Source organism: Pseudosporangium ferrugineum (assembly GCF_003002065.1).
Taxonomy (GTDB): Bacteria; Actinomycetota; Actinomycetes; order Mycobacteriales; family Micromonosporaceae; genus Actinoplanes; species Actinoplanes ferrugineus_A.
Genome location: NZ_PVZG01000006.1, coordinates 287489 through 345159 on the forward strand (window position 1 = coordinate 287489; position 57671 = coordinate 345159).

Consider the following 57671-nt stretch of genomic DNA (forward strand, 5'->3'; position numbering starts at 1 on the left):
GCGGCCGTACAGGGTGGTGCTGACCGGGACCCGGTCGCCGGGGGAGAGCGCGGGGTCGCGGCCGTCGCAGTAGCGGTTGCAGACCGTGGCGGCCAGGGCCGGGCCGGCAGTGGGGAGTTGCAGGGCGGCGGTGGCGGCGATGGCCGCCACCGCGATCCACTTCTTGTGCTGCATGGGGATGTCACCTCTCGTGCGGCGGGGACCCGCGGGTTAACAATTAATAAAGTGCAGAGATTGTTAACCGTCAATGGGTACGCGAAGACTCAAGACGGGCTCAAGACGGCCGAAAGGTAGGGTCCCCGCCCCCGCGCGCCCCCGGAGCAGCATGCGAACCGACCGAGTCGACGCGACGATCTTCAGCACCGCGTCCCTGCTGACCCTCGCCTTCGGCGGCGCGGAGGACTTCTCGGCGGGCCTGCCGCCGCGGCCCGACGGCCCGCCCGAGGGCTTCGCCGGCTTCTGGCGTACGGCGGACGGCGGCGTGCGCCTCTACCTGGCCGAGGACTGGTCGTACGAGGGCACCGTGGCGGGGCGCCGGCGTGGTGCGCGGGGCACGTACCACCGGGACGCCGACGGGATCGTGCTGCGGGACGAGTCGGGCCTGCGTACCCGGATCATGCCGGCCGGCGACGGCCTGGAGATGGCCGGTCACCAGCTCTTCCGGGCCTGAGCGCTAACGCCGCGGCGCGACCGGCCGAACCGACAGGCATGCGGTACCTCAAGCTCCAGCTCCCGCTGCTGGCCCTGGCGCTGGCGGCCGGCGGCTGCGGGGCGGGCGGCAGGCCCGGCGGCTCGGCGAGCGCGACGCCCGCGCCCGGCAGCAACTGGATCGTGGTCGAGGGTGGCAGCGCCACGCCCAGCCCGTCCGTCACGTACGGCGGCTCCCGCTCGCCCGCGCTGCCGCCGGTGTCGTTCCTCCCCGTCGACCCGACCTGCGCCAGGGAGTGGACCGTCGAGCCGGTCCTCATCCCACTGGAGGTCACCCCGGGCGCCGGCAAGCTGACCGTCACGTGGCCCCGGCAGTACGGCTCCACCTACCGCATCACCGCGGTCAAGCAGACGCTGAAGGCCGGGACCCAGGACCCGTACACCTGGCAGAACGTCTCGGCGGGGACCGGCTGCACGGTCACCGCCACCATCGGCGGGCTGGCCTCCGGCGTGCCGTACGTCGTCTGGCTGGACGCCCCCGGCACCGGCTACGAGCGGGACGGGCAGCGGCACCCGTACAGCGGGCGCTCAGGCGTCGTCTATCCGCGCTAGGTCACACCGCGGTGGTGTTCCGGCCGCTCCACTTGGCCGCGTAGAGCCGCTCGTCGGCCGCCCGGAACAGCTGGTCGCCGGTCATGCCGGGCTTCCAGGACGCCACCCCGACGCTGACCGTCATCCGGACCCCGGCGATGATCTCCGCGGCGGCGACCGCCGTACGGATCCGCTCGCCGACCTCCCCGCCGGCCGTCGCGTCGCCGCGCAGGAACACGACGAACTCGTCGCCGGCGTAGCGGATCGCCTCGTCCTCGGCTCGGCAGTGCGCCCGCAGGATCGTCGCGACCTCGCGCAGGGCCTCGTCGCCGGCGCTGTGCGAATACGCGTCGTTGACGGCCTTGAAGTGGTCCACGTCGATCAGCAGCATCGTCAGCGGCCCGCCGGCCGCCGGCGAGACGCCCTCGATCAGGATGTCGAACCGGCGCCGGTTGCCCAGGCCGGTCAGCGGGTCGCGGAGGATCTCCCGCTCGGCGCGGGCCCGGGCGGCCTCGGTCTCCTCGCGCTGCCGGGCCTGCCGGAGCATCGCCAGCCGCTGGAGCCGCAGCTGCCACAGCTCGCGTACCTGCCCCTCCACCGCCTCGAACAGGTCGCGGCTGGGGATGCCGCCGTCGAGCTCCAGCGCGGTCAGCGCCAGCTCGAAGCGGATGATCGGCAGCTCGTCCGGCCGGGCGCCGGGCTCGGTGAGCTCCCGGGCGGCGATCAGCTCGCGGCGTGACTCGGTGAGGAGGCCGTGGTCCCGCAGGCTGATGCCGAGCGCGAGGTGCGCCATGCGGGCGTACTGATGCGTCCCCGAGTTCCGCAGCTCCAGCAGCACCGACCGGGCGAGCTTCTCGGCGACCGTGGTCTCGCCGAGCTTCGCCAGGGCCAGGGCGTGCACGGCGGTCACCGTGGGGTCGGGCTGGTCCTCGAGCCGCTCGCGGGTGATCTCGGTGCTGCGGCGCAGCCGGCTGCGGGCCTCCTCGGTGCGGCTGACGTGGGCGAGGCGCAGTCCCCAGTACAGCAGCGTCACGGCGTGCACCAGGTCGAACGAGGTCGAGCGGTGCCGCAGGTGCTCGTACGCCTCGGCGGCCGTCTCGTACAGCTCGGCGGCGGTGGCGGCCTCGGCGAACGAGCAGAGCGCCGAGCGGTGCCGCTCGTTCTCCGCCGGGCCGGCGTCGAGAAGGACCCGCGCGCGGGCCAGGTTGCGCATCGAGTCGACGTAGTGCCCGCGGAGGGTGTGGATCTGGGCGAGATCGCAGAGCGTCTTCGCCTCGCCCAGCACGGAACCGGCCCGCCGCTGGGCGATCAGCAGGTCCGACCCGATGGTGTGCGCCTCGGCGACGCGGCCGAGGGCGAGCAGGGCGTACATCTTGGACTGGACCAGCAGGCGGGCCGTCCGGCCGTCGTCGACCGCCTGCGCGACGGCCAGGTACGCGTCCGCCGCGGCGAGCGCCTCGTGGGCCCGCCCGGTGTTGGCGAGAAGGTGGACGCGACGGGCGAAAAGGTGCAGCGGACCGTACGCGGTCACCGGCACCGGCAGCCGACGGTCGCGTGAGATCCAGTCCGCCATGACCCCAGTATCTGCCGTTCGGTGCATGTGTAAATCCCCGTCCGGTTTGCAACACCGTGCGCTACCGGACCCGTGCGTATCGTGAGTCCATGAGGGAGGTCCACCCGGGCCCCGGCGACGCCGGCGGCTGTCCGATCTCGACGTTCGCCGCCGCCTTCGCCGGGTCAGTTGCCGGGGCTCTCCGGGGCGGGCTGGATGGCGTCCGGCAGCGGCCTGGTCCTGCCGCCCTCCGGGTTCACCGCGAACCAGGTGCCGTTCACGCCCTGCCCCAGGAAGTCGCCGGGCTTCTCGTCCTTCGCGAAGTAGTACACCGGCCAGCCGTTGATCGTGACCTGGCAGTGGCCGTCGGCGCGCTCGACGTACCCGAGGATCTTCGGGTCGAGGCCCTTGGGGAAGATCTTGCCGGGCGACTTGATCAGCAGCGGCGGCCACGCCTTGGCACAGTCACCGTTGCAGGTGGCCTTCGGCGGCTTGTTGCTGTCGTTGTCGAAGCGGTAGAGCGTCCGGCCGGCGCCGTCGGTCACGTAGGTGCCGATCTGCTGGTTCTCGGTGGCGTTGAGCTCGACCGTGCGGCTGCCCGTACGGATGCCCTTCGGCGGGGTGACGTCCTTCCTGGACGGGCCGCTGTAGATCTTCACCCACTTCTGGGTCTTGGCGACCGTCGGCTCCGGCACGGGAGTGGCCGGCGGGTCGGGTGTCTCCGCGCCGGCCAGTTCCGCGTCCGGGCCGTCGGCGGGCTCCGGGGGCACGTCGGCGGTCGGCGGGGCGGTCGGCTCGACGGTGGCCCCCGCGAACTCGAGGCCGATGGGTTCGGCGGGCCGGGCGCAGGCGCTCAGCCCGAGCACGCCGGCGATGACCACGGACACGATGCTGGTGCGCTTCATGATTCCCCCTGAAGTTCCGTTGTTGCGCACACGAACCGGCCCGCGGTCCGGTTCAGCGAAATTCCTTTGAACCGAGTCCGGGAGGGGTGCGTGTGAGGAAAGTCAGACCGACGCAACGGGGGTCGAGGGTGGCCGGGCAAGCGCTCCGTCCGGCCAGCCTCGGCATATGGACCGCCGTGACCGGGGGGAAGAGATGCCGGGGTTGAGGCTCCAACGTCGCCGGGAGGTGGCCGATGAAGCACTGGTCAGGTCGCTGTTCCAGGAACATGGACGGGCGATGCTCGCGTACGCGACCCAGCTGACCCGCGACCGGGTGGCCGCCGAGGACGTGGTCCAGGAGGCCCTGGTGCGCGCCTGGCGGCATCCGGACAGCCTGGTCAACGGCAAGGGATCCGTACGCGGCTGGCTGCTGACCGTGATCCGCAACATCGTCACGGATCAGATCCGGGCCCGCAACGCCCGCGCCCCCGAGGTGCGGGAGAGCCCGATGGACGTGGCGTCCGACGACGACCACGCCGAACGGGTGGTCAACTCGATGGTGGTGGTGGACGCGCTGAGCCGGCTCTCCGCCGAGCACCGTGCCGTCCTCGAGCAGCTCTACCTCCAGGGAAGCACGGTGACGGAGGCGGCCAAGACGCTGGGCATCCCACCCGGGACCGTGAAGTCCCGATCCTTCTACGCACTCCGGGCCCTGCGCGAACTCAGGTCGCTGCGGCCCGCCGGAACGGAACGGTCTGCATCATGATGACTGATCACGTGGACCTCGCCGGCTACCTCACGAAGTCTTTGGACGCGGAGCAGATCCGCGAGATCGAGGAGCACCTCGCCGGCTGCGACGACTGCCGCGCCGAGGTGGAATCCCTGCGGGAGTGGACGATGGCGCTCGAAGCGGTGCCCGAGGAGATGCTGCTGGACGGGCCTCCGGACGACGCCGACCTGCTGCTGCAGCGCACGCTGCGGCAGATCCGCAACGAGTCGGCCGGGAGGCGTCATCGGCGTACGGCGCTGGTGGGAGCCGCCGCGGCGGTGATCCTGGGAGTGGCCGTCGCGTCCGGCGTCGTGGTCGGCCAGTCGACGGCCGGGCCGGGCACGGTGGCCCAGCCGCCGATCACCCGGAGCGCGCCGACCACGGTGCCGGGGACGCGTACGGCGACCGGGGTCGACCCGGACACCGGCGCGCGGATCACGGTCGCCGTCGCGCCCGCGCCCGGCTGGGTGCGGATCAAGGCGACGGTGTCCGGGATCCCGCGCGGCGAGCGGTGCCGGCTCGAGGTCGTGGACCGTGGCGGCACGTCGGTGCTCGCCGGGAGCTGGGTCGTGTCGGAGGCCGGCGCGGCGGACGGCACCACCCTCGACGGCAGCGCGCTCGTGCCGCCGGATCAGGTGGCCTCCGTACGCGTGGTCACCGAGAGCGGCAAGCAGTACACCAGCGTGAGGGTCTGAGCGCCGGGTGGTCAGGCGGTGGGGAGACCCGCCGCCTGCCACGCCCTGAACCCGCCGTCGAGGTCGGTGGCCCGGAGCAGGCCGAGGTCCTGCAGGGCCGCCGCGGCCAGGCTGCTCGTGTAGCCCTCCTGGCAGGTGACGATCACGTCGAGGTCGTAGCGGGTGAAGGGGAGCCGGGCGTCGCTGCGGGGGTCGAGCCGCCATTCGAGGACGTTGCGCTCGATGACGATCGCGCCCGGGATCTCGCCGTGCTCGGCGCGCTGGGCGGCCGGGCGGATGTCGATCAGCACGGCCCCCCGCTCCACCGCCCGGTGGGTCTCGTGCGGGCCGAGGCGGGTCAGCCGGGCCCGGGCCCGGGCGAGCAGCTCGTCGATGCCGCGGGAACCGGCCGGAGCCGTCACCGCGGTCACCACTGGGCCCCGGCCCGCTCGACGGTGACCACCTCGAGGCCGCCCGCGCCGAGGCGGTAGCGGGTCATCGTGGTCAGCGCCGGGCCGTACGCGTGGATGCTGATCGCCGGCCGGTTCGAGCGGTTGGTGATCCGATGGATGTGCCGGGTGCCGAAGCGACGGCCGGCGCCCTCGCCGAGCTCCCGGGCGGTGATCCGCGGGGAGCGGCCGGGCGGGACCGCGACGGTGTCCTCGACCAGGGTGCCCGAGAAGACGTGGAAGGCGCCGGCCGAGCCGCCGTGGTCGTGCAGGTCGGTGCCCTGTCCCGGCAGCCAGGTCAGCAGCCACACCTCGTGATCCGGCTCCTCGGCCAGCCGGTGGTACCAGCGCTCCGCCGCGTGGAAGCGCGGGGCGACCGGCCAGGTCTCGGGGCTGCCGGCGTACCGCTGGGCGATGGCGAGGTGGTCGAGGCGGATGTCGACGGCGGTCACGGCGGCTCCCGGGTTGTCTATAAAACCTATTGGTCTCATAGGTTTACCGCGCGCGGTCGCCCGGCCGCGCGCGACGCGCGGGATCTACCAGGATGTGGGAACCGTGATCATGTGGTGGCCGGACGTAAAGGAGCCATTTTCTGAGACGATTGTCGATGCACTTGATCGAACTTTAGGAACGTTAAGGAGGATTCACGTTCCGGTCTTTCCGGTCAACGATCTCCAATCGACGCTGATGGGCTAACCCAGTGGTCAGGGGCTTACCCGAAAGAACCTCACTGCCGTTTGGTTCTTTCTGAAAAATAGCCGTACAGCGATCGCGCAAACACGCAGCGTCGATATCTGGGATCGATGATTAGCCGGATCGGACCGCGTACTCAGCCGTTCAGGCGGAATGGCTTTCCGAGCGCAGTCAACGGTATCCGGACCGTTATATGGTCGGCGGCGCCTGCGAGAGCCGGCGCCCGGAGGTCGCCCCTCGCCCCCCGCCTCCGAACTCCCCGATCAACGAGGACGGACACGTGTCGAACTCCCGCCGCGGTTTGCTCGCCGCCGGCCTGGCCACCGCCGTGGTCGGCGCCATGGGGATCGTGTGGACCCTGAACGCCGAAGCGGACGAGACGCCGGTTCCCCCGGCGCCCGCCGCCGCCCGGCCCGCCGACCCGGCTGCCGCCACGGCACCCGAGACATTGAAGACCGACGCCGCCGGTGATCCGGCGCCCACACCGCCGAAGCTGCTGCCGTGGGGCGAACGGCCGACGAAGCTGAAGCGGGCCCGCGCCGGTGCCAGCAGCGCCGCGATCGCGGCCGCCGGCGCCGACGTCGCGGCCGCCGACACCAGCGGCTCCCTCGAGCCCGTGCCGGAGTACGCGCCGAAGGGCCGCAACTCCCGGGCCGGCATCCTGCGCAAGGCGCGCACGTCGATCGTGCCGCCGGCGCCGCCGACCAGGGGTAAGGCCGCCGTGCCCGGCGAGGTGTTCTTCCACTACGCGGTCGGCACCCAGACCGGCGAGACCGACGGCACCTGGGCGAACCTCACGATCGCCAAGCCACACCTGGCCCAGGGCGACTTCCACACGCTGACCGAGATCGCGGTGCAGTCCGCCGACGGCCGGCAGATCGTCGAGGTCGGCTGGACGGTGGACCGGACGGTGAACGGCGACGACGACCCGCACCTGTTCGTCTTCTACTGGAAAGACCGCCAGCCGAGTTGCTACAACGCCTGCGGCTTCCAGGTCTACAGCGCTACGGTCAAGCCCGGCGACACCCTGCCGACCGGCGGGCAGAAGCGGTTCGGCATCCAACACTCCGGCAACGTGTGGTGGATCGCGTACGACTCGGAGTGGATCGGCTACTTCCCCGACACGCTCTGGAACGGCACCTACACCCGGGGCGGCCTGACCCAGTGGTTCGGCGAGGTGGCCGCGTCGAGCGCCGCACCCTGCACCGACATGGGCAACGGCATCGCGGCGACCGAGGGCAACGCCGGCCGGATCGGCTCGATCTCCATGACGAACGGCCCCGAGCCGGTCGCCTCGGTGCGCTCGACCAGCGATCATTACAGCGCCGTCGCGCTCAGCGACCGGACCTTCCGGTACGGCGGCGCCGGCGCCTGCTGATCCCGCGGTCCTCCTCGAAGGGGCCCGATCCCGTACGCGGGGCCGGGCCTTTTTCGTGGCCCGTGATCGAACCGTGCGCGGCCCGGCGGGGTACAACCAGGAGGAGCACCGACGGGAGGCGCGATGAGACGACGGGTCAGTCCCGACGAGGAGCTGATGACCGCCCTCTACACCGAGCACTACGCGGTGCTGCTCAGCTTCATCTCGCGGTACGTGCACGACCGGCACAAGGCCGAGGACCTGGTCCAGGAGACGCTGCTGCGGGCCTGGCGGCACATCGGCCATCTCGAGCCGGACCCCGGGCGTACGCGGTCGTACCTGCTCACCATCGCGCGCAACGTGGTCACCAACGCCTGGCGGGCCGAGCAGCGGCGGCCGCACCTGGTCGCCGACGACGCGGCGGTCGAGGCGATGCCGTCCGCCGACACCGTCGACCAGATGGTGGAGGGGTGGCTGGTGGCCGAGGCGCTGGAACGGCTGTCGGCCGACCATCGCGCGGTGGTGCAGGCGATGTACTACGAGGGGCGGACCGTCGCCGACGCCGCCCGCAGCCTGTCGGTGCCCGAGGGCACGGTCAAGTCCCGGGCGTTCTACGCCGTACGCGCGCTGCGGCAGGTGTTCGAGGAGATGGGGGTGCTGCGATGAACCCCGGCCACGACGACCTGCGCAAACTGTTGGGCGGCTACCTGCTCGGCGGCCTCGACGACGCCGACACCGACCGGCTCGACGCCCACCTGCTGCACTGCGACGACTGCCGTGCGGAGTTGGAGCGGCTCGGGCCCGTACCCGAGATGCTCCGGTCCTTGAAGAACGCCCCCGTCGCCGCCGTCGCACCCGGCACCCGGCCCAGCGCCGCGCGGGTCGAGAGCCTGCTCGGGCGGATGCGTGCCGAGCGGGCGAGGGATCGCCGCCGCACGTCAAGGTGGCTGGCCGCGGCGGCCGTGGTGATCGTGGCGGCGGCCTCGGCCGGACTGGTGCCGGCCCGCGACGACGACCCCGTCGCGCCGCCCCCGCAGGCGGTGCCGAGCCGGCCGCCGCTGGTCACGGCCGTCTTCGAGCCCGCGGACGGCAGCGGCCTCACCGGTCAGGCCGTGCTCACCGGCAAGACCTGGGGCGTGTCGATCGACCTGAACGTGTCCCGGCTCACCGGCAGCGGGCCGTTCGTCTGCCAGGTGCGGGAGACGAACGGCGCGATGGAGCAGGCGGCGATCTGGGGCCCGACCCCCAGCGGCAATGCCAAGGTGACCGGCGCCAGCTCGATCCAGCTGCGCGACGTCAGCACGGTGGCGGTGGCCGACAAGCAGGGCCACGTGCTGGGCACGGCGCGCCTGGACTGAGCGGCGGCCGGAGCCCGGCCTCTGCGGCGCCTCCGACCCGGCCGCTCAGACCGGGTCGGGACCGTAGAGGCGCTCGCGCTGGGCCTGCGGGAGGGAGCACGCGGCCGTGCCGCCGGGGAGCAGGTGGCGATGGCCGGAGACCCACCGGTAGGCCGGCCAGGCCAGCAGGCCGACGGGCTTGAGCTGCAGGGCGCGGCCCGGGACCTCCCAGAGGCGGCCGGCGTCGCGCAGCAGCAGGGCGATGGCGTCCGGCCCGGAGGCGACCGTGCCGTCCGGGCCGACCCACTGCACCGCCTCCTCGACCTGCTCGAGGGTGAGCCCGAGCGCGTCGAGGTCGGCGAACTGCCAGGGGACCACCGTCGCGCGGGACGGGATGCGGCGCTCGATGAACTGCGCACACGTGGTGCAGAAGGAGCAGTCCCCGTCGTACACGAAAGTAGCCTCGGTCATGGCTCCATCTTCTCAGGTGACGCGGCGCAACCTGACCAGGTAGGTCTGCGCGACGACCACCACGGCGAGGAAGGCGCCGCTGATGACCTGCTGATAGCTGCTCGGCACGTTGCCGACCTGGTTGATCATGTTCTGGATCACGCCGAGCAGCAGCACGCCCGCGATCGTGCCGGCGATGGTGCCCGCGCCGCCGGTCAGCAGCGTGCCGCCGATCACCACCGCGGCGATCGCGTCGAGCTCCATGCCCGTGCCGAGCACCGTGACGCCGGAGCCGAGCTTGGCCGCGTTGATCGCCCCGGCCAGGCCCGCGAGCAGGCCGGACATCACATAGACCCAGACTTTGGTACGGCGTACCGCGATGCCCATCAGACTCGCGGCGTCCTCGCTGCCGCCGACCGCGTAGACCGCGTGACCGAAGCGGGTGCGCGACAGCAGCACCATGCCCAGCACGAAGACCGCCGCCACCAGCCACACCGGATAGCCGATGCCCAGGAACGAGCCGGTGCCGAAGCTGCGGAAGGTGTCGCTGCGGACCAGGTACGTGGTGGAGCCCTCGTCGCTCAGCGCCCGCATGAGCCCGCGCGCGCCGAGCAGCGCGGCGAGCGTGACGATGAACGGCGCCATCCGGGTGTACGCGATGAGCAACCCGTTGAGCACGCCGATGACCCCGCAGACCGCCAGCGGCACGAGGAACGCCGGGATCAGCCCCCACTGCGACGCGTACGCCGAGACCACGCCGCCGAGCACGTAGAGCGAGCCCACGGAGAGGTCGATGCCGCCGGTGATGATGACGAAGGTCATGCCCAGCGCGATCAGCGCGGGCGGCGCCGCCGCGATCAGGATGGTGCCGGCGTTGTCGAAGCTGCGGAAGTTCGGGAACGACGCCGTGGCGACCAGCACCACGACGATCAGCACGGCCAGCGCGCCCTGGCGTTGCACCAGGCCGACCATGCGGTCGGTGCGTTCCGCCCGGCGCTCGTCCGCGGCGACGACGGCCGCGGGGACCTCGGGGTCCGACACGATTCCAGTGCTCACCGGGACTTCCTCTCTCGGGCGACGTAGACGGCGATGAGGATGATGACGGCCTGCACCATCTCGGTCGTGGAGGGCTGGAGGTTGTGCTTGATCATGGTGGCGACGACCAGCTGCATGAGCAGGGCGCCGGCGACCGTGCCGAGCACCCGCACCTTGCCGCCGGTCAGCGGGGTGCCGCCGACCACCACGGCGGTGATGGCGGAGAGCTCGATGAGCAGGCCGACCGCGGAGGCGTCGCTGGACTGGATGCGGGCGACGGCCAGCAGGCCGGCGATGGAGGCCAGCACCGAGCAGAGCACGTAGACCGTGATCAGGACCCGCTTCACCGGCACGCCGGCCAGCTCGGTCGCCGGCCGGTTGCCGCCGATCGCGAGGAGCCGCCGCCCGAAGACGGTGCGCCGCACCACGAAGGCGACGACCAGCACCAGCAGCGCCGCGATCCAGACCAGCATCGGGATGCCGAGGAAGTCGCCGGAACCCAGGTAGATGAGGTCGTCGTTGCGGACGTCCTTGAGCTGGCCGTCGGAGATGACCAGGGCGAGGCCGCGGCCACCGACGAAGAGCGCGAGCGTGGCCACGATGGGTTGCAACCCGACCCGGGCCACCAGCGTGCCGTTGACCAGGCCCACCACCACGCCGGCGACCAGCGAGACGAGGATGGCCGCGACGACGCCGTACCCGAGGTAGAGGGGGATCAGGGCCGCCGCGAGGGCCATCACCGAGCCGACCGAGAGGTCGATGCCCTCGGTGCCGATCACCAGCGCCATGCCGAGCGCGACGATCACGATCGGCGCCACCTGGATGAGCTGGATGCGCAGGTTGCTCCAGGTCAGGAAGTTCGGCGTGAACAGCACGTTGTAGAGGACCAGCACGCCGATCGCGACGTAGACGCCGTACTTCGGCAGCCAGGCGCGGACCCGGGCCAGGTCGATGGCGGGCCGCGTGGCGGTCGCAGCCTCAGTCGTCATTGCCAACCTCTTTCGCTTCGACCGCCGCGGCGGCGATCGTTTCCAGGAGCGCCTCGGTGGTCACGGCGTCGCCACGCAGTTCGCCGACGACCGCGCCGTCGCGCAGCACCACGACCCGGTCGGAGCCCTCGACCAGTTCCTCGGCGTCCGAGGAGACCAGCACGACGCCGAGCCCCTCGGCGGCCAGCTCGTCGATGAGCCCCTGCACCTCCGCCTTGGCGCCGACGTCGATGCCGCGGGTCGGCTCGTCGAGCAGCAGGACCTTGGGCTGGGTGGCCAGCAGGCGGGCGAGCAGGACCTTCTGCTGGTTGCCGCCGGACAGGTCGCCGACGCGCTGGTCCGGGCTGGACGCCTTGATCCGCAGCCGGGTCATGTACGTCCGGACCACCTCGTCGATCTTGCGGTCCGAGACCAGGCCGAGCTTGGACATGCGGGGGAGGATGGCGAGGGCGATGTTCTCGCGTACGGACAGGCCGGCGACGATGCCCTCGGCCTTGCGGTCCTCGGGCTGGACCGCGATCCCGGCCTTGACCGCCTGCACGGTGGTGGGCCGGTTGAGCGCCTTGCCGTCGACCGCGATCTCGCCGCCGTCCACCGGGTACGCGCCGCCGATCGCCTTGATCGTCTCGCTGCGCCCGGCACCGAGCAGCCCGCCCAGCCCGACCACCTCGCCCGGCCGTACGGCGAAGCTGATGTCGTGCAGCTTGCGGCGGCTGTTCAGGTCGGTGACCTTGAGGACCGGGGCCGCGTCCTCGGCACCGCCGTGGTCGCCGCCGAAGCCGGTGAAGCCCTCGTGGCGGACGGCGGACATGTCGCGGCCGAGCATCAGCGAGACGAGCCGCAGGCGCTCCAGGTCGGCGAGCTTGCCGGTGTGCACCACCTTGCCGTCGCGCAGGATCGTGACCGCGTCGCAGATCTGGTAGAGCTCGTCGAGGCGGTGGCTGACGTAGATGATCCCGATGCCCTGCGAGTGCAGGTCACGGATCACGCCGAAGAGCGTCTCCACCTCGCGCGGCTCGAGCGAGGAGGTGGGCTCGTCCATGATGACGACCTTCGCGTCGATCATGACGGCCCGGGCCAGCGCGACCATCTGCTGCGCCCCGAGGGCGAGGGTGCCGAGCTGACGGCGGACGTCGGTGGTGACGCCGTAGCGCAGCAGGATCTCGTGCGCCTCCCGGAACATCCGCTTCTCGTCCAGCAGGCCGTACGCGGTGCGCGGCTCGCGGCCGAGGAAGAGGTTGTGCGCCACGCTCATCAGCGGGATGAGGTTGACCTCCTGGTAGATCGTGGAGATCCCGGCGCGCTGGGCGTCCATCGGGGAGTCGAAGCGGGCCGGCTCGTCGCGGTACCGCAGCTGGCCGCCGTCCGGCTGGTACACGCCGGTCAGCACCTTGATCAAAGTGGACTTCCCGGCGCCGTTCTCGCCGACCAGGGCGTGCACCTCGCCCGGCTGAAGGGTGAAGGACACGTCGTCCAGGGCGCGTACGCCCGGGAACACTTTCGAAACGTCGACGACTTCTAGCAGCGCCATGAACGCATTCACTCACTTCTCAACATAATCCGTCAAGAGTTCGCACATCGTCTTTGTGGTTTTGTGGTTGCGGTGGGGGCTTGGGGGGCCGGGGATGGCCCACTCCGGGCGGTCAGGCTTGGTCCCTGCGTGGGCCATCCCCGGCCCCCCAAGCCGTTGTGGTCCGGCTCGGGGGGACGGTTCGGCAGCCTGTTGGGGTCATGGCAGCGGGGCCGGGCGGTCTTGCGACCGGCCGGCCCCTTTGGGGGTGGGTGGTTAGCTGAGGGGGGTGGTGTTGGTCCAGGTGGTGTCGGGGGCGTAGCTGGATGGGTTGTCCCAGGGGTTGCCGCCGCCGTTGGTGGCTATGTAGACGGCTTCGGCGTAGTGGCGCCAGTGGTAGCCGGGGTAGTTGAAGGACTCGAGGGATACGTTGTTCGTTCCGCCGTTGAGCGGGGGTTGGGCGCAGAAGGTGGCGTCCTGCTGGAAGGTGGTCGTGTTGTCGTTGGTGGCCTTCTGGAGGCGGTAGCCCGAGTGGCGCAGGTACTGGCCCGGGAAGTTGACAGACTCGAACGTGTAGCAGCTGGTGTCGGCGAGGCCGGTGCGCACGGTGAAGGTGGCGTCGGCGCGGTCGGTGGCCGGGCTGCTCGCGCTGAGCACGTCCGTACGCGCGAGTCCGTCGTAGTGCCGCAGGTAGCGGTTGTCGAACCCGGCGGTGGTGACCCGGAACGACCGCTTCTGGCCGACGGCCAGGTCGGCGCCGCTGCGCCACAGCGGTGGCGAGACGGCCCAGGTGGCGTCGTCGTTGAACGAGCCGCCGGTGTTCTGGTCCATCCACACCTCGTCGTTGCGGTGCCGCAGGTAGTAGCCCGCCATGTTGGACGCCTCCAGCGAGGTGCCGCCGCCGGAGAGGCCGGGACGCGCGCAGAACGTCGCGTCCGCGTTGAAGGTGCCGCCGGTGCTCGCCTCGCTGTAGACCCGGTAGGACCGGTGGCGCAGGTAGCGGCCGGGGAAGTTGCGCGACTCGAACGAGTAGCACGCGGCGTTGGCGAGGCCGGGGCGGACGTAGAAGGTGGCGTCCTGCCGGTCGCCCGTCGCGCTCGTCGTGCTGATCACGTCGGTGCGCGCCGCCCCGTCGCGGTGCCGCAGGTAGCGGTTGGTGAAGCCGGGGGTGGTGACCCGCAGGGACGCGAGCTTGTTCGTGGACAGCGTGGTGCCCGTGGCGGCCCCGAGGACGCTCTGGTTCACCGCGCGTACCCGGGCGAAGTCCATCTTCTGGATCTGCCGGTCGTACGTGTAGAAGCCGTTGAGCTCCTCCTCCACGTCCGTCGGCTCCGTGTAGACCGAACCGGAGAGGCCGTTGCCGTTGATCAGATCCACCAGCTTGCTCGTGATCTGCACGTAGCGGCTGGTCAGCGAGTTGTTGTCGGGCAGCCACTCGTACGCGAACTTGCCGCTGGTCGGCCACTCGTGCCCGGCGACGCGCAGGCCCAGGCCGCCGTACTCGCCGTTGACCGCGATGCGGGTGGCGCCGGGGGAGCGGGTGATGCCGGGGCCGACGTACATGTGGTCGTCGATCACGTCGCCGTTGCCCGGGTCCGGGTCGGAGTCGCAGCAGTTCGAGCCCGAGTTGTGGTTCACCAGCCGGGTCGAGTCCCAGCTCTTGACCAGGTCGGCGATGCGGCCGGCGTCGTACTCGCCCCAGCCCTCGTTGAACGGCACCCACTGGACGATCGACGTGATGCCCTTGTGCTCGTCGATCATCTCCTTGAGTTCCTTCTCGAAGCGCTGGCGGCCCGCCGTGGACGGGTCCCTGCCGCTGGCCAGGGCCGGCATGTCCTGCCAGACCATCAGGCCGAGGCGGTCCGCCCAGTAGAACCAGCGGTCGTTCTCCACCTTGATGTGCTTGCGGACCATGTTGAAGCCCAGCGCCTTCTGCTGCTCCAGATCGAAGCGCAGCGCGGCGTCGGTCGGCGCCGTGTAGATGCCGTCCGGCCAGTAGCCCTGGTCGAGGGTGCCCAGCTGGAACACGAACTTGCCGTTCAGCGTCGGGCGCAGGACGCCGCCGAGCATCGCCTTGCCGAGCGAGCGCATGCCGAAGTAGCCGCCGACGGCGTCGCCGCCGGCCATGGTCACCCTGAGGTTGTAGAGGAACGGGTCGTCGGGGGACCAGAGCCGGGCGTTCGGTACGGGGACCCGCAGGCTGCTGCCCACGGTGCCGGTCGCCGTGCCCACCACGGTGGTGCCGTTGAGCACCTGCGCGGTCACGCTCGCGCCGGCCTGCGTACCCTGCACGACCAGGTCCAGCGCGCCGGCGGCGACGTTGGGGGTGGTGTCGAGCCGGGTGATGCGCTGCGCCGTGGTGGGCTCCAGCCAGACGGTCTGCCAGATGCCCGACGACGGGGTGTACCAGATGCCGCCGCGGCTGGTGCGCTGCTTGCCGACCGGGATGTCCTGGTTGTTGGTGGGGTCCCAGACGCCGACGATCACCTCGTTCGAGCCGCTGCGCAGGGCGCCGGTGATGTCGTACGAGAACTTGTCGTAGCCGCCCTCGTGGGTGCCGAGCAGGGTGCCGTTCACCCACACCTTCGACTGCCAGTCCACCGCGCCGAAGTTGAGCTGCACGTTGCGGCCGGACCACCCCGCGGGCACGGTGAAGGTACGCCGGTAGTACATGAAGTCCTCGTGCCGCATGATCCCCGAGAGGGCGCTCTCGATGGGGTACGGCACCAGCACCTCCTCGCCGAGGTTGGTGTTCACCGGCGGCGTGTTGAGGTTCGTGGCCCGGGCGAACTGCCAGATGCCGTTGAGGCTCTGCCAGTCGGGCCGGGTCAGCTGGGGACGCGGGTACTCGGGGAGCGGGTTGGTCGTGGACACCTGGTTGGTCCACGGCGTGCTGAGCGGGGGCGTCTTCGGGGCGAACGCCGCCGCCGGTGCCTGGGTGGCGATGAGGGCGCCGGCCGAGGCGGTCAGCGCGGCGGTGGCCACGGCGAGGAGGCGTCGCCAGGACCGGGATGGATGTTCAGTCACGTTGGTTCTCCTTGCCAGGAGCGTGCTGGAGGGGACGGGTGACCGATGACCGCGAGCGGGGAGGGGGTCATCGGCGTGAAACACATATTGACTGTTGTGAACAACCCTTATCAATAGACGAACGCCGATGCGCACAGACGGCACACGGCGGTGCCGGGTGGGTCCGACACCGCCGTGGGGGAACTGCCGCGCGCTAGTAGGCGCTGTTGATGTCCGTCTTCGCGTTGCTCTGGTCGTACTCGCGGTCGCTGATGATGATGTCCTCGGCGATCGGCTCACCGTTGAAGAACTTGGTCGCCGTCTCGAAGGCCAGCGGGCCGAAGCGCGGGTTGGACTCGATCACCGAGTAGATCCAGCCGTCCACGATGCCCTGGACTGCGCCCTTGGTGCCGTCGATCGAGACGATCTTGACGTCACCCTTCTTCTTGCCGGCGGTCTTGAGGGCCACCGTCGCACCGAGCGCCATCTCGTCGTTCTCGGCGTAGATGCCGTTGATGTCCGAGTTGGACTGGAGCAGCTGCTCGGAGACCTTCTGGCCCTCCTCGCGGGAGAACTGCCCGGTCTGCTCGAAGGTGATCTTGATCTCGGGCGCGACCTTGGCGATCTGGTCCTTGAAGCCCTTGGTCCGCAGCGTGGTGACGTTGTTGCCGGGCGCGCCCAGCAGGATCGCCACCGAGCCCTTGTTGCCCAGCGCGGCGGCCATCTTGTCGGCCGCGCGCTTGCCCTGCTCCTCGAAGTCCGACCCGATGAAGGTCAGGTAGTCCTTGCAGGAGGTCGCGTTGATCTTGCGGTCGATGGTGATGATCGGGATCTTCTTGGCCGACGCCTTCGCGAAGACCGAGTCCCAGCCGTCCGAGTTCAGCGGCGCGATGACCAGCAGCTGCACGCCCGAGTCGATCATCTGCTCGACGTCGCTGATCTGCTTGTTGAACTGCGAGTTCGCGTTCGTGGTCTGTAGGTTGGCGCTCGGGATGCCCAGCTTCGCCGCCTCGTCCTTGATGGACTTGGTCTCGGCGATGCGGAACGGGTTGGCCTCCTTCTCCGACTGGGAGAAGCCGACCTTCGCGGTCTTGAGGTCGATCTTCGTGCCGCCGAACTGCTCCAGCGTGCACGACTTGGCACCCGGGGCGGCCGACTGCACGACCTGCGCGCCGGCGGACGGGTTGGACCCACCCGCGGCGGGGGTGTCGCTGTCCTCCGACTTGGCGCAGGCGCTGACGAGCAGCAGGGCTGCGCCCAGGGTTATGACTGCCGGCCTCCAGCGGCCGGACATGGCGCTCATGGCATGTGCTCCTTAGTGGTGACTGCGAAACCGGCGGACGGGGCATCGACGAGGGTGGCTTCGACCGTTTACCATCCGGAAACACATTCACGCACTATCGAACTTTTCCTGTCAAGGTCACGGTCATTACCAATCAGAAACGAACGCGACGGTCCGTTGTCGGACGACCTCGTGGGCGCAAAACCGCAGCTCAGGACGGTGCCCGGTGGCGAGATGCCGAACGTCCACCTTCGATCAGGCCGCAAATCGATGTTTGTTACCGATCACAAGTGGACGGAAACGCGTCGGCATGCTTGTGCGTTCGAGCCGTCCGGTCCGGACTGCCGGCAGCGGAGGGCCGGCCGGCGGACCCTCACTGCCGGGACTGCGCCGCGTCGCGGACCGGATCGACGCCTACTTCCGCCAGGCGCTGGCGGGTCCGGCGCAGATCCCAGCGCGAGCCGAGAACGGTGTAGAGTTCGATCGCCTCGGCGCCGACCGCGGCGGCCTCGTGCGGGCGGCGCTTACCGGCCAGCAGGACGGCGGCGTCCTCCAGTGCGGTGGCGAGCTCGGTCACCCGGCCCACCTCGCGATAGTGCTTCGCCGCTTCCAGCGCCGGCTCCGGATCCCCGGAGAACAGGGCCCGGCAGCGTGCGGACGCGGCCCAGGCTCGGGCCGGGCGGACCTCCTTGGCCGCCTCCTCCATGCAGATCTCCATGGCGCGTTTCGCGAAGTCGTCGCGGCCCGTCTGCAACGCCAGCCGCAGGGCGTCCGGAAGCCATTGATGCCGCAGCATCATCGGCGCGTAGTCGGGGGTGAGCAGCGGCGTGAGCAGGCTCAGGGCGTCGTCCGGCCGGTCCTGCTGCTCGGCGCCGAGGGCCTGCGCCACGAGCAGGAAGTCGCAGCTCTCCCGCTCCGCGTCGGAGGCCGGCAGGGTGTCCGCGGCGTCCAGATGGGCCGCGGCCAGATCGGCCTCGTCGCGGTGCCCGGCGATCAGCGCCGCCACGCCGTGCAGCAGCATGGCGACCGCGCCCGGCTCCCGCATGCCCAGGAACGTGATGCCGGGCGCATCGTCGGTGACCGCGCTGACCTCGGCCATGGCGTCGTCCCAGCGGCCGAGCCAGTAGTACTGCACCGCCGACGCCACCTGGAGGCTGGCCGGCAGCCGATGCCGGATCGCGAAGAGGGCGGCCTCCCGCAGGGTCCGCTCGGCCTCCTCCAGCCGGTCCAGGTTCTGCAAAGTGAACATACGATTGTCGAGCAGGTCGAAGTACATGCCCGCGAACGTCGGGTGGTCGTGCATGGTCTCGAGCGCGCGGTCCACGTACTCCAGGGCGCGCTCGTGGTCGCGTCGGATCGAGTGGGTCAGCCAGGTCGTCTGCAGGGCGAAGGCCGCCTCGTAAGGGCGGCGCGCCGCCAACGCGTCCGCGTGCATCTCCCTCGCCGCCGCATCAGCCCGGTCGAGGTCGGCCAGATTGCCGCGGCGGAAGTTGGCCAGCAGCACCCGGTGCCGGGTCTGCCACAGCTCCGGAACCGCCGGGTCCTCCAGCGCGTCGCCGAGCATCGCGATGGCCTCGTCCGTTCCGCCCCGCCGGAACGTCATCGCGGCCAGGAGCTGCCGCATCTCCGCCCGGTCGCCGGGATCGGTGGCGAGGGCCAGCGCCTCCCGTGCCTCCTCCACCGGATAGCGCTCGCGGCGGAAGTCGAGCTTGACCAGGGCGACCAGGAGAACCTCCCGCTGCGAGCGGTCCGGCAGCTCCGTCGCCAGCACCTGACGCAGCAGGTCGCCGGCGATCGCCGGGGTCCGCTTCACCACCTCGGCGTGGTGTTCCGTCAGCCACGCCACCACCCAGGCGTCCACCACCGGGGTCTCGGCGGCGAGCTGCTCGGCGACCCGGGTCACCGGGCTGCCGCCACGGGCCAGCACCTCCGCGGTGTGCCGGTGCAGGGCCGCGCGGGCCTTCGCCGGAATGCTCTCGTGCAGCGCCTGCCGCAGGAACGGGTGCCGGAAGGCGAGGTCGCTGCCCGCGTCCACCACCACGTTGGCGGCCAGCGCCTCCTCGAGGTTGGCTATCAGGTCGAAGGGTGAGCGGCCGGTCACCGCGACCACGTCGTCGACCGCGAACTGGGTGCCCAGCAGGGCCGCCATCCGCAGCACCTCCTGGGTGTCCTCGGTGAGGAAGTCCAGCGTGGCCCGGACCACCGAGAGCAGCGAGCGGGGCGCCTCCACCGGCACGGACGGGTCGATGTCCGCGCGGCCGTCGGTCACCTGGACCACGCCGCGGCGGATCAGGGCCGTGGTCATCTCGCGGGCGCAGAGCGGGTTGCCGCCCGACCGGGGCACCACCGCGGCCAGGTGCGGCCCGATCGGCGCACCGACCAGCTCCGCGATCAGTTTCTCGACCGCCTGCGGCGCCAGCGCCTGGAGCAGGAGCACGTGCCCGTGCCGCGCCTGCACGCCGCGGCGCAGCTGGGAGAGCTCGCGGCCGTGCGGCTCGGACCGGGCCGCGGCGACCAGCAGCAGCGGCAGCCGGCGGGTCGCCGAGACGAGCCGGTCCCAGAACAGCACGCTGGACTGGTCCGCCCACTGCAGATCGTCGACGACCAGCACGAGCGGGGCCACGGCGCAGGCCGCCCGGACGTACGCGAGCACGCGGTCGGCCAGCGCGGCCGGCCCGTCCTCCTCGCCCTCGGTGCCGTGCAGCTCGGCGGCGAGCGCGGCCAGCCGCGGGTCCCCGGAAGTGGTCTCGAGGCCGAGCGCCCGCGTCACCACCTGCAGCGGCACGTACTGGTCGAGTTCGTCGGCGACGCCCCAGGCGAGCTGGCAGCCGGCCCGGTCCGCCTCGGCGAAGGCGGCGGTGAGCAGCTCCGACTTGCCGATCCCCGGCTCGCCCTCGATCCAGACCGCGGCGCCCCGCCCCGCCGCGACCGCCTGAATCAGGGCGCGCAGCTGACCCAGCTCGTCGTCCCGGCCGACCAGCCGGGTCCCGGCGAAGCCGTCGCGCAGCGCCCGGGCGACCTGCGCCGGCACGACCGGTGGCACCGGGCGGACCGCGGCGGCGGGCTCGTCCGAGCCGGCCAGGATCTTGCGGTGCAGCTCGCGCAGCGCCGGACCCGGCTCGACGCCGAGCTCGGTCATCAGGGTGCGGCGGGCGTTGCGGAACACCTCGAGGGCGTCGGTGGAGCGCCCGGTGCGGTGCAAGGCGAGCATCAGCAGCTCGTGCAGGGGCTCGTGCAGCGGGTGATCGCGGACCAGCCCGGCCAGCTCCGCGACGAGCCCGTCGTCGCCCAGCTCCATCACCAGGCGGGCGCGCTGCTCGACCGCGGCCAGGCGGCGCTCGGTCAGGTGGGTGCGCTCCAGCTCGAGGCGGTGGCCGGAGAGGCCGGCGTACGCGTCCCCGTGCCACAACTTCAGCGCCTCGTCGAGCCTCTCCGCGGTCGCCGGCAGGTCGCCCGCGGCCTGCAGTTCGGCGGCCTCGGCGCAGAGGGCGGCGAACCGTTCGCTGTCGAGGTCGCCGGGGAGCAGGCGCAGGGCGTACCCGGACGGGCCGGAGGTGAGCAGTTCGTGGCCCGAGCGCGGGTCGTCCTTCGGCGCCAGGCTCCGCCGCAACCCGGAGATGTACGTGTAGACGCTGCCCGTCGCGGTGGCCGGCGGCGAGTCGCCCCAGATGCCCTCGATCAGCTCGTCGCGGCTCACCAGGCGGCCGTTGCTGGCGGCGAGGACGGCGAACAGGGCGCGCTGGCGGGCCGGGCCGAGGTCGATCTCGCGGTCGCCGAGCCAGGCCCGCACGGGGCCCAGGACCGAGACGCGGAGCCGGTCACCGGATGATGTCACCACGTGTCCTCCGTTCCGCGGATGCGGAGACTCCTCGTCGCTTCTGGGGACCAGCGGGCCGTCAACGGATAACAGAAACCTGGTCGCCGATCAACGCTGAGCGCGAAAGATGCGGCACGGTGGGATTGCCGGACAGGTGCGGGCGGAGCCGGGTCAGCAGGATGCGGAAGCGATCGAGCCAGCGGACCGGGATGCGGCGCTCGCTGAGCACCGCGCGGGCGACCTCGGCCGCCGCGTCGTACTCGCCGCGGCGCTCGTGGGTCAGCGCGGCCACCCAGCGCATCTCGCCCTCGAGGTCCGCGTCGGCGGTCCGGGCGGCGACCCAGTTGGCCTCCGCCACGGCGCTGCGGCCCTGGCGGAGCAGGAGCCGGGCCAGCCATGCGGTGAGTACGAGGCGTTCGCCGGACTCGACGGCGTGCTGGGCGCGAGCCCGCTGCAGGACCGTGACCGCGAGCTGAGGCGCCCGGCCCGCCAGCTCCTCGACGTGGGCGGTCAGCCACCGGGCGACCGGGCCGTCGAGCGGCACCGGCCCGGCCAGGAGCTGGGCGACCACCCGCTCCGGCGCCCCGCCCGCGTCGGCGATCCGCTCGGCGTAGGACCGGTGCAGGATGACCCGCAGCGCGGCGGGGGTGCCCTCGTGCAGCACCCGGCCGACGACGGGATGCCGGAAGGCGACGTCCCGGCCGGAGGCGTCCAGCACCCCGGTGGAGACGGCCGGACGGAGGGCCTCGGCCAGCTCGGCCGCGGGCCGCCCGGTCACGACCGCCAGCTCGTCGAGCGGGCAGCGCAGGTCCTGGTCCTCACCTCCGGCGGGGTCGACGGGGCGCAGGAAGGCCACCGCCCGCAGAAGCTGCCGGGTCTCCTCGGCGAAGGGTGCGAGCTGGGCGCCGACCGCGCTCACCAGCTCAGCCGGGAGGGCGGCGGGCTCGTCGGTCGCCGCGGCGGCCAGGTGGCGCAGGTAGAACGGATTCCCCCCGGCGTCGGCGAGGAGGCGGCCGAGCGTACGCGGATCCGGCGGCTCGGGGGCGCAGGACCGGACCAGGGCGGTCGCCGCCGCCGGGGCCAGCGCGGGCAGCTCGATCACGTCGTCGGCGGGCACGCCGTCGAGCACCTCCGCGCCGGGCCGGGCGGCGGCGATCAGCAGCAGGGGCAGCTCCGCGGTGACCCGGTGCAGCGCGGCCCAGACCCGCAGCGTGACGGCGTCGGCCCACTGCAGGTCGTCGGCGACGAGGATCAGCGGGGCCTGCTCCGCGGCCTGCCGGAGGAGGGCGACCGCGCGGTCCACGGTGCGGACGATCGAACCGTCCAGGGCGTCGGCCGCGATGGTGAAGAGCTGCTTGACGACCGTACGGGCGGCGTCGCCGGCCATCGCCGCCTCGACGCACTCGAGGAGGACGCCGAGCGGCATCCGGCGTGACAGCTCGTCGCCGACCGCCCAGCCGATCCGGCAGCCGGCCGGGACGGAGCCGCGGAGGGCCACGGCGAGCAGCGCGGATTTGCCCATGCCCGGGGTGCCCTCGATGCGAAGGCTGCGCCCACGGCCCGCGGCGACCTCGGCGGTGGCCCGGCGCAGGAGCCGTACCTCGGTGTCCCTGCCGGTCAGTGCGGGGCGGTCGGCATACGGGATCTCGACGGTGCGCTCGCCGGGCCCGATCCGGACGCGACCGCGCGCGGGCCGCGGGGTGTCGCCCGGCTCGGTGCCGGCGTCGGGCCGCGGCTTCGTGCCGGGATGGTCCTGAACGTCGAGGGCCTCGGCGCGACGGCCGCCGGCGTGCAGCGCTGTCGTGAGCATGCCACGCAGGTTCTTCTGTAGCGGATACGTTTCAATCAGGGCGCGCAGAGCGTCGATCGCGTCGTCGTGGTGACCCAGTTCGAGGAGCAGCGCAGCGTGTCGCTCGGCGGTGGCGAGCCGCAGCTCCGCCAGGCGCAGCCGCTGGGCCTCGGCGAAGGGGCCGGGCACGCCGGCGAGGGCGGTGCCGTGCCACAGCCGCAGGGCGGACTCGAGCGTCGCGAGCTCGGACCGCCTGTCGCCGGCGGTGCGGTGCCGCTTGCCCTCCTCACGCAGCGCCTCGAAGCGGAAGGCGTCGACGTCCTCCTCGCGGACGTGCAGGCGATAGGTGCCGCCACCGGAGGACAGGACCTGTCCCGCCGCCCAGCGGTCCCGGGCCGGTTCCAGCATCTGGCGCAGGGCGGAGACGTACGTGTAGACGTTGCCGGTCGCGCTGGCCGGGGGGTCGTCGCCCCAGACCGCCGCGATGAGCTGCTCGCGCGAGACGGAGCGCCCGGCGTTCAGGGCCAGGACGCTCAGGACGGCCGTCCGGCGCGCCGAGCCGAGAGGTAGCTCGGCACCGTCCCGCCGCACCCGGACCGGACCGAGCAGGCGGAGGTCGATGCCCTCGTGCTCTGCCGACATGGTTTTCCCAACCTCGTCGTGGGGATTTCTCCCACTCACCCTCGACGGTTGAACGTACAAGCTTCATCCGCCGCCGACCAACGTCCCCCGTTGGTACTCGATGATGCATCGTCTTTGTTACCGGTGACATTTGTAGCCGCACCCGGCAAGCCCCACCTCGGGTGCGGCCCCACCATCGTGCCGTCCCGGCCGGTCGTCCGGGTCCCTCTCGAGAGCCATTCTTAACCGCGTCCGTGCCCCGGTGCCAATCCGGCGCTGCCGCGGCGAAAGCCCCGAAATGGTTACCGGTTGGTACGCCGGGGCGACGGCAGGGGCAAAGAAGCGGGTCGGGCGGGGCATTCCCCGTACGGATGCCTTCCGGGGGGACGTCGTCCCTGATGGACTCGGTCGGTGCCGCCCGATGGAGACGCCCTGCCGAATCCCTTTGCCGGTGAGCTGTTTCTGACGCTCGCCGCCGAGGGTCGGCTCGTGCTGGATCCCGTCAGCGCGGACGAGACCATCGCCGGCCTGGAGCGCACCCTCTCGCTGATCCGCGCGCGGCTGCGGGTCATACGGATCTGGGAGCAGTCGCCTACCCAGCGTGTCGACGAGCTGCCGGAGGAATTGGCGCAGGACGTCATCGACGCGGTGTTCGCCGACCAGTTGGCGCCGGGCAAACTCGAGCAGGCCGCCGCCGAGCTGCCGAAGTACATCGAGGCCCTGCGGCGGGCATGCCGCTACGCGCAACCCGGCGAGTAGTCGCCATCCTGACCGGCAGCCGACTTAAGAGATCGGCAATGAGCTGCGTCGATGCCAAAACCTTCACGCCCTTCATGGCGCTGTGAAGGTGGCTTGGAGATTTTCTGAAGGACGCTTCCGGAGACTGATCCCGCCCTAACGATCAACCGGAGGTAGCAAGTGGAACAGGTGCGGGTAGCCCTGCAGGCGTCGGATCCGCTGAGCCAGGCGGGCCTCGCCAGCTATCTTCAGTCGCGGCCGGAGCTCACGCTGCTGCGCAGCGCGGACCGCGCCGAGGCGAAGGTTCTGGTCGTCTCCTGCGACCGGCTGACCACCGAAGTGGTGGCGACGCTGCGCCGCTCGGCCGCCGAGGTCGGCGCTCCGGTGGTGCTTATCACCAACGAGATCAACGAGAGCGAGCTGCTGACCGCCGTGGAGTGCCGGGTGGTCGCCATCCTGCCCCGCGTGGCGGTGACCGCGGACCGGCTCGTGCACAGCGTGCTTGCCGCTGCCGCCGGTGGCGGGGTCATGCCGCCGAACCTGGTCGGCGAGCTGCTCAAGCACATCGAGCGCCTCCAGCGCGACGTGCTCGCCCCGAACGGGCTCAACGCGTCCCGCCTCACCCCGCGCGAGGTCGACGTGCTGCGGCTGATGGCCGACGGGCTCGACACCAACGAGATCGCCGGCGAGCTCTGCTACTCGGAGCGAACGGTGAAGAACGTGATCTATGGCGTGACGCACCGGCTGAAGCTGCGCAACCGGTCGCACGCGGTCGCGTACGCACTTCGCACCGGAATGATCTAAAGGGCGGACTGAACGCTAGAGGGTCTCACCCTGGACAAGGGTTGTAGCGTTGCGTCATGGCTTCGAGGGGGATCCGGGACCGCTTCCGGGCGCAGATGCGGCAAGAGGTCAAGCAGATGGCGTTGCGGCAGCTGGCCGAGGGCGGGCCGGCCGCGCTGTCGCTCAACGCCATCGCCAAGGAGCTGGGCGTTTCCGGTCCGGCCCTCTACCGCTACTTCGCCGGCCGGGACGCGCTGCTCACCGAGCTGATCCTGGACGCGTACGCGGACCTCGCCGCCGCTCTCGAGGCCGCCCCGCCCCGGCTGTTCGAGCTGGCTGCGGCGTACCGGGCCTGGGCCGTCGGCGAGCCGCACCGTTACCGGCTGCTCTTCGCCGCGCCGCTGCCCGGCTACGACGCCCACGACGATCGTCTGGTCGCGGCGGCGCATCGGGCGATGACGCGGGTGATCGAGGTCGCCGGGCCGGGCCCGGAGCCGGAGCCCGCCCTCGCGCGGCAGCTCGCCGCCTGGTCCGCCGCCACCGGCCCGGCGGTCGCACTGCGCGCGGTCACCGCGTGGAGCCGGCTGCACGGCCTGGTCAGCCTGGAGATCGAGGGCAATTTCCGGTCCATGGGGCTCGACCCGGGCCTGCTCTTCGACGCCGAGATGCGGGAGTTGGACCGAATGATCAGTAACTGACCTTCCGGGTGAGCACCGCCTTGCCGCACGATCCTCGCCCAGAGTCGGCGAGTTTCGAGCGTGGAGTGATGCGACGTGCCCCCAACGGTCCGAGTAGCGGTCCTCTTCGGAGGCCGGAGCACCGAACACGACGTCTCGTGCCGGTCGGCGGCGAGCGTGGTGCAGTGCCTCGACCGCAGCCGTTACGAGGTCGTACCGGTCCGGATCACCGTCGAGGGTGAGTGGATCGTCGGCACCGACCTGGCCACCGCCACGGTCGACGAGGCCGCGCTGCGGGCGATGACCCCCGAACCGGACGGGTGGCGCCCCACCATCGTGGAGAGCCTGTTCCGTGCCCTCGAGGCACTGCGGGACGTTGATGTGGTCATGCCCATCCTGCACGGCCCCTACGGCGAGGACGGCACGGTGCAGAGCGTGCTCGAGCTCGCCGGTCTTCCGTACGTCGGCAGCGGCGTCCTCGCCAGCGCCACGTCGATGGACAAGGAGTTCACCAAGAAGATCCTCGCCGCCGACGGCATCGCGGTCGCCGACGGTGTGGTGCTGCGCGGCGCCGACGACGAGGTGACCCGTGCGGAGCGGGAGCGGCTGGGCCTGCCCACCTTCGTGAAGCCGGCCCGCGGCGGCTCGAGCATCGGCGTCTCCCGCGTCGACGACTGGGCCCAGCTGGCGGCGGCCGTCGACGCGGCCCGCCTGTGCGACGCGAAGGTGCTGGTGGAGGCGGGGGTGCCGGGCCGCGAGATCGACGTCGGCGTGCTCGAGCTGCCGGACGGCCGGCTGGTCGCGAGCCCGCCGCTGGAGATCCGGGTCGTCGGCGGCCACGGCTTCTTCGACTACGACGCGAAGTATCGCGAAGGCCTGACCGAGTTCGTGATCCCGGCCGACCTGGACCCGGACACGACCGAGTGGCTGGGGGCCGAGGCGATCCGCGTGTTCCGCACGCTCGGCTGCGCCGGCCTGCTGCGGGTGGACTTCTTCGTCGACCCCGAGCGGGGGCTGACCGTGAACGAGGTGAACACGATGCCCGGACTCACCGCCATGTCGCAGTTCCCGCGGATGTGGAAGGCGGCCGGCACGCCGTACCCGGAGCTTCTCGATCTGTTGATCGCGACAGCCCTCGCCGGTGACCGCCGGCCGGCCCCGGCGCTTCCGTCGTGAGCGACGGGGGATGGTGGGCCCAGGTTTCCTACACCGACGCGGACGACGCTCCGACGCAGCTGCTGCCCGCGGTGACGCCGCAGCCCGCGCCGAAGCCGGTCCGCGATCCTGAGCCGGAGGCCGGGGCCGAGGCGGACACCGTACGGACGCCGGCGAAGCCGCGGGCGGGCTGGGCGGACGTCGCCAAGGGTGTCTGCATCGTGCTGGTCGTGCTGTGGCACGTCATCATGAAGCACTACCTGCAGATCTCCTGGCACCTGCCGGCACCCATCCCCGGCCTGTGGGGCGCGTTCGGCGACCAGCTCCTGCCGCTGCGGATGCCGGTCTTCTTCACCATCTCCGGGATGTTCGCGGCGTCGGCGGTGCGGCGCACGTGGAAGGTCACCGCGCGCAGCCGGATCGCCAAGTTCTATTACCTGTACGCGGTGTGGTTCATCGTCCACACCACGGTGCTCGCGATGGTGCCGAACTTCGACACGCTCGCCGCGCGCAAAGCCCTGGACCTCCTCGAACAGGTCACCATCACCCCCACCAACCTGTGGTACCTGATCGCGCTGGCGGTCTACTTCGTCGTCGCCAAGCTCACCCGGGAACTGCCGACGGCCGTGGTGCTCGGCCCGGCGCTGCTGCTTTCCGCGGTCGCCTCGGCCGGCCTGCTCGCCGCCCCCGGCAACCGCGGGCAGCTCTACCAGAACCTGTTCTTCTTCCTGGCCGGGCTGCGGTTCAAGCCGTGGATCGAGCGCCTGGCGCGGACGGCGAACCTGCGCATGCTGGTGGCCGGCGGCGCCGCCTACCTCGTCATCATGCTGGCGATGCGGCTGCTGAACGCCAAGGAGTGGTTCGGCGTGTGGCCCGCGGTCAGCGCGTTCGCGGTGGTCGTCGGCGTCGCGGGCGCGGTGCAGCTGGAACGCCTGAAGCGGGTCGCGAAGCTGCTGGAGATGCTGGGCCGCAACACGCTGCCGATCTACGTCATGCACATGCCGCTGCTGGCCCTGCTGCACGCCGCGCTGCTCAAGCCGTTCTCCGACGCCGGCACGCCGGTGCAGCTGCTGCTGGCCGTCTTCCTGCCGATCGTGCTCACGGCGCTGCTGGTCATGGCGTGCCTGAGCCTGCGCGCCTGGATCGAGGCGGCCGGCGGCACCTGGCTCTTCGACCTGCCGTCGCGCTCCCGCCCGGCCGCCGCCGAGGCGCCCGCCGAGGTGCCGGCGCAACCCACGGCCGCGCCGGTCGCGGAACCCGAATGGGACGACCAGGCGACGATGGTGCTGCCGCGGGTCAGGTGAGCTCGATGCCGGTGGTCTCGCGCCGGAACAGCAGGCTGCACAGCACCTCGAGGCCGCGGTTGAGGTGCCGCCGGTACGTGCTGAACGGCAACCCGAGGCGCTCGGCCGCGGCCTCCTGGGTGGGCGCGCCGCCGAGATAGGTGGCGACCAGCGCCCGATGCGACTTGCCCTGCCGCGGGTCCTCGCCCAGCGCGTCGATAGTGGACTGCAGGACGGCCCGCAGCGCGGCCACCGGCTCGGCGGACGCGTCCGAGGCGGCCACCATCCGGCTGTGCACCAGCGGGTTCTCGGCCAGCAGGTCGGGGCGCCGCCAGGAGCGCAGGGCGTCGCGGACCGCCGCGTCGAACTCGGGGCGGGGCAGGGACTCGACCCGTACGGCGGACACCAGCGTGGTGCCCTGCTCGAGGCGGGACAGCACCGCCTCGTGGCGCAGCGGGTCGCGCCACTGCAACTCGGTACGCACGGCGTTGCGCACGTACGGCCGTACCCACACGCCCTCGGAGCCGCAGTCGGCGTACGGCAACTCGCACAGCCAGCGGAACAGCTCCACGGCGTCACCGTCGGCGACCGTGGCGCGGACCAGCTTCTCGGTGGTCGTCTCCGCGTACGCGCAGATCTCCAGGGCGTGCCGGTGCGCCGCCGACGGCACGTCGCCGACCACCTGGCGGACCACGGCCTGGGCCACCGAGAGGCGTACCTCGTCGTCGTCCTTGTCCCCGCCGATCGCCTCCACCGCCAGGCGCAGCGCGAGCGGGTTGCCGCCCGCCAGTCGCTTGAGGAACGGCTGCCGGCGGCGGGGTACGGCGTACCGGTCGAGCAGCATCTCCGCCTCGGCCGGCGACAGGTCGGCGACCCGGTGCACCCGCAGGACGTCGTTCCAGCCCGGGTCGGCGGTCCACTGGACACCGGGCGGCGTCCGCGAGGCCAGCACGACCACCGTGCCGACCGGCAAACCGGGCAGGAACTCGTCGCGCAGCCACGACTCCGCCGGCTCCCAGCGCTCGAACTCGTCGACCAGCAGCACCGGTCCGGCCATCCCCGCCGGGGTCGGCGGCACCGCGGTGAGCAGCGCCGGGCTCAGGCCGCCGGGCTCGAACCGGTCCACCCGCACGACCTGCCGGTTGGCCCGTTCCGCCTCGACCGCGTAGCGCCGCAGCAGAGTGGTCTTGCCCGTGCCGCCGGCGCCGTGCAGGTAGAGCACGGTGAAGAGCGACCCGCCGGCCAGCGCGGACCGGAATGCCGTCATCTCCGCCGCACGGCCCACGAAGGCGCGGTTGCGCGCCGATCGGAGGTAGTGCTCCAGGCGGGTGACGGCGTGCTCCTGATGCGCCATGTCCGCCAGTGGTCCCTCCGGGCGCGCGAGTGTGAAAAGATCATGACCGCTCTGCATGGTGGTGCGATTCTTCCCGTCGACGTGTTTGCTCCTGGTAAATCGTGCACGTGCCGGGCCTACGCAGGTTCTTTTTGCCCCGGCCTCGGGCCATCATGGCCCTTTCCGACAAGCGTGTGGCGATGCCGGAACTGTCCGTAACGGCGGCGGATTGATCAGTGAATGGTCTTCAGAATGAGCAGGGCCGTCCCCCACCATGCGCCGAGTGTCGAATTCAACGCCTCGATCGGGGGCCGGGCGGTGACGGCGATGGCGGAGGCCGTTGTCGATCTTGATGCCATCGCCCACAACACCCGCGTGCTCGCCGCGCCCGCCGGACCCGCCGGGATGATGGCGGTGGTCAAGGCCGGCGGCTTCGGCCACGGTGCCGCGGAGGTGGCGCGTACGGCGCTGCGCCACGGCGCCACCTGGCTCGGCGTGACGTCCGTCGACGAGGCCCTCGCCCTGCGTGCGGAGGGCCTGAGCGCGCCGCTGCTGCTCTGGCTCTACCCGCCGACGGAGACGTTCGAGGCGGTGCTCTCCGCGGGGATCGACGTGTCGGTCGGCGCGGTCGCCGCCCTCGAGGTGCTCGCCGACGCCGCCGATCGCACCGGCACGATCGCGAACGTGCACCTGAAGGTCGACACCGGAATGTCGCGCGGCGGCGCGCCCCTGGAGGAGTGGGCGCAGCTGTTCGCGTGGGCGCGCAAGTTCGAGAGCGCGGGGCTGCTGCGCGTACGCGGCCTCTGGTCGCACCTCGCCAACGCGGAGAACCCGGAGTCGCCGGCCCTGCTCGCCCAGATCCGCGAGTTCGAGGCGGCCCGGCAGACCGCCACCGCCGCCGGTCTCGCCCCGCCGATCCTGCACCTGGCCAACTCCGCCGCCGGCCTCCAGGTGCCCCAGGCGCGGTACGACCTGCTGCGCGCCGGCATCGGCCTCTACGGCATCGAGCCGGTGCCGGGGAAGTCCTACGGCCTGCGGCCGGCGATGACCGTACGCGCCCAGATCCTGCTCACCAAGCGGGTGCCGGCGGGCACCGGCGTCTCGTACGGGCCGGACTTCTTCACCGACCGCGAGACCACGCTGGCGCTGGTGCCGCTGGGCTTCGCCGACGGCGTGCCGCGGCAGACCGGCGGCCGGGCGTCGCTGTCCGTACACGGCGTCCGTTGCCCCGTCGCCGGCCGGGTGAGCATGGACCAGGTCGTCCTCGACGTCGGGGACCTGCCGGTACGCGCCGGCGACTGGGCTGTCATGCTCGGTCCCGGCGACCTCGGCGAGCCCACCGCCGCCGAGTGGGCCGAGTGGGCGGGCACGAACCCGCACGAGATCCTCACCGGAATCGGAGCCCGCGTGCGACGCCGATACGAGAGCCGCGACACCCCGTGAGCCGGCCGTCAGACAGCGCCGGCGTGCTCGCCACCGCGGCCGGCATCGGCCTGTGCGGTGCGATCGTCGAGTTCGTCGTCGCCCGGCACTATCTCCAGATCGAGTGGGGGATCACGCTGCCCGTGCCGCTGCTGTGGTGGGCGGCCGGCGGGGTGGCGGTGGTCCTCGGCGCGCCCCTGCTGATGGTGTCCCTCGGACGGGTGATCCGGCGGCTCGTCGCCCTCCCGTGGGGCCGGCTGATCCTCACCTGGGCGCTGCCCTGCCTGGTCGGCCAGGTGGTGTGGATCGGCGTCACCCTGGTCCTGCTGCGGCGCTACAACCCGGGGCTGCTCGGCGTGCCGATCCGCGACGTCCGCGAACTGCTGACCGTCGTCATCCTCCCGCCACCCCAGCTGTCCCTGCTCTACGTCCTGGGGCTCTTCCCGGTGCTGGCGAAGGCGACGCAGCGACTCCCGGGCGTGGCGCTGGTCGCGCTGCTCGCCGCGGCGTCCCTGCTGACCACGACGGTGACGTTCGCCGTCTTCCTCGCGGTCGGGCTGCGGATGGCCGGCGGCGTCGACAAGCTCGTCGAGACGGCCTCCTGGCGGAGCCTGGTCCCGCGCGCGGCGGTAGCCGCCGCCGGGGGCGCCGTGCTCGCCGTGGACCGCTTCCCGGCCGGCCTCGCCGTGGTGGTGGCCGGGCTGGCCGCCGTGCCGTTCGGGCTCACGCTGGCGGCCCTGATCCGGCTGCGGCTCCTGGCCGTCGCCGGTGCCGCGGCCGTACCCGCGTATCTGCTTCTTGTTCCCGTCCTCGCCCTGGCGGACTCCGTGCTGCTGCCGCGGTTGTCGGTGCAGGGCTCCGCCGTGCAGCTCGCGGTCGCGGTGGCCGAGCCGGCCGTGCTGACCGCGGGAATCGTGCTGGGCGGGATCGTGCTTCACGCCATCGGCCGCAAGGTCCGGGGCCGGACGTTCGCGGAGGTCAACCCATGAGGAGACGACTGGCGGCGGTTGCCGTGACGGCCCTGCTGCTCGCCCCGGCGGGCTGTGCGTCCGACAAGGAGGCGCCGAAGACGGCCGGCACCGCCACGCCGGAGCTGACCCTCACCTTCGCGGGCGACGTGCACTTCCAGGACCGGGTGGACAAGCTGCTGGCCGACCCCGCCACGACGTTCGGGCCGGTGGCGAAGGAACTCGCCAAGGGCGACCTGACGTTCGTCAACCTGGAGACGGCGATCACCGGGCGCGGCAAGCCGGAACCCAAGCGGTACCTGTTCCGGGCGCGCGACGCGGCGGTCCCCGCGCTGAAGGCCGCCGGCATCGACGTGGTGTCGCTCGCCAACAACCACAGCCTCGACTACGGCCGGCAGGGACTCGCCGACACCATGGCGGTCGCCAAGCGCGGCGGCATCGGCACCGTCGGCGCCGGCCGCAACGTGAACGAGGCGTACAAGCCCCTGCGGCGTACGGTGCGCGGCGTCCGCATCGCCGTGCTCGCCTTCGACCAGGTGGACGACCTCGCCGAGGAGTGGGCGGCCGGACCGGACAAGGCCGGCCTGGCCATGGCGTTCGACAAGGAACGGGCGTTCGCCGCGGTGCGGGCCGCGCGCGCCGACAGCGACCTCGTCGTCGTGCTCCCGCACTGGGGCACCGAGGGGGACCGCTGCCCGAACCCGCTGCAGCGCGACTTCGGCGCCGGGCTCATCCGGGCCGGTGCGGACATCATCGTGGGCGCGCACGCCCACGTGCTGCAGGGTGCCGGGCGCTCCGGTGACGCCTACATCGCGTACGGGCTGGGCAACTTCCTCTGGTACAGCTCGGGGCTGTTCCAGCCGTACAGCGCCCGGGCCGGCGTGCTGCGGCTGACCGTGCGGGGCCGTACGGTGGTCGGCTCGGAGTTCGTGCCCACGGTGGTCTCGGGCACCGGGCGGCCGACCGTGCTCGCCGGCTGGCGGGCCGGCATCGCCCGGGACAACTTCACCGCGCTGCGCGGGTGCGCCGGCCTCGACCCCGTCAGTAGTGCGCAGTGATGGTGCGCGCGATCCCGTCGACCGTCATCCGCCCGCCGTACGGCAGCACCCACTGCGGGTCGGTGTGTCCGAAGTCGACCCCGAACACGATCATCGCCTCCGGGTGGTACGCGGCGAACGCCTTCAGCACCGCCTCCCGCTGCTCGTCGCGGTAGGCCTGCCGCTCCTCGACGGGACGCGGCTGGAACAGGGCGGTGGCCTTGGCCGTGCCGACCAGCACGGCCGGGAACTGCTCCAGGAGTCCCCGCTCGCCGAAGTCGCGCAGCATGCGGAACACCGCCGTGGCGGACGGCATCTCCTCGGACGTCTCGAGCAGCAGGATCGAGCCGGCGTAGTCCGCGACCGGCCGCACCCAGCGGCCCACCGCCAGCGTCGGGTGCAGGGACTCGAGGCAGCCGCCCCAGGTCCGCCCGCTGACCACCCGCCCGGCGCCGTGCCAGACCCGTCCCGGGCTCGTCAATGACGGCACCGACCCGGTGAGCGCGATCGGATCGCCCCAGTTCAGCTCGTCCTCGCGGAACTCGGCGGCGGGGCGGATCTCCAGGTCGCCGCCGGTGAACAGGGCGGCCCGCAGCGACGCCGCGACCTCCGGGCCGACACCGGACGCCCGGCTCAGGTGCACCATCGTCGACATCCCGTGATATCCGGCGACGCCGTGACACCAGAGCCAGTTCAGCAGGTTCGTATTGTCCGAGTAGCCGAAGAACGGCTTCGGGTCGGCCACGAACGGCGCCGGGTCGAGGTGGGGCAGCACGGTGATCTGGTCGTCGCCGCCGATGGTCGCGAACACGGCCCGGATCGCGGGGTCGGCGTACGCGGCCATCAGGTCGGCGGCCCGCTCCCGGGGCGTGGAGTGCCGGCGGGTCGTGGGGAACTCGACCGGCGCCAGGCCGAACTCGTCGCGCAGCCGCTCCAGGCTCCGCTCGTGCACGGCCGGGAACTCGGCCGGTGCGGCGTAGGACGGGGAGAGGACAGCGACGCGATCGCCGGGAGTCAGCATCCCCGCATTGAAGCAGCCCGTCGTCAGGGCGTCTCGCGAAATATGGCTATCGCGTCCGTGGGTGGGCTCTTTCGGTCATTGCTTGTTGCGGGTGTCGATCAGTAGCCGCCGCAACCGGGCGTTCTCCCGCCGCAAGGTGGTGATTCTCCGCGCCGCCCGACGGCGCCACCATGCGGCGAGCACCTCGTGGCCGCGGCCCGCGTCGTGCGCGAGACGATAGAACGTATTCATCGTTACCGCCTCCTTCGTCCGGTACGCCGCGGCTAATTCCCGGGCGCTGTGAACCGGGACCACGGCACGTCCGTTGTGGCTGTTCGACAAGGGCTCGTCCGGGCCTTCGCCGTTCCAGACGAGCGTCGGCCCGGTGCGGTTCACGGAGCCGCCGACGATTGAGGAGGGAGATGCGGATGCACGTCCCACCCGATGCCGCCGTCGACGGCGAGCAGACGGCCGAGGCCGTTCCCGGCCGGCACTCGCACACCTATTTCGGGAAACGGATCACACCCGCGTCCGCGCCGATCGAGGAGGCGCCGGGGATGGGACTCCCGGCTGACGACCCCGAGTCCGGCGTCGTCCCACCGGCTCGCACGGTGGCTCGTCCCGGCCGTCAGGTGAAGCGGTGGCAGCCGCATCAGCCTCAGGTCGCCGCGCCACCCGTGCCGGGCCCGGTGCATCCGGTGGACGTGTCGCCGGGGCGACTTTCCGGGGAGGGCCTGGCCTGGGTCGCGGCGCACGGCGGATGTGGCGCGACGACGCTCACGGCCGTACTCGGCGGGGTGGACCTGGGTTGCCGATGGCCGCAGGCGGCACGGAACGAGCCGGCCCGGGTGCTGCTCGTGGCCCGTACGCACGCCCAGGGCCTGCGTGCCGCGTCGCGTGCGCTCAACGCGATCCGCGAGGGTCGCCATCCGGCTGATATGCAGCTGATGGGACTCGTGCTCGTGGCCGACGCGCCGGGAGGGCTTCCGCGCCCCCTGCTCAGCCGCATCAAAGTGCTCCGGTCAGCCGTGCCGGTGTATCGGATCCCGTGGATCCCGGCCTGGCGGATCGGGAAGAAGATCGATCGGCTGCCGCGTCAGGTGACCAAACTGGAGCAGCGGGTCCGAGCCGTTCTTCTGGGCGCCCGTATGACGGCCTGAACGAACGATCCGCCCTGCCGGCGGGTGAACCTCCGGACCGAGGAACGAATACGCAAATCTGGGTGGCTGTTCGGGCGAGACGGGTCGTCGGACGCGACACCCTTCCGGCAATGGTGCAACCATCCGATTTGCCACCGGCACCCTCCTGTGGTGGTGGCTGCAGACGAGTGGTGAGACGGAGAAGCAGATGCCGACGGAGAGAGCGGGTGGGGCGGTTCTGGTCCGGCCGCTGTACCCCGTCGTCGGGGGAAGCGACTCCGAGGACCGACCCGGATCGGACGAGCCCATGCCGAGTACGTCTTTCCCTCCGCCCGGAAGAGGCACAGACACCACCTCGAGGGCGGCAGCCGTCCAGTCCGGTACCCCCGACACCCACGCCCTCGAGCACCTCCAGCGAGTGCACCGGCCTGTTCTCCTCGCGTACATCACCCGCCTGACGAAGGGCGACGTGCATTGGGCGGAAGACATCCTCCAGGAGACGCTTGTGCGGGCCTGGAAGAATCCGGACGCCCGCAACGCCGAGGGCCGCTGGAATCGGGCGTGGCTCTTCACCGTGGCGCGCCGGATCACCATCGACCAGGTCCGGGCCGCCCAGGTACGCCCGGCCGAGTACTTCGACGAGCGGCTCGATGCTCATGCGGGAGCGGATGACGCCATCGAACGCATGCTCGAGGGGAAAGAGGTCCGCGCGGCACTCTCCACGCTGCCCGAGCGGCTCCGCACCATTCTCGTCGAGATCTATTTCCAGGAGCGTTCCGTCGCCGAGGCGGCAGAGATCCTGGACGTACCGACCGGAACGGTCAAGTCCCGCACGTTCTATGCGCTCCGGGCGCTGCGAGAGGCGCTCGCGGAGCGGGGCTTTACCTTCCGTGAAGCCGCCGACTCTTGACATCACCTTCAGACCCGAGGACTGCCGAGATGAGTGACCACACCCCGCCTGAAAAGGCGCCGGAACCCGAGGCCGAGAAGGCAAGCCCTACCGAGGCCGAGAAGACGGCCTCGGCGGAGGCCGAGAAGACAACTTCCGCCGAGGCAGGGAAGGCGACCCCGGATGAGGCCGGTTCCGCCGAGGCAGGGAAGGCGACCCCGGCTGAGGCCGGCGAGGCGGCCGCGCCCGAGGCTGTGAAGTCGACGTCGCCGGCGGACGGCGGGCGCCGATCCAGCAAACGTAGAAGGCTGTCTCGCCTCGGCCGTAGGCGGATCGACGTGGTCGCCGCCGCTGTGCTGGTCCTCGGCGGCATCACCCTGACCGTCACGCAGACCGGATCCGCGTTCGCGGACCCCGACCAGGTGGCGGGCAAGCCGGTACCGGAACGTGACGTCGAGCCGATCGTCGCCGCAGCCCTCTCCTGCCCGGCACTCACGCCGCCGAGGCTCGCCGCGCAGCTGATGGCGGCGTCAGGGTTCGATCCCGGCGCCGCCGAGTCCGGCACCCGGAAGGGCGTTGCCGGGCTGAAGGACACGACGTGGAAGAAGTGGAGGCCTTGGAACGGGGCTCGCCGGGCCGATCGGGAAGCCAACATCCTGGCCCTCGCTCACCACACCTGTGAGCTCGTCGGCCAGCTGCGGGCGAAGAAGGTAGAGGGCGACCTCTGGACATTGGCAGTGGCGGCCGACCGCGCCGGGTTCGACGCGACCGTCAAGGCGAACGGGGTCCCCGCCTCCGCCCGGTCCTACGTGGACCGGGTGTCGGCGTATGCCCAGTGGTACAAGAAGCAGGATCCCTTCCGCCCCACCACCGATCCCATCTCGGCGCCCCCGAGCACCCCGGCGGCCATTCCGGTGCCCGACGAGTACGTCTCGTCCGTCCGCGCCGCCGGCCGGATCTGCCCCACGATCACCCCTGCCCGGATCGCGGCCCAGATCATGGTGCTGTCCGGCTTCAACCCGAACCTGCGGTCCGACGACGGCGGCTCGGGCATCGCTCAGTTCACTCCCCGTACCTGGGCGCGTTACCAGCCGTCGCGCGACGCCACTGTGTGGAAGCCGAAGGACGCCATTCCGGCCCTCGGCACCGCGATGTGTGTCCTCAGTGACGAGCTCACCGGGCTGAGTGGTGCCGACCCGTACACGTTGGCGCTGGCGGCGTACCAGTGGGGTCCCGATGCGGTGCGGCAGGCGAACGGGCTGCCGCGGGCGAACGTCCCGCAGCTTGCAAAGAAGGTCGAGGCATACACCGCCCAGTACGAGACGGACAAGCGGCTCGTGACCCGCAAGACCACGCCACCGTCCCAGCCGTCGTCCCCTTCCTCCTCCTCTCCCTCCGGCGGCACTCCGACCTCGTCGTCGCCCCCGGCCCCGGTCGTCACGTCCAAGCCGGCCCCCGTCAACACCGCGCCGAACAAGCCGCTGTTCGATCCTGACGTCCGCTACCAGATCGTGAATGCCTGGACAGGCCAGGTCCTCGAGCTCCCCGGCGACGACACCAGCAACGGTGCCGGCGTGCGTATCCAGTTCTGGCAGAACCAGCGGGCGAAGGACCAGTTCTGGCGCATCCGGCCGTCGAAGGCCAAGAATCACTACGTCATCACCAATGCCTACAGTGGCAAGTCGCTGGGCATCGAGGAGAGCGCCAAGGAAAACGGCAAGAAGGTGGCCGTCCTCGACACCGATGCCGCCGACCCCAACCAGCAATGGGCGTTCCGTGAAGCGGGCGATGGTCAGTATCACTTCATCAACCGTAACTCCGGCAAGGCACTCGACGTCCTGGGCGACGACCTCGGTCCCCCGCGCGAGGACGGCACCTGGAACGGCTACTGGATCGAGCAGTGGGAACTCCAGGCCGATGCGCTTGACCAACGCTGGGTCGTGTCCCGGTAGCCCGGGCGTTACTGGAGGGAACGCGTCGATGTCCTGGATCACCCGGACGGCTGGCCTGTGCCTGTCCGCCACCGTCGTGACGGCAGCACTTCTTACCGCGGCGACGCCGGCGAGCGCCGCGGACGAGGAGTACGTGAAGTACTACACGGTCACCTCGTCATACCAAGGCAAGCCCGAGAATCTGACCGAGATCGCCACCCGTTTCCTGGGCAGCGGTGCCCGCTCGGTCGAGATCTTCAACCTCAACACCGGGAGGATCCAGCCCGACAAGGGCGTGCTCACCGATCCGAACCAGCTGCACGCCGGCTGGCGTCTCAAGGTGCCGTGGGACGCCGTAGGCGCGGGACTCCAGTACGGCGTCCTGTCGGAGAAACCTCCCAAGGTCAAGAAGGGGACGAATCCGCCACCGCCACCGCCACCTCCGGCGAACACCACGACAGCCCCGAACACGCCGCCGCAGGGCTCCGTGTCGTCTCCTCCGGGGATCCCTGCGCCCGGCACGCGTCCGAGCCTCCAGCCGGGCATCGTGCCGGGCACCGCGCCGGGTGCCGGGCAGATCCCCCCGGCCACCAACTGCCCATCGACCTCCACCTCCAGCACGAAATCCGACTGGGCCAGGTTGCGCGTGGCAGCGGACAAGGCGTGGCCGCAGAGCAAGGGCAAGGGGCAACTCGTCGCGGTGGTCGACTCCGGCGTCAACGGCAGCCTGAAGCAGCTCAGCGGGCATGTCTCCGTCGGCATCGACGTCTCCGACGACAAGGGGCGCGGCGACAGCGATTGTCTGGGTACGGGCACAGCGATGGCCGCCCTGCTCGTCGCCAAGCAGGTCAAGGGTGAGGGCCCGGTCGGTGTCGCGCCGGACGCCACGGTTCTTCCCGTACGGGTGGTTCGCGACAAGGTTGCCCTCACGCCGGAGGCGCAGGTCAAGGGCATCAACACCGCCGTGGCCGCGGGCGCGACGGTCATCGCCCTCGGCTCCGTCATCGACGCGACGGACACGAATGTCGCCAAGGCCATCGCCGACGCCGTGGCGCATGACGTCGTGGTGATTCTCGGAGCTCCCACCGAGGACCGGCCGGTCAACCCGGCCGCGGTGCTCGGCGAGGGCACCGTCCGGGTGGCTGGGATCGGCATCGACGACCAATGGGCACTCAACTACCGCAGGGGCGCGGTCGACGTGGTCGCTCCGGGCATCAATGTCACCAGCCTCGGCAGTGGCGGTCCGGTCAACGGCAGCGGCACCCATTATGCTGTGGCGCTGGCAGCAGGAGAGGCCGCTCTGATCCGCTCCGCCTACCCGGATCTCACCGCTGCGCAGGTGACCCACCGGCTGAAGACCACTGCCGACCGGATGGGAGAGGGCACACCCCCGCACAGCCAATTCGGATGGGGCTTCCTCGACCCCGCCTCGGCGGTGACGAAGACGCTCGACGAGGAGAAGACCGCGACCCCGCCGGCGGTGCAGGAACTCACCGCTGCCGAGCAGCAGTCCCGCGCTCAAAGCAACGGGGGCGGGGATTCGACGCGGACCACCGTCCTGATCGTGACGGTCGCGCTCATGCTCGCCGCGGCCGCTCTGCTGGGCTACCGGATCCGGCAGTTGCTGCGCAAGGACGACGATGCTGAGTACGACAGTGATATGGACCTGTACGACGCTCGGTCGCAGGTGCGCGAACCGGCATTGGCCGGGGTCGGTGCCGGGGCCGGTGCCGGGGTCGGTGGAGGAGCCGGCGCAAGCCCCATCGTGCCGGTGCCACCCGCGCCCTCCGCTGGTCCGTTCCCTCCTCCTCCTCCTCCTCCTCCGTCCGCGCCCGACGCCGGTCCGTTCCCTCTGCCGGCGCCCCGTACGCCTGGCGCCGGTCCGTTCCCTCCGTCGGGGAACAACGGTCCTCAGCCGTGGAAGGCGACACCGGGGACCGTGCCGGTCCGCAAGGACGCCGAGCCGGCCGACGACCACTGGTCCGATCCCGACGACCACTGGACGGACTGACCGTGCCGTCAGCTGCCGTCGCCACCCACCGCCGGAGCCGGTTCGCGCCGCTCAGGCGGTGGGTGCGTCGGACCGCACCTCCCGGAGAAGGCCCAATTCGATCGCCACCCGGGTGAGTTCCGCCTTGTTGTGTGCTCCGAGTTTGGTGCGCAACCGCTTCGCGTAGGTATTGACGGTTGCTTCGGACAGCCCCATGCGAGTGGCGATCTGCGAGTGTGTGTAGCCGTACGCGATCCAGTGGAGGGTCTCCCGCTCGCGGGGCGCCAGGCCGCCCCGAGCCCGTTCCGGCAGCGTCGGCGTGGCCTCCGGCCAGCCGGCGTAGAAGCCACCCCGGGTGACGACATCGAGGGCGACTGCCAGCTCGCGCGGGTCGCTGGGCCGCGAGACGCAACCGTGTGCACCGGCGTGAACGGCAGCGAGCAGCTCGGAGGGCCCGTTCCACGCGGCGGCCACGACTGTGCGGCCGTGCTTGGCGGCCCGGGCCACCAGCGCCAGGGTCGCGTCGTTTACCCGGGCCAGCTCGACGATCACGATGTCGTGCGACCGTCCGCAGGCATCGAGTTGAGGTAGCGTACCCACCACGGTCTCCACCCGGAGCCCGAAGGCGTGGGCGGCGGCTCGTCGGAGGTGCACTCGAGACATGGGCAGGTCGGCGACGACGGCGACCGAGTACAAGGCCCCTCCACGGTTCATCGGCTGGATTGCCGATACAACGGTGGGCTCAACGGGCAGGTTCACGGTTCCCCGCGGGCGGTTGGCGCCGCGCGAAGCCGGCGGCGGCGGGGAACGCCCGGGTGACAGCCGGAAATGTGGAAGCGCCCGGATGAACCAGGTGGTGTGCCCCGTCGTTCATAGGTCGACATGACGATCGGCAACAGACTGAGGGTTGATGTAGGTGGTTGACATCGCCGATGACGAGCAGCATGTGACGGACTCGCTCGGGTTGTACTACATGGATGCGCTGGACCGGCCGCAGGGCGACATGGTGGAGCGCCATCTTCAGTCCTGCCCGAGCTGCCGCAGTACGGCCGACGAGGTGGTCGAGACCATCGCCGCGCTCGAACTGCTCTCCGATGACGACCGGCGCGAGCTGAGCGACAACTTCGGCGCCCTTCGCCGGGCTGGAACGTCCTCGCCCGGGCCGACTCGGATTTTGGGTGATGTCCCTTCCGGTGACGCCGCGCCGAGGCCCATCTCTGCGCCATCCGTCCAGCATTCCCCCGGCCGCGTGGTGCGTCCGAGGCAGGACAATACCCCGGAACTTCCTACCGGTGTGCCGGACAAAGGTTCGCCTCCGGGCCGGTCCGGAGGCTTGCCCGGCAAAAGCTCGCCGCCGAACCGGCCCGATTCCGCCGCCCGCCGCCCGCCGCTGAAGCGCAACCGTCGCAAGACAGCGCTCTACCGAGCCGGAGCGATGCTGGCTGTGGTGCTTGTTGTGGCAGGTCTCGCAATCGGCGCGCTGCTGCGTTCGCCGGACGGTTCTTCCACCTCCGTAACCACGGTGGCCGCGACGGCCGCCAACGACGGCACGGGGGCCTCCCTCTCGATCTCCGCCACCCAGCGAGAAGGCGGAGGTGTGACGATTCACGCCACGGTCAACGGGCTCAAGGCCGCCAAGGCGTATCGCCTGTATGCGGTTACCACCGACGGGCAAGAGTTCTCACTGCAGAACTGGACGAGCGACGGTAAGGTCCAAGAGCTCAGCGGTGGGGCCGATGTGTCTCTCGGCGCGCTGTCGTACTTCACTGTCGTCCAGGCGGGTGCGGGACGGGTCGTTTCCGCCTACCTGACCTCGGCCGAGCAGCCGGCGCCGACCGCCAGCTGACGTCCCCTCGCCCGTCTCCGAGGCGGTCGGTGAACCTGCGCGCCCGTCTGTCCGTCAGGCAAGGGTCAGGCCGACGGAGAGGACGACGGGGATGAAACCTGCCAAGTGGACAGCGGTACGGGCGGCCTTGGCCATGGCGGCCCTGGCCGGAGCCGCCGCCTGCCAGACCGATCCTCCGGCGAGCCCGGCTGTCGCACCGCAGCCGTCCACCGGCGCGACGCTTTCCGCACCGCCTTCGGCACCGATGACCGTCGGCGCGCCACCGGCGGTCCCGCTCCCGTCGGAGATGGTGAGCCGTGCGGTGACGATCTCGGTGAGCAAGGACGATGCCTGCCGAGAGGCCGGCGAGGCCTACAACGCCATGAGCCAGGCTCTGGTGAAGGTCGCCAAGCCTGGCGCGGATCCCGTCTACTCGACGGCGGAACTCGCGCCGATGCGTGCGCAGATCACCAAGACCACCGAGCGACTATCCCGCTTGGCCTTCAGATCTTCCGACGAACGTCTGCGTGCCGCCATTCAACAGTTGGCCGACGCCGGTGCGGCATACCTGCCCGTCACCCGTCTGGGGACCGCCCACCAGGAGGGTGCCGCCTTGTCGCAGGCAGCTCGGAACCTCGGCGATCTGTGCAACTGAGAGCGGAAAACCGGGCAGCCGTGAACCACGCCGATGGCGCGCCCGTTGTGTGGCTGTCCATCTCCAGCAAGTCACCGAAAAAGGGGGGTCGAGAGTCGTGACCACGGAAGCTGCGATGGCACGGACGTACGGCAACTGGCGGCGTCCCCGCAAAGCCGGCTTGGGTTCGCTCGGTCTGATCGGGACCGCGCTCATGTTCGGCGGGCTCATCGTGGTGCTCCTGGCGTCGCTGATCTCCCTGGCCGCGGCGTTCACGGTTCTCGTGCCGCTGGTGCTGGCGCTGGTGCCGCTCGCGCTGCGGACCCAGGACGGTCGCAATGTGTACAACCTGATGTTGGTCCGCATCGGCTGGGCCCGGCGCAGGGCGATGCGAGAGCACCTGTACGTCTCCGGCCCACTTTCCCCGCGTCCCGGTGGGCGGTTCCGGCCTCCTGGCATGCTGAGCAAGGTCACGATGATGGAAGGCCGTGACCCGTACGACCGGCCCTTCGGCGTCCTGCACCATCGCTATCGCAACCTCTACACCATCGTCCTCGCCTGTGAACCCGACGGCGGCTCGTTGGTCGACCCGGACCAGATCGACATCTGGGTGGCGCTGTGGGGTGACTGGCTGTCCAGGCTCGCGCACGAGCCCGGCCTGCGCGGCGCATCGGTGATTGTGGAGACGGCACCGGACCCTGGCACCCGGCTCGCTACCGAGGTGCTCACCCGCATCTCACCGGATGCGCCGCCGGCGGCCCGTGCGGTGATGGAGGAAGTGGTCGAGCGTTACCCGGACGCCTCCTCCGAGATGAACACCTACATCACGCTCACCTACGGTCTTCCCGGTAACCAGAAGCGTGGCTCCGATGAGCTTCTCACCGACCTGGCACTGCGGATCCAAGGTCTGGTCAGCGGTTTGGTGAGTGCCGGTGCCGGCGCCGCGGAGCCGCTGTCGGCCGAGCGCATCGCCGAGGTGGTACGGGTGGCGTACGACCCGGCCGTCGCCGCAGATGTCCTCGACGTACGAGCACAGCACGGCGGTACGGGGCTTGACTGGGCCGACGCCGGACCGGCCGCCGCGGTGGAGACGGTCAATGCGTACAGCCACGACTCGGGCGTCTCTCGCAGCTGGCTGTTGACCCTTGCGCCGAGAGGCACTGTGCGCTCCAGCGTGCTGCGCACCCTGCTCGATCCTGCACCGAGCATCCGGCGCAAGCGGGTGGCGCTGTTCTACCGGCCCATCGATCCGGGCACTTCGGCGAAGATCGTCGAGGCCGACCGGCGCGCGGCCCAGTTCATGGCCAACTCCACGCGAGGGATGGTCCGGGCGCGAGCAGCGTCCGAGGTGGCTGCCGCGGAACAGACTGCCAGCGAGGAAGCGGCGGGTGCGGGCTTGGTGGAGTTCTCGATGGTCGTGACGGTCACCGTGGACTCCGCCGAGCAGATCTCCGACGCCGACGTGACGATGCGCAACATGCTGGGCGCCACTCGTCTCGCCATGCGGCCCGCGGACCGGATGCAGGCCGCGGCGTTCAGTTGCAGTCTGCCGGCCGGCATTCTGCCCTGGGAGCAGAGCATGGTGCCGCACGAGCTTCAGGAGGCGTTGTGACCACGAGCGGTACCCGGCTACGGATCTTCGACCTCGGGGCCGGGTGGAAGCGGGGGGCATCGGGTCCGACGACCGGTCTCACCGACCTTGTCGTTCCACCGCTGGAAGAGCAGGACCGGGAGGCCGACGAGCTCGGCAAGCAGACGCCGCGCGAGCTCAAGAAGGCCGCCAAGCGGCAGGCCCGGATCGAATTGGTCGAGGCGCGCCGCCGCGAACGTGCCGCGAAGGCGAACCAGCCCGAGAACGTTCCGCATCGCGGGTCACCCGGCACCGCCGGCGGCCGGGTCGCCACGATGGATCCACCCACCATGTGGCGCGCCACCACCGTGCAGGCGTGCGGTCTCTGGCCGTTCGCCTCCGGATCGGGTGCGCCGAGCACCGGCGTACCGCTGGGCCAGCACCTCGCGACCGGCGCCACCGTGTGCGGCGATCCGCTCAACTGGTTCACCCGGGCCCGGTACATTTCCAACCCCTCGCTGTTCATGCTGGGAATGCCGGGTCTCGGCAAATCGACCCTGATCAACCGGATGCTCATCGGCTTGTCCGCGCAGGGCGTCGTACCGCTGGTGCTCGGCGACCTGAAGCCGGACTACGCGGACACCGTGCGTGCTCTGGGTGGGCAGGTCATCTCCATCGCCCGTGGGGTGGGCGGGCTCAACGTACTGGATCCCGGTGCGATGGGCGCCGCCGCGGCGAAGATCGGTGGCCAGGCCGGCGAGGTGCTCGCCGCCGAGACCCACGGCCGAGTGCTCAACATGGTCGCGGCCCTGCTGACCATCGTGCGGGGTCAGCCGATCACCGACCATGAGCAGTCGGTGCTTTCGGCCTGTCTTCGCCATCTCCGGGAACGGACGACCGCCGGGCAGGCGGTGCACCTGGCCGATCTGCTCGCGGTGCTCCAGGAGGGTCCGCCCCGGGTTCGGCAGATCACCCTGGACCGGGGGCAGGAGGCCCGTTACCGGGACGCGGTGGATCCGCTGCATCGCTCGCTGCTGGGCATCCTCGACGGTCCGCTCGGCGACACGTTCGCCGCGGAGACGTCGACTCATATCGATCCCAATGCCACGGCTGTCTGCATCGACATCTCCCGGATCGGCGAGGCAGACAGTCAGTTGACCGCCGCGGCGATGCTAGCGGCCTGGTCGGACGGGCTCGGTACGGTCGCCGCGTCGCATGCGCTGGCCGATGCCGGACTTGCCCCTCGGCGGTGGTTCTTCACGGTCCTCGACGAGCTGTGGCGTCCGCTGCGGGCCGCTTCCGGCATCGTGGACCGGATCGACGCACTGACCCGGCTCAACCGTTCGCTGGGCCTGGCCGACTCCAAGATCACGCACACTCTCAAGGACGCCGAGGCGCTGGGCAACGAATCCGACAAGGCCAAAGCGCGTGGTTTCGTCGAACGCGCCGGAATGGTGGCGTGCGCCGGGCTGCCGCGAGCCGAGATGGAGGAACTCGGCAAGGTGATCAGCCTGTCGCGTCGCGAGATCGAACTGGTCTCCTCGTGGTCGTCGCCACCCGGCTGGGCGCAGAACGGAGAGAACGAGGAGCCGCCCGGACGGGGCCGCTTCCTCATCAAGGTCGGTGGGCGTCCCGGGATCCCGATCCGGGTGGCGATCACCGAAACCGAACGTCACCTGCATGACACCAACACCCGGTGGGTCCAGAACGGGTATGCCGAGCGTGTGGCGGCCGAGCGTGCGGAGGCCGAGGCGATGCTGGCGGCCGGGAACGGCCCTCTGCCGATCGCCGCTGTGCGGGAAGGGGAGCTGGGATGAGCTCGTCCCCGCAGGGGGGAGGCCTGGGCAACGAGATGATGTCCTGGCTCATCCCCGGACTGGCCTTGCTGGCCACGATGGTCTTCGGTGTCGTCGGTCTGGGCGGCACGATCGGCGCCGCGATTACCGGTCACGGCTGGCACCCGCCGCCCTTCGAACTTGAGATCTATGTGGCGATCCTGTCCGGCGACACCTCGGTCGCGTGGCCGGGGGCGCCCGCCTGGGCGGTCTACGGCGGTGTAGCGCTGGTCCTCACCGTCGTCGTCCTGCTCGTCTTCGTGGCCGGACGAAAGATCGTCAGCATGCTGAGCCGTACGAAGGGCCTGGCTTCCCAGCGGGAAGTGGCGAGCATGTTGCCGAAGGCGACCGAGGCGCGCGCCCGGGACCTGCGGCCCTCGATCAAGAGCGTCGAGAAGTTGCATCCGGACGAGACGGGAAACCTCCTCGGTGATCTGATGCCGAACGGACCCGAACTGCGCTCCTCGTTCGAGGACGTCGAGCTGGACCTGATGGCACCGCGAGCCGGTAAGTCGACGGGTATCGCGATCCCCCGGCTGCTGCGCGCTCGCGGCTCGGTACTGCTGACGTCCAACAAGTCCGACGTCTACACCGTCACCCGGCAGGAGCGGATGAAGGTGGGTACGGTCTGGACCTTCGATCCGCAGGGCATCGCCCACACGCCGCGGGAGATGTGGTGGGACATCCTCGCCGGCTGCGACACCATCGAGGGCGCTCGCCGGCTCGCCGGTCACTTCGTCGCCTCCGTCAACGACGACTCGTCCAAGAAAGACTTCTGGATCTCCGCGGCGCAGAACACCTTGACCGCGCTTTTTCTCGCAGCCGCCCGAGGCGGGGCGAGCATCACGGATCTTCTCGGCTGGCTCGCCGATCCGGCCGACCGGGCACCGATCGACCTGCTGCGGGATGTCGGCCTGCCGGCCATGGCGGAGCAGTTGCAGGGTACGGTCCGCGGTGCGGTGGAGACCCGGGACGGCATCTACGAGACCGCTCGACAGTGCGTGGCCTGCCTGCTCGATCCCGCCATCCTCGCCTGGGTGAGTCCCGACCCGGCCCGGCCGGAGTTCATTCCGGAGAAGCATGTTCTCGGGCGCGACACGCTCTATCTGCTGTCGAAGGACGGCGGTGGATCGGCCGCGGGGGTGATCGCCGGGCTGGCCGACGCGACCATGCGTGCCGGCGTGGTCGCCGCCGAGCGGATGGGAGGACGGCTCGACCCGCCCATGACCGCCGTGCTCGACGAGGCGGCGAACGTCTGCCGCATCAGTGATCTTCCCGACCTGTACAGCCACTTCGGCTCGCGTGGCATCAACGTCGTGACCTTGCTGCAGAGCTATCGTCAGGGCGTCCGGGTGTGGGGCGAACCCGGTATGGACGCGTTGTGGAGCGCGGCCACGGTGAAGCTGCTCGGCGCGGGTCTCGACGACGCCGACTTCGTGGACAAGATCGCGCGCCTGGTCGGCCAGCACGACGTGAAGACGCCCAGCTGGTCGAGAAGCAAGGACGGGACGTCCCGGTCCACGTCGTACCGGCAGGAACAGGTGCTGCCCGCCGACAAGATCAGGGCATTGCCCAAGGGCACCGCTCTGCTGCTCGCCACCGGTGTCCGGCCCGCACTCATCCGGTTGCGTCCCTGGTACAAGGAGCCCAACGCCGGCCCGATCTCGCAGGCCGCCAAGGCCGAGGTCGAGGCGATCACCCAGCGTGCCACCGAGAGCTGGGCGCGCCGGCCGAACTATCGCCGCTCCGCGGGCAGCGACGAGTTCCGGGTCGCCCCCGCGTGGGACGGTGGCTGAGTCCATGTCTCCCCCGATGTGGACGGTTCTCGCTCTCGCTCTTGCCACGCTGGCTGCCGGGCTCATCGGTGCCCTACGAGCGATACGCCGGGGCCGGGCGCCGCAATGGTGGCCGGCGCCGGCGCGGCCCGTTCCGAGCCTCGCCCACCAGTGGGCCAGCCAGACCGTCGAGACGCGCCCGGGTCGCCACGTCCGGGCCGGGCGGACCGCTCGCCTGATTGCCGTTGCCGGCTGCGGCACCGCACTGGTCGCTCTGGGCTCGGTCGTCACCCTGGCTGTGACCGGGGACGACCGGCCCCGGGAGCGCTTCGTGGTGGCAGTCTCCGGGGAATCGGTCGATGACGTCGCATACGGTCCGCGTATCGTCTCGGAGGATTCCGCGCTCTGCCTGGCGGCGCGGTCGCTCGCAGACCGCTCATCGCTGGTGCTCGCCGCCTGCGACGGATCACCGACGCAGCGTTTTACGATCGAGACGGATCAGACCGTCCGGCTGGGCGCCTGGTGCCTCGACGCCCCGAAGGGGCCGATGCTCCGGATCGCATCCTGCGACGGCAGCACCCGCCAGCGGTTCTCGGCGGATCCCGGGCAGTTGATCAGCAGGTCGGAGCACGCCTGCGTCGACGTCGTGGCCGGCCGGATCGTCGCGGATGCCGGCATCGTCCTGCGTGACTGCGACCAGGCTGTCGCGCACCAGTGGTGGTACCTCGCGTCGTGATGCCGCAGCGTCACGACCGGCCCGACCGGAAGGGTCAGCAACCATGACCAGCACGCTCGACCACCAGGTGGGGCAGGGTGCCGCGCTCCGCCAGGACCGGATCGGCAATGCCCTCGTGGTCCATCCGGAGGATGCGGTCAGCGACGAGGCCCGGGACCTCGCCCTGCGGATAGCCGCCGACCCGGAGAACGACATCGTCGTGCTGGACCTCCCGGACGGCGTGCCGTTCGCGGTATGGCAGTCACTGGTGCAGACTTGGCCCCGTCAGCGTAGGCGTGGTATCCGGCTGGTGACCTGCCGCAGCGGCCCGGGTGCGGCCGGGCTGACCGCGCAATGGTTGTCCCAGTTGCTCCGCTGCGTCGTCTACGCCCCCGATGGGCATCTCACGGTCGGCGCCTCCGGAACGGTTCTGGCCCATTCGTCGCCGGACAGCGGCTGGCTGCGGTTCCGCCCCGGTAAGCCGCCGGTCCGCGTCGCCACGCGGTATCCCGCGCCGGTGTGGGACACGATCGCTTCGGAAACGCGCGTCCTTGGCGCCAATACCCGCGCGGAACCGCTGACGGCAGGACTGTGGATCCACGACACTCGAGACCCGCAACGCGTCGAGCGCCATCGGCGGTTGCTGGAGACGGCGTCGGCCTTCGATCCTGAAGCCCTCACGGTCGTTCTCGGCTGCCCGGAAACGCCCCCGGTGGCACTGGAGGAGGTGCGCCGGATATGGGACGACCTCACGCTCGACCAGCGGATCCGCCTGCGGTTCGCGGCGTACGGCCCGGTCGTGACTCCGGACGGCGACCGCCTGGGGCAGGCCCTTGCCGACACGCTCGCCGCCCCGGTGGTCTGCTTCACCGGCCTCCCGCTGACCGCCCCTTACACGGAGGCGGCGTACCCGGTGAACGCCGCCGGCGAACCCGGCTGGCCTGCGTTCGTCCGGGAACTCGGCTTCGCACCACGCATCCTGCCGGTGTCTCTTCCTCGTCGCCCGGTGGTACTCAGCCATCGGATGCCGATGGACCTGGGGGAGGAGGTGGCTCGGCTGACATACCAGCCGGAGAGTGACGTGCTGGTCGAGATCGTGGAAGCGGGGCTATGGGTACGCGCACCGCAGGCACCCGACCATGCGGAGCGCCTTCGAGGTTTGCCCGCGCTTCCGGACTACTGCGCGGTGGTGTTCGAGGACAGTGATCCGCAGACGGGCACGCGGCTGATGCAGTTCGCCCGCAAGCTGGCGGAGCAGCTGAACGATGCACGAGTCGTGAGCCGGGTGCGCCCTGCCTCGGAGCTGATGCCTTCCGATGAGGACGGCTTCGTGATGTCCGCGCCGCCTCCACCCTCGCTGCCTGAACAATGGAACGGGCCGACCCCGCTGCCTCTTCCGTCCCGTGCCGGCACGGTGACGAAAGCCGCCGCACCGGAGCAGACGGAGAACTCGGCGATCGGGAGCCCGGCCGAGGTCTTGCCGCCGACTGAGGAACCGCAGCCGGTCGAGGCCTCAGCCCCGGCTCGGCCGGAGACCCGTCCCGCCGTCGAGGAGGACACATCGCCTGAGCTGGTTGTCGTTCCCGCCCCGATCGAGGCGGAGACGGCACCTGCTGCGGTGGAGCATCCCACCCCCCTGGTTCCGGTGGAGAGCCCTCCCGCCGTGGTCGCGGTGGAGACTCGCCCCGCCGGGGTTACGGCCGAGGTGGCTGCTGCTCGGGAGACACCCGAACCCCCTGCACCGGCTTCCTCTGCACCGCGTGTCGTGGACCAGGACCGGGAGCTTCTGCGTGGCATGCTGGCCCTCGTCGATCCGTGGGCCGATGTCGACGCCCTGTATGCGGCGGTTCAGCGGGTACTGCCGGGATATCCCGCGGACCGTGGTCTGGCCGAGGCCGTCGCCCTGAGGTGGTACCTGTCCCGGGGCGGTGCGGTGATAGACCCCGTGTTGTGCAACGGCGACGACGGTCCCCACCGCCCCATCACCGTGATGGCCGTGGCTGCGCTGGCCCGGCTGCCCCGCTACGTCGGCGCGGTGACGTACGCTCGTACCCCCGGTCCGGAGGAGTGGGAGATGTACCAGGACGCCCCGCTGGTCACCGACTGGGGTTTCGTGCATGCTCTCGCTGAGCCGTGCGCACTTCAGGACGGTGATACGGACGTCGTGATCTGGTCGCTCACCGGGGCCCTCACCGGTCTGCTGGAGCCGGAGGACGACGCGGGTGTGACGGACCGGGTGGTCTTCACGCCGGGAACGACGTTCAAGCTTCTCGATCTGACGCCACCTGCGGACGGCCGGCGAGGCAGAATCCTGCTGCGTGAGGTCGGTTCCGACGAGCACGACGGCCTCGCGGGATCGACGACGCTGTCAGCCGACCGAGAAGCGGCGATCGCCATGCTCCGCGAGCTGCGCGGCTGGGAGTCGAGCAGCTCGCTCGCCCGGACCCGGCCCGGGGCGACGGTCCGGTTCGACCGTCTTCCGGGCCTGGTCTGAGCGACGCCGTTCAAAGGGTGAATCGATTGGCCGGTCTGTTGTACGGCGAGCGTTCGTGGCTGATGAAGCGTCGTCACCTGCTCGGGGCTTGTGCAGTGCTGACGGCCTTACGCGGAATGGAGGGTCGTCCCGTCGACTGCGATCCACCGGAGTGGGGGCTGGTCAGCGGTCTGTCGAGGCCCGCGCGCGCGCCGGACGCGAAGGGATTTGAAGGAGTTGGGGAGCCGGCGGAAGGAAAGGGCCACGAGAGTTCGCCGGTGTCGATCGGGCCTGAACGGCTGGCAGCCCGGTTCGGTGACGAAATCGCAACACCGTTCGGTTCGTAATACCCGCCGTTCGGCGAGGGTGGTGAGTACGCTGCCCAGGCGGCCGATGTCTCTGCCACGTTGCCATGCGCAGGATGTTGCGGCATGCGGAATTCCGGTGGTGGCGAGGCCTGGGGCGGTAGACCTGAACCTTGGGCCAGGCTATTCGCCCTTGCGATCGCCACTCGCGTTTCGCCTATTGTGGTTTCGCGCCTGAGAAGGTCGGTAGCCTCGTCTCGGAATGCCCGAAGCGCGGGGAGCCTGCCGTTGTGATACAAGCGCCGTAGTGCGTCGCTTCCCGGGGTGTCCGGGCGCAGCGCCTCTTCGAGGCTTTCCAGCTCCTTCGCCAGCCGCAGATGCTCGGGGGCGTACGCCCGCGCCATCTCCACCCATGGGGTTTCGGGCGGACGCTTAGCAGACCCCGAGGCGCCTGCGGCGGCATAGTTATCGGTGGGCTGGTTATCTGCATACTGGCCCGGGACGGCAGTCCTCTGGCCCCCATCGAAGTGTTCCGGGACGGGAGCGTTGTTCTGCGCGTTTCCTCTCTGGAACTTACTCATGAACCGGCGGAGATAGTCACGCCACTTCGGCTCAGGCGAGCCACCCGGGAGGCCGCGCCATCTGTTGTCTATGAACCGCTCGGCCTGACCGATCCTGGCGTAGCTCGGCAGACCTCTGCCCCCACGGCCTTTCCGGGCCTTGAGCCAGTCGAAGTCCAACTTCGCAGTCTCTACCCAGCCCTTGTCGAGATCCATGCCGGCACTTCCTTTCGTAACCCCTGGCCACCGTAAGACGGGCCGCGACGGCTTCGGGTTCACGGAAGGCTGTACGTCGCCGGCCGGCTGGGCACCAGTACCATCGCGAGGGCAGCGCCCGCCACCATCAGCCCCGCGCAGATCAGCATCGCCGCCCGGTACGCCGGCGCCAGGTCCGCCGGGTCCGTCAGGTTGCCGGCGCCGAGCCCCGCCGCCAGCGGCAGCACCGCCACCGACAGCAGCCCGGCGGCGCGGGCCACGGCGTTGTTGACCCCGCTGGCGATGCCGGCGTGCGCGTCGTCGAGGGCGCCGAGCGCCGTGGCGGTCAGGGGCGCCACCAGCAGGGACAGCCCGAGGCCGAAGACGATCACCGGGGGCAGGACGTCCGCGGGGTAGGAGGCACCGGGGCCGATCCGTGACAGCCACAGCAGCGCCGCCGCGCAGATCAGCGGCCCGGCGGTCATCGGCAGGCGCGCCCCGATCCGCTGGCCGAGCGCGCCCGCGCGGGCCGAGAGCAGCAGCATGAGGCCGGTCACCGGGAGCAGGGCCACGCCGCCGGCCAGGGGGCTGAACCCGGCGACCACCTGGAGGTTGAGAACGACCAGGAAGAACACTCCGCCGTTGGCCGCGTACACGAGGAAGGTGACCAGGTTGGCAGCGCTGAACGCGCGGGAGCGGAACAGCGCCAGCGGCAGCATCGGGTGCCGGGCGCGGTGCTCGCGAAGGAGGAAGCCGGTGGTCCCGGCCACGCCGATCGCCAGCGCGATCAGCACCGACGGGCTGCCCGGGCCGTCCGCCGGCCAGGCGGTGAAGCCGTACGTGAGCCCGCCCAGCCCCGCCGCGCCGGTCAGCACCCCGGGAACGTCCAGGTCGGCGGCGGCCGAGGCGTTGCGGGACTCCGGGACGTGGCGGGCGGCGACGGCGAGCACGAGCAGCGCCGGCGGCACGTTGATCAGGAAGATGAGGCGCCAGTCGGCGATCTCGACCAGCCAGCCGCCGAGGAACGGCCCGAGCGCCCCGCCGACCCCGGCCAGGCCGGACCAGGCACCGATCGCCCGCGGCCGGTCCTCGCGGGTGAACGACGCCTCGAGGATGGCCAGGGCACCCGGGGTGAGCAGCGCGCCGCCGACGCCCTGGAGGACGCGCGCGGCGATGAGCAGCTCGATGCTCGGCGCCAGGCCGCAGAGCAGGGACGCGGCCGCGAACCAGCCGACGCCGATCATGAAGACGCGGCGGCGGCCGTACCGGTCGCCGAGCGAGCCGCCCAGCAGGATCAGCGAGGCGAGGCTGAGGGCGTACCCGTTCACGGTCCACTGCAGGCCGGCGGCGTCGGCGCCGAGTTCCCGGCCGATCACCGGCAGGGCGATGTTCACGACGGTGGCGTCGATGAAGGCGAGGCTGGAGCCGAGCACGGTGGCCAGCAGCACCCACCGTCCGGCGGCGGTTCCGTAGCTGACCGGGCCTGTCATGCCTGGGACAGTACGCGCGACCTCAGGCCGTACGGCGCAGCGGAGGGCCGGTCACCGGGCGGGGCAGCGCCGCCCGGGCCGCGCGCATCGCGGCCGTGGCGGCGGTGGCCGGAGCGCCGGCGGGCCGCTGCCGCAGGTCGAGCAGCGCCTCCAGGCGGGCGCCGAGCTCGGCCCGCCGGTACGGCTTCGTCAGGTAGTCGTCCGCGCCCGCGTCCAGCCCGGCCTGGATCCGGTCGCCCTCGACGTCGGCGCTGATCAGCATGATCGGCAGCTGCGCCGTTCCCGGAGCCTCCCGCAGCCGCCGGCACAGCTCGATGCCGGAGCCGCCGGGCATCCGCACGTCGAGCAGCACCGCGTCGATCCCACCGGCCCCCGCCGCCCGCTCCGCACCGGCCGCGCAGGAGACGGCCACCACCTCGTGACCGAACCGCCGCAGCGTGTAGGTGAGCAGCTCACGATGATCAGCGTCGTCATCCGCGATGAGTACGGTGGGCACGGCACCCCCTTGCAGGCCGGTCGAGTATCTGCCCGACTGTTCGGCCCGTCCCGCGAATCGCTTAGCCGTTTCGCTGGGACCCGGCGGTTAGCATGGGCCCGGTGACAGTGACGCCTATCCGTCTGATCGGTGATCCCGTGCTGCGCCGCAAGGCCGAGCCGGTCGCCGACTTCGACGCCGAGCTGCAGAACCTCGTCCGTGACCTGCGGGAAACCCTGGCCGACCGGCGCGGCGCCGGCCTGGCCGCCCCGCAGCTCGGCGTGAGCCGCCGGGTGTTCGTGATCGCGCCGCAACTGGTCGAGGAGGGCACGGTCGACCACCTGGTCAACCCGGTGCTCGACTTCCCCGACGAGGAGGACCAGGACGGCCCCGAGGGCTGCCTCTCGGTGCCGGGGATCTACCTCGACACCAAGCGCCGGCTCAACGTGGTCGCCAAGGGCTTCACCGCGCACGGCGACCCGGTCCAGGTCGTCGGCGCCGGCCTGCTGGCCCGCTGCATCCAGCACGAGACCGACCACCTCGACGGCGTGCTCTTCATCGACCGGCTCGACGCCGAACGGCAGGAGCGCCTGCTCGCCGTCACCCGCGAGGCCCACTGGCCCGACGTGAAGGTCTCCCCGCACTGACCCGCATTCAGCGCGGGGAGAGTCGGCGGGCGGCGGCGGCCAGGAGGGCGTCGGAGACGCGGGAGCAGCCCTGGCCGTCGACGGCGGCCCAGGCGCGGGTGGCCAGGCCGGCGCGGGCGGCGGGGCTGACGAGCAACCCCCGGAGGACGTCGACGGCCGCCGCGGAGCCGGCCCGGGAGTCGCGCAGCGCGGGCAGGTGACCGAGGCCCGCCGCGAGGCCGCGGGCGGTCGTGCGGCCGTACCCGAGGAGCTGGTTGTCGACCACCCACACGAGCGCGGCGGGCCGGCCCAGGCAGAGCAGCTCCCAGGTCGAGGTGCCGCTGGCGCTGATCACCAGGTCGGCCTCGGCCAGCAGCCGGGGCAGGTCGTCGGTCGGGTCGATGATCTCGAAGTGCTGGCTGGCCGCCGGTTCCAGGGCGAGCAGATCGGCGCGCAGCCGCGGGTCGGCCGCCACGACGGTGGCCGCGCAGTCGACGCCCGTGCGGATCAGCAGCCGGGCGACCACCGGCGCCGCCCGGTACGCGTCGGTCCCGCCGAAGAAGGCCAGCACCCGCGGGCGCGGCGACGCGCTCGGTGCCGGCGGCGACGGCGGGCGCAGCTCCCGGATCGCGCGCCGGAGCAGGGCGTACTCCAGTCCCGCCAGCCGCACCGCGCCCGGCGGCAGCCCCGGCCGGGCCAGCTCGGCGTCGAGGTTCTGGTCGACGAAGATGTCGGCGGGCAGCCCGCGCAGGTCTCCGTCGACGACGGCCAGGACCGGGCGCCCGGAATCCCGCACGGCCGCGACGTGCGAGGCGGGCAGCTCGTACGAGTCGACGACCACCGCGTCCAGCCCGAGCCGGTCCGCCGCGCCGGCCAGGTCGTGCGGGTCGCCCGGTGCCGGATGCCGCGGCAGGCCGCGGGCCGACACCTGCCGCTCGGCCCACTCCAGGCCGCCGAGGTCGCCGAGGAGGTGCACCGACGCCCCGCGAGCGGTCAGCTCCTCGGCCAGCGCCAGGCACCGCATGAGATGCCCCACCCCGGTACGCGTCCCCGCGTCGCACCGGATCCCGATGGTCGCCGTCACGCCTGGGCCAACTCCTTCTGGCGCACGTGCGCGTTGAGACCGGCCAGCTCGGGGCGGTCGGAGAGCCAGTCGGCGAGGGTGCGCACCGGCACCGGCCGATCCCCGAAGTGCGCGACGACCGCCTCGATGAGCCGCCAGTCGTCCTCGGTGTCGAGGGTCAGCCGCAGATGTGAGAGATCCGGTTGGAGGGTCAGGCCGAGCACGCTGAAATCGTACGGGTGGGAGTACACGTACGACGTCACGTGCGTGCGGTGGTGCTCGGTGGCGAGCTTGTCGATCTGCCGCAGCACCTCGGTACGCACGATCTCCACGTCCAGCCCTCGCGGCAGCGTGCGGGCGATCGAGGTGCTCAGGTAGTCGAGGTCCGGCGTGGCCGCGAAGACGTTGGCGGCCAGCATGACCAGCTCCGGATCGAGCAGCGGGCAGTCCGCCGTGAACCGCAGCACCGCGTCGGACCCGTCGTCGCGTTCGTCGAGGACGCCGATGAAGCGGGTGAGCACGTCGTCCACCGGCCCCCGGTGCACGGTGACGCCCAGCGCCGCGCACTCGGCGACCACCGGATCGTCGCTCTCCTCGATCGTGGTGGCCACGACCAGGTCGTCGAGGACGCCGCTGTCGCGGGCGGCCCGGACCACCCGGTCCAGCACGGTACGGCCGCCGAGGCGCCGGAGCACCTTGCCGGGCAGCCGGGACGAGCCCATCCGGGCCTGGACGATGCCGAGGGTACGCATAGAGATCCTTACCGGTCCTTCATGAGGCGGACGGCCTTACGAGCCGCGCGGGCTCCCAGCCGGCCGAGGCGATAGCCGACCTTGCCGCTGAACATGTCGATCTGGAGCCGGGCCCGGCGCAGCTCGCCGTCGCGCTTGACCAGCTCGGACTCCGCGTGCCGGATCCGGGCCGCCGAGTCGGCGAGTTGCTCCTCGAGCCGGCGCACCCGTTCCTCGTGCTCGCGCAGCGAATCCGGGACGGGCGGGGGGTCGTGGTCCACGGGCACCGGGCCCGCGTCCAGGCCGGCCGCGGCGAGCAGCACCGCGGTCAGCGAGCCGGCGTCGCGCGCGGCGGGCCAGGGGTGTTCGTAGCCGCCGGCGAGCAGCATCGCCGCGAACCGCCGGATCGCGACCGGAGTCTCGACGGCGGGCCGGGCCCGGTCGAGCACCGAGAGGGTCTCGCCGTCGACGAGCACGTTGTCGGCCGTCGCGGCGGGCTGCTCGGCGACCCAGCCGGTGAGCAGCCGACGCGCCGCGGGCAGGTCGTGCCGCAGGCAGGCGCCGATGAGCAACTCCTCCAGCAGCCGCCCGGGTGGCAGTTCCGGCATCGGGCCGGCGCCGAGCACGGCGGGCGGCAGCGCGACGGGGGTGGCGGTGCCCTTGAAGGCGAGCACGATCCAGGCGGGCGCCAGCTCCGGGCCGAGTCCGCCCCGGATCGCGGCGGCGGCGAGGCGGCGGGGGTCGCTCAGGACGCGGCGGCCGGCGTACGCGGCCCCGGCGGCACCCGAGGCGGCGGCCGCGAGGGCCCCCGAGGCGCCGTGGCGCAGCGTGGGTTCGTCGGCGACGAAGGTGGGCGCGGACGGCAACGGCCAGGCCGTACCGAGCCAGGTCACGGTCAGCCCGTCGGCGGTGAGCCGGTCGCGGAGGCGGGCCGGGTTGCCGGGCGTGGTGTCGTACTCGCCGACCGGCCGCCAGTCCGCGTCGGTGTGCGCCGAGGTCACCGTCGTGCGGTCGACCAGCTTGTGCACGCCCAGCTCGTTCTCCACGGTGAGCAGCAGCGCGCCGCCGGGCCGCAGGGCGCGGCGCAGGGCCTGGAGGCTCTCCGCCCAGTCGTACTGCGGTCCCTCCACGGTGCACAGCCGGGAGACGCCGTCCAGCGCCAGGATCACGTCGAACTCGTCGTTCAGCTTCGCCAGCGATCCGCACAGGACGGTCGCCCCGCTGCCGGCCAGGGCGTCGGCGTCCTCCTCGCCGCGGACCAGGCAGGTCACGTCGGCCTCGGCGGGCAGCGCCGCGACCAGCTCCGGGTCGTGCGGCCCGGCCACCAGGACCCGGGCGCCGGCCGGGACGAGCGGGAGCAGCGCCTCGAGCAGGCAGCGGAACGCCGGTCCGCCGGCGGGCGTCGCGTCGGACCAGCCGGGCATCTCACCACCGAGGTGTCGCAGGGTCATGGGCGGGCCCATCCGAGGATCTCCCGCAGCTCGGCGGGGGAGGCGAGGACGTCGGCGCCCAGCTCGGCGCGGGCCGATTCCTGGGCGGCGACCGGGTCGGGGTGCGCGCCGTGCAGCTCCGGCCAGGTGCGCCGGATGCGGTCCGCGATC

Annotated in this window: 51 protein-coding genes (2 of these 51 running past the window's edge); 27 read left to right on the forward strand and 24 right to left on the reverse strand. The window is 71.4% G+C overall.

The window, feature by feature from the left end; translation table 11 throughout:
• Positions 1-174: the beginning of a glycoside hydrolase family 76 protein gene (locus CLV70_RS15395; protein ID WP_106127164.1), read on the reverse strand. Its footprint begins 1263 nt before the window's first position; the window shows 174 of its 1437 coding nt (coding positions 1-174); it begins with the start codon at positions 172-174; its stop codon lies off the left edge, out of view.
• Positions 175-325: 151 nt separating this feature from the next.
• Here CLV70_RS15395 and CLV70_RS15400 point away from each other — a divergent pair, with 151 nt between their 5' ends.
• Positions 326-670, forward strand: a complete 345-nt coding sequence (locus CLV70_RS15400; RefSeq protein ID WP_106127165.1) for a hypothetical protein — start codon at positions 326-328, stop codon at positions 668-670.
• Positions 671-708: 38 nt separating this feature from the next.
• Positions 709-1260 (forward strand): hypothetical protein, encoded by a 552-nt coding sequence (locus tag CLV70_RS15405; protein ID WP_106127166.1) that lies wholly within the window; start codon positions 709-711, stop codon positions 1258-1260.
• Position 1261: 1 nt separating this feature from the next.
• On the opposite strand, the gene CLV70_RS15410 is transcribed toward CLV70_RS15405, so the two are convergent.
• A complete protein-coding gene (locus CLV70_RS15410; RefSeq protein WP_106127167.1) occupies positions 1262-2812 on the reverse strand; it encodes a GGDEF domain-containing protein in 1551 nt (516 codons plus the stop codon).
• 164 nt (positions 2813-2976) lie between these two features.
• On the reverse strand, positions 2977-3696 hold the full coding sequence (locus tag CLV70_RS15415) for a COG4315 family predicted lipoprotein (RefSeq protein ID WP_106127168.1): 720 nt from the start codon (positions 3694-3696) through the stop codon (positions 2977-2979).
• 241 nt (positions 3697-3937) lie between these two features.
• On the opposite strand from CLV70_RS15415, the gene CLV70_RS15420 reads away from it, so the two are divergent.
• Both CLV70_RS15420 and CLV70_RS15425 read left to right on the forward strand, forming a co-directional pair.
• Positions 3938-4441 carry a sigma-70 family RNA polymerase sigma factor gene (locus CLV70_RS15420; RefSeq protein WP_245908264.1) on the forward strand — a complete coding sequence of 168 codons (504 nt, stop codon included), beginning with the start codon at positions 3938-3940 and terminating at the stop codon, positions 4439-4441.
• Entirely contained in the window at positions 4438-5139 is a 702-nt protein-coding gene (locus CLV70_RS15425; protein ID WP_245908238.1) for an anti-sigma factor family protein, read from the forward strand. Before CLV70_RS15420 ends, CLV70_RS15425 begins: the two co-directional genes overlap by 4 nt.
• Positions 5140-5150: 11 nt before the next feature.
• Here the strand turns inward: CLV70_RS15425 and CLV70_RS15430 are convergent, their stop codons facing one another.
• The gene (locus tag CLV70_RS15430) at positions 5151-5540 is read right to left on the reverse strand and encodes a rhodanese-like domain-containing protein (protein WP_245908239.1); all 390 of its coding nucleotides are present in this window, start codon (positions 5538-5540) and stop codon (positions 5151-5153) included.
• 5 nt (positions 5541-5545) lie between these two features.
• Positions 5546-6019: a cysteine dioxygenase gene (locus CLV70_RS15435; RefSeq protein WP_211303768.1), complete on the reverse strand. Its 474-nt coding sequence runs from the start codon at positions 6017-6019 to the stop codon at positions 5546-5548.
• Between the two features lie 521 nt (positions 6020-6540).
• On the opposite strand from CLV70_RS15435, the gene CLV70_RS15440 reads away from it, so the two are divergent.
• The 3 genes from CLV70_RS15440 to CLV70_RS15450 all read left to right on the forward strand — a co-directional run bounded on the left by CLV70_RS15440 (position 6541) and on the right by CLV70_RS15450 (position 8975).
• Positions 6541-7638, forward strand: coding sequence for a neprosin family prolyl endopeptidase (locus CLV70_RS15440; protein ID WP_245908240.1), 1098 nt, complete (start codon positions 6541-6543; stop codon positions 7636-7638).
• 123 nt (positions 7639-7761) lie between these two features.
• Positions 7762-8283 (forward strand): sigma-70 family RNA polymerase sigma factor, encoded by a 522-nt coding sequence (locus CLV70_RS15445; protein WP_106127173.1) that lies wholly within the window; start codon positions 7762-7764, stop codon positions 8281-8283.
• Entirely contained in the window at positions 8280-8975 is a 696-nt protein-coding gene (locus CLV70_RS15450; protein WP_106127174.1) for a zf-HC2 domain-containing protein, read from the forward strand. The genes CLV70_RS15445 and CLV70_RS15450 overlap by 4 nt, the downstream gene beginning before the upstream one ends.
• Before the next feature lie 45 nt (positions 8976-9020).
• On the opposite strand, the gene CLV70_RS15455 is transcribed toward CLV70_RS15450, so the two are convergent.
• From CLV70_RS15455 to CLV70_RS15490, 8 genes are all read right to left on the reverse strand, one after another.
• Positions 9021-9425 carry a thiol-disulfide oxidoreductase DCC family protein gene (locus CLV70_RS15455; protein WP_106127175.1) on the reverse strand — a complete coding sequence of 135 codons (405 nt, stop codon included), beginning with the start codon at positions 9423-9425 and terminating at the stop codon, positions 9021-9023.
• Positions 9426-9437: 12 nt separating this feature from the next.
• Entirely contained in the window at positions 9438-10460 is a 1023-nt protein-coding gene (locus CLV70_RS15460; protein ID WP_245908241.1) for an ABC transporter permease, read from the reverse strand.
• Positions 10457-11428, reverse strand: coding sequence for an ABC transporter permease (locus tag CLV70_RS15465; protein WP_106127176.1), 972 nt, complete (start codon positions 11426-11428; stop codon positions 10457-10459). The genes CLV70_RS15460 and CLV70_RS15465 overlap by 4 nt, the downstream gene beginning before the upstream one ends.
• Positions 11418-12959, reverse strand: coding sequence for a sugar ABC transporter ATP-binding protein (locus CLV70_RS15470; protein ID WP_106127290.1), 1542 nt, complete (start codon positions 12957-12959; stop codon positions 11418-11420). Before CLV70_RS15470 ends, CLV70_RS15465 begins: the two co-directional genes overlap by 11 nt.
• Before the next feature lie 255 nt (positions 12960-13214).
• Positions 13215-15965: an AbfB domain-containing protein gene (locus CLV70_RS15475; RefSeq protein WP_211303769.1), complete on the reverse strand. Its 2751-nt coding sequence runs from the start codon at positions 15963-15965 to the stop codon at positions 13215-13217.
• Between the two features lie 193 nt (positions 15966-16158).
• On the reverse strand, positions 16159-17247 hold the full coding sequence (locus CLV70_RS15480; RefSeq protein WP_106127178.1) for an ABC transporter substrate-binding protein: 1089 nt from the start codon (positions 17245-17247) through the stop codon (positions 16159-16161).
• Between the two features lie 352 nt (positions 17248-17599).
• Positions 17600-21064, reverse strand: coding sequence for an ATP-binding protein (locus CLV70_RS15485; RefSeq protein ID WP_425440157.1), 3465 nt, complete (start codon positions 21062-21064; stop codon positions 17600-17602).
• A 58-nt stretch (positions 21065-21122) separates the two neighbouring features.
• Positions 21123-23474: an ATP-binding protein gene (locus tag CLV70_RS15490; RefSeq protein WP_106127179.1), complete on the reverse strand. Its 2352-nt coding sequence runs from the start codon at positions 23472-23474 to the stop codon at positions 21123-21125.
• A gap of 390 nt (positions 23475-23864) precedes the next feature.
• Between CLV70_RS15490 and CLV70_RS15495 the strand changes: the two genes are divergently transcribed.
• From CLV70_RS15495 to CLV70_RS15515, 5 genes are all read left to right on the forward strand, one after another.
• Entirely contained in the window at positions 23865-24212 is a 348-nt protein-coding gene (locus tag CLV70_RS15495; protein WP_106127180.1) for a hypothetical protein, read from the forward strand.
• 159 nt (positions 24213-24371) lie between these two features.
• A complete protein-coding gene (locus tag CLV70_RS15500) occupies positions 24372-24995 on the forward strand; it encodes a helix-turn-helix transcriptional regulator (protein WP_106127181.1) in 624 nt (207 codons plus the stop codon).
• A 56-nt stretch (positions 24996-25051) separates the two neighbouring features.
• Complete coding sequence (locus CLV70_RS15505; RefSeq protein ID WP_106127182.1) at positions 25052-25672, forward strand: TetR/AcrR family transcriptional regulator; 621 nt, start codon at positions 25052-25054, stop codon at positions 25670-25672.
• Between the two features lie 75 nt (positions 25673-25747).
• On the forward strand, positions 25748-26827 hold the full coding sequence (locus CLV70_RS15510) for a D-alanine--D-alanine ligase family protein (RefSeq protein ID WP_106127183.1): 1080 nt from the start codon (positions 25748-25750) through the stop codon (positions 26825-26827).
• Positions 26824-28110: an acyltransferase family protein gene (locus CLV70_RS15515; protein WP_106127184.1), complete on the forward strand. Its 1287-nt coding sequence runs from the start codon at positions 26824-26826 to the stop codon at positions 28108-28110. Before CLV70_RS15510 ends, CLV70_RS15515 begins: the two co-directional genes overlap by 4 nt.
• Here CLV70_RS15515 and CLV70_RS15520 read toward each other — a convergent pair.
• Positions 28103-29443, reverse strand: coding sequence for an RNA polymerase sigma factor (locus tag CLV70_RS15520; RefSeq protein WP_106127185.1), 1341 nt, complete (start codon positions 29441-29443; stop codon positions 28103-28105). The two genes, CLV70_RS15515 and CLV70_RS15520, sit on opposite strands and share 8 nt — an antisense overlap.
• Positions 29444-29674: 231 nt before the next feature.
• Here CLV70_RS15520 and alr point away from each other — a divergent pair, with 231 nt between their 5' ends.
• Genes alr through CLV70_RS15535 form a run of 3 tightly spaced genes read left to right on the forward strand, consistent with a single transcriptional unit; the run spans position 29675 to position 32870 of the window.
• Positions 29675-30865: an alanine racemase gene (alr, locus tag CLV70_RS15525; protein WP_211303770.1), complete on the forward strand. Its 1191-nt coding sequence runs from the start codon at positions 29675-29677 to the stop codon at positions 30863-30865.
• Positions 30862-31833, forward strand: a complete 972-nt coding sequence (locus tag CLV70_RS15530) for a hypothetical protein (protein ID WP_106127186.1) — start codon at positions 30862-30864, stop codon at positions 31831-31833. Before alr ends, CLV70_RS15530 begins: the two co-directional genes overlap by 4 nt.
• Positions 31830-32870 (forward strand): CapA family protein, encoded by a 1041-nt coding sequence (locus CLV70_RS15535; RefSeq protein ID WP_106127187.1) that lies wholly within the window; start codon positions 31830-31832, stop codon positions 32868-32870. The genes CLV70_RS15530 and CLV70_RS15535 overlap by 4 nt, the downstream gene beginning before the upstream one ends.
• On the opposite strand, the gene CLV70_RS15540 is transcribed toward CLV70_RS15535, so the two are convergent.
• Both CLV70_RS15540 and CLV70_RS15545 read right to left on the reverse strand, forming a co-directional pair.
• Positions 32854-33870 carry a S66 family peptidase gene (locus CLV70_RS15540; protein WP_106127188.1) on the reverse strand — a complete coding sequence of 339 codons (1017 nt, stop codon included), beginning with the start codon at positions 33868-33870 and terminating at the stop codon, positions 32854-32856. The two genes, CLV70_RS15535 and CLV70_RS15540, sit on opposite strands and share 17 nt — an antisense overlap.
• A gap of 75 nt (positions 33871-33945) precedes the next feature.
• Positions 33946-34245: a hypothetical protein gene (locus CLV70_RS15545; protein WP_146164068.1), complete on the reverse strand. Its 300-nt coding sequence runs from the start codon at positions 34243-34245 to the stop codon at positions 33946-33948.
• Positions 34246-34277: 32 nt separating this feature from the next.
• On the opposite strand from CLV70_RS15545, the gene CLV70_RS15550 reads away from it, so the two are divergent.
• The 4 genes from CLV70_RS15550 (at position 34278) to CLV70_RS15565 (ending at position 39819) form a co-directional block, all read left to right on the forward strand.
• Positions 34278-35009 (forward strand): DUF6668 family protein, encoded by a 732-nt coding sequence (locus tag CLV70_RS15550; RefSeq protein WP_245908243.1) that lies wholly within the window; start codon positions 34278-34280, stop codon positions 35007-35009.
• Between the two features lie 286 nt (positions 35010-35295).
• The gene (locus CLV70_RS15555) at positions 35296-35898 is read left to right on the forward strand and encodes a sigma-70 family RNA polymerase sigma factor (protein ID WP_106127294.1); all 603 of its coding nucleotides are present in this window, start codon (positions 35296-35298) and stop codon (positions 35896-35898) included.
• A 29-nt stretch (positions 35899-35927) separates the two neighbouring features.
• Positions 35928-37829 carry an RICIN domain-containing protein gene (locus CLV70_RS15560; protein ID WP_146164069.1) on the forward strand — a complete coding sequence of 634 codons (1902 nt, stop codon included), beginning with the start codon at positions 35928-35930 and terminating at the stop codon, positions 37827-37829.
• Positions 37795-39819 (forward strand): S8 family serine peptidase, encoded by a 2025-nt coding sequence (locus CLV70_RS15565; protein ID WP_106127191.1) that lies wholly within the window; start codon positions 37795-37797, stop codon positions 39817-39819. Before CLV70_RS15560 ends, CLV70_RS15565 begins: the two co-directional genes overlap by 35 nt.
• Before the next feature lie 51 nt (positions 39820-39870).
• Here the strand turns inward: CLV70_RS15565 and CLV70_RS15570 are convergent, their stop codons facing one another.
• The gene (locus CLV70_RS15570) at positions 39871-40494 is read right to left on the reverse strand and encodes a response regulator transcription factor (protein ID WP_158277770.1); all 624 of its coding nucleotides are present in this window, start codon (positions 40492-40494) and stop codon (positions 39871-39873) included.
• Between the two features lie 220 nt (positions 40495-40714).
• Between CLV70_RS15570 and CLV70_RS15575 the strand changes: the two genes are divergently transcribed.
• Positions 40715-41644, forward strand: coding sequence for a zf-HC2 domain-containing protein (locus CLV70_RS15575; protein ID WP_106127193.1), 930 nt, complete (start codon positions 40715-40717; stop codon positions 41642-41644).
• A 54-nt stretch (positions 41645-41698) separates the two neighbouring features.
• Here CLV70_RS15575 and CLV70_RS15580 read toward each other — a convergent pair whose 3' ends face one another.
• Positions 41699-41965, reverse strand: a complete 267-nt coding sequence (locus CLV70_RS15580) for a hypothetical protein (RefSeq protein WP_106127194.1) — start codon at positions 41963-41965, stop codon at positions 41699-41701.
• On the opposite strand from CLV70_RS15580, the gene CLV70_RS15585 reads away from it, so the two are divergent.
• The 6 genes from CLV70_RS15585 (at position 41946) to CLV70_RS15610 (ending at position 50646) form a co-directional block, all read left to right on the forward strand.
• Positions 41946-42278, forward strand: coding sequence for a hypothetical protein (locus CLV70_RS15585; RefSeq protein ID WP_146164071.1), 333 nt, complete (start codon positions 41946-41948; stop codon positions 42276-42278). The two genes, CLV70_RS15580 and CLV70_RS15585, sit on opposite strands and share 20 nt — an antisense overlap.
• Positions 42279-42393: 115 nt before the next feature.
• Positions 42394-43869, forward strand: a complete 1476-nt coding sequence (locus CLV70_RS15590) for an SCO6880 family protein (protein WP_211303771.1) — start codon at positions 42394-42396, stop codon at positions 43867-43869.
• Positions 43866-45644, forward strand: a complete 1779-nt coding sequence (locus CLV70_RS15595) for an ATP/GTP-binding protein (protein WP_245908245.1) — start codon at positions 43866-43868, stop codon at positions 45642-45644. Before CLV70_RS15590 ends, CLV70_RS15595 begins: the two co-directional genes overlap by 4 nt.
• Positions 45641-47458, forward strand: coding sequence for a type IV secretory system conjugative DNA transfer family protein (locus CLV70_RS15600; RefSeq protein ID WP_106127197.1), 1818 nt, complete (start codon positions 45641-45643; stop codon positions 47456-47458). The genes CLV70_RS15595 and CLV70_RS15600 overlap by 4 nt, the downstream gene beginning before the upstream one ends.
• Positions 47459-47462: 4 nt before the next feature.
• On the forward strand, positions 47463-48173 hold the full coding sequence (locus CLV70_RS15605) for an RICIN domain-containing protein (protein WP_146164072.1): 711 nt from the start codon (positions 47463-47465) through the stop codon (positions 48171-48173).
• 43 nt (positions 48174-48216) lie between these two features.
• Positions 48217-50646, forward strand: a complete 2430-nt coding sequence (locus tag CLV70_RS15610; protein WP_106127199.1) for a hypothetical protein — start codon at positions 48217-48219, stop codon at positions 50644-50646.
• A gap of 1119 nt (positions 50647-51765) precedes the next feature.
• Here the strand turns inward: CLV70_RS15610 and CLV70_RS15615 are convergent.
• Both CLV70_RS15615 and CLV70_RS15620 read right to left on the reverse strand, forming a co-directional pair.
• Positions 51766-53175 carry a DHA2 family efflux MFS transporter permease subunit gene (locus tag CLV70_RS15615; protein WP_106127200.1) on the reverse strand — a complete coding sequence of 470 codons (1410 nt, stop codon included), beginning with the start codon at positions 53173-53175 and terminating at the stop codon, positions 51766-51768.
• Between the two features lie 22 nt (positions 53176-53197).
• Positions 53198-53671, reverse strand: coding sequence for a response regulator transcription factor (locus tag CLV70_RS15620; protein WP_106127201.1), 474 nt, complete (start codon positions 53669-53671; stop codon positions 53198-53200).
• A gap of 101 nt (positions 53672-53772) precedes the next feature.
• Between CLV70_RS15620 and def the strand changes: the two genes are divergently transcribed.
• Positions 53773-54297, forward strand: a complete 525-nt coding sequence (gene def / locus CLV70_RS15625; protein ID WP_106127296.1) for a peptide deformylase — start codon at positions 53773-53775, stop codon at positions 54295-54297.
• Between the two features lie 7 nt (positions 54298-54304).
• Here the strand turns inward: def and CLV70_RS15630 are convergent, their stop codons facing one another.
• The 4 genes in view from CLV70_RS15630 to CLV70_RS15645 are tightly spaced (at most 56 nt apart) and all read right to left on the reverse strand, a layout consistent with a single transcriptional unit that may run on beyond the window.
• On the reverse strand, positions 54305-55300 hold the full coding sequence (locus CLV70_RS15630; RefSeq protein WP_245908265.1) for a PseG/SpsG family protein: 996 nt from the start codon (positions 55298-55300) through the stop codon (positions 54305-54307).
• A 56-nt stretch (positions 55301-55356) separates the two neighbouring features.
• Positions 55357-56091 (reverse strand): cytidylyltransferase domain-containing protein, encoded by a 735-nt coding sequence (locus tag CLV70_RS15635; RefSeq protein WP_106127203.1) that lies wholly within the window; start codon positions 56089-56091, stop codon positions 55357-55359.
• 8 nt (positions 56092-56099) lie between these two features.
• Positions 56100-57521: a hypothetical protein gene (locus tag CLV70_RS15640; RefSeq protein WP_106127204.1), complete on the reverse strand. Its 1422-nt coding sequence runs from the start codon at positions 57519-57521 to the stop codon at positions 56100-56102.
• On the reverse strand, positions 57518-57671 hold the 3' end of the coding sequence (locus CLV70_RS15645) for a hypothetical protein (RefSeq protein ID WP_106127205.1). It continues 656 nt past the right edge of the window; 154 of the gene's 810 nt are visible here — the last part of the coding sequence; its start codon lies off the right edge, out of view; its stop codon occupies positions 57518-57520. Before CLV70_RS15645 ends, CLV70_RS15640 begins: the two co-directional genes overlap by 4 nt.

Bases quoted from the DNA above. Each gene is read 5' to 3' on its own strand.
- CLV70_RS15605 (WP_146164072.1), top strand. From the start codon at position 47,463: ATGTCTCCCCCGATGTGGACGGTTCTCGCTCTCGCTCTTGCCACGCTG.
- CLV70_RS15415 (WP_106127168.1), bottom strand. From the start codon at position 3,696: ATGAAGCGCACCAGCATCGTGTCCGTGGTCATCGCCGGCGTGCTCGGG.
- CLV70_RS15630 (WP_245908265.1), bottom strand. From the start codon at position 55,300: ATGCGGTGCCTGGCGCTGGCCGAGGAGCTGACCGCTCGCGGGGCGTCG.
- CLV70_RS15470 (WP_106127290.1), bottom strand. From the start codon at position 12,959: ATGGCGCTGCTAGAAGTCGTCGACGTTTCGAAAGTGTTCCCGGGCGTA.
- CLV70_RS15560 (WP_146164069.1), top strand. From the start codon at position 35,928: ATGAGTGACCACACCCCGCCTGAAAAGGCGCCGGAACCCGAGGCCGAG.
- CLV70_RS15600 (WP_106127197.1), top strand. From the start codon at position 45,641: ATGAGCTCGTCCCCGCAGGGGGGAGGCCTGGGCAACGAGATGATGTCC.
- CLV70_RS15610 (WP_106127199.1), top strand. From the start codon at position 48,217: ATGACCAGCACGCTCGACCACCAGGTGGGGCAGGGTGCCGCGCTCCGC.
- CLV70_RS15505 (WP_106127182.1), top strand. From the start codon at position 25,052: ATGGCTTCGAGGGGGATCCGGGACCGCTTCCGGGCGCAGATGCGGCAA.
- CLV70_RS15490 (WP_106127179.1), bottom strand. From the start codon at position 23,474: ATGTCGGCAGAGCACGAGGGCATCGACCTCCGCCTGCTCGGTCCGGTC.
- CLV70_RS15410 (WP_106127167.1), bottom strand. From the start codon at position 2,812: ATGGCGGACTGGATCTCACGCGACCGTCGGCTGCCGGTGCCGGTGACC.
- CLV70_RS15615 (WP_106127200.1), bottom strand. From the start codon at position 53,175: ATGACAGGCCCGGTCAGCTACGGAACCGCCGCCGGACGGTGGGTGCTG.
- CLV70_RS15640 (WP_106127204.1), bottom strand. From the start codon at position 57,521: ATGACCCTGCGACACCTCGGTGGTGAGATGCCCGGCTGGTCCGACGCG.
- CLV70_RS15445 (WP_106127173.1), top strand. From the start codon at position 7,762: ATGAGACGACGGGTCAGTCCCGACGAGGAGCTGATGACCGCCCTCTAC.
- CLV70_RS15635 (WP_106127203.1), bottom strand. From the start codon at position 56,091: ATGCGTACCCTCGGCATCGTCCAGGCCCGGATGGGCTCGTCCCGGCTG.
- CLV70_RS15565 (WP_106127191.1), top strand. From the start codon at position 37,795: ATGCGCTTGACCAACGCTGGGTCGTGTCCCGGTAGCCCGGGCGTTACT.
- CLV70_RS15480 (WP_106127178.1), bottom strand. From the start codon at position 17,247: ATGAGCGCCATGTCCGGCCGCTGGAGGCCGGCAGTCATAACCCTGGGC.
- CLV70_RS15535 (WP_106127187.1), top strand. From the start codon at position 31,830: ATGAGGAGACGACTGGCGGCGGTTGCCGTGACGGCCCTGCTGCTCGCC.
- CLV70_RS15520 (WP_106127185.1), bottom strand. From the start codon at position 29,443: ATGGCGCATCAGGAGCACGCCGTCACCCGCCTGGAGCACTACCTCCGA.
- CLV70_RS15590 (WP_211303771.1), top strand. From the start codon at position 42,394: ATGGCACGGACGTACGGCAACTGGCGGCGTCCCCGCAAAGCCGGCTTG.
- CLV70_RS15455 (WP_106127175.1), bottom strand. From the start codon at position 9,425: ATGACCGAGGCTACTTTCGTGTACGACGGGGACTGCTCCTTCTGCACC.
- CLV70_RS15550 (WP_245908243.1), top strand. From the start codon at position 34,278: ATGCACGTCCCACCCGATGCCGCCGTCGACGGCGAGCAGACGGCCGAG.
- CLV70_RS15555 (WP_106127294.1), top strand. From the start codon at position 35,296: ATGCCGAGTACGTCTTTCCCTCCGCCCGGAAGAGGCACAGACACCACC.
- CLV70_RS15465 (WP_106127176.1), bottom strand. From the start codon at position 11,428: ATGACGACTGAGGCTGCGACCGCCACGCGGCCCGCCATCGACCTGGCC.
- CLV70_RS15540 (WP_106127188.1), bottom strand. From the start codon at position 33,870: ATGCTGACTCCCGGCGATCGCGTCGCTGTCCTCTCCCCGTCCTACGCC.
- CLV70_RS15450 (WP_106127174.1), top strand. From the start codon at position 8,280: ATGAACCCCGGCCACGACGACCTGCGCAAACTGTTGGGCGGCTACCTG.
- CLV70_RS15400 (WP_106127165.1), top strand. From the start codon at position 326: ATGCGAACCGACCGAGTCGACGCGACGATCTTCAGCACCGCGTCCCTG.
- CLV70_RS15405 (WP_106127166.1), top strand. From the start codon at position 709: ATGCGGTACCTCAAGCTCCAGCTCCCGCTGCTGGCCCTGGCGCTGGCG.
- alr (WP_211303770.1), top strand. From the start codon at position 29,675: ATGAGCAGGGCCGTCCCCCACCATGCGCCGAGTGTCGAATTCAACGCC.
- CLV70_RS15425 (WP_245908238.1), top strand. From the start codon at position 4,438: ATGATGACTGATCACGTGGACCTCGCCGGCTACCTCACGAAGTCTTTG.